Raw genomic sequence first — 42,733 nt, forward strand, 5'->3', positions numbered from 1 at the left:
CGGAACGCGTCCAGTGACGACACTTCGAGGTGAACGTGCCCGACATCCGTACCGGCGGGGAGTTCCGATGCACCCGTGGCAGCCGCCTCGATCGGACCGAGGTCGAGGGGCCGCGTATACATCTGCACGCCCCCATCGGAGCCCGCGGGCCACTCCGAACGCGGGAAGTCCCGATAGATCTCGATGCCGTTTCCCTCCGGATCAGTGCTGTACAGCGCCTCGCTGACGCCGTGGTCGGACGCACCACTGAGTTGCCACCGGTCCTGGAGTCGAGCCAGTGCATCGCCCAGCGCCTCGCGCGAGGGGACTCTGAACGCGTTGTGGAACAGCCCGACAGCCGATCGGTGTCGGTCGGCTGCATCCTCATCTCGCTCCAGTACGAGAAGCGGCGTCTCACTGACACCGAGAACGGCGGTCGTCTCCGACTGCCGGAGCACAGTGAGTCCGACGACGGTCCGGTAGAACTCGGTCATCTCCGCGAGGTCGGTGACACGAAGTGCAGTTCGGCCGATCCGTGCGTCCTGGGGGAGCGCACCCGAATCAGGTTGTGTGGCCATCTTAGTATCCTGTGCCCCCCATAGTCATGTCGCTAGCGATCGTACCGAGTACGAGCACCACCGAGTGTCGTCGCGGCATCTCAGTACCTAATTTGGTTGCAGACGCATATATACCGCGGGCAACACGTATGTTACCAGATTGTCCCGACACAACTGCTCTGTCTCAGTGGCGTCTCGCGACCTACTCGAGTTCCGCGGCGAACGTCTCGAGTGCGCGTTGCAGTTCGCCTTTGCGTTTCCAGGCGGCGATTCGGTCACCGAAGGGAAAGGGAGCGGCGAGGGAGACGGCGGAGCGGAGGGTAAGGTGGGTTTGGGAGTGCTGTTGCTGGTGGTCATGGTGTTGCTGGCCCTGTTGCTGCTCCTGTCCCTGTCCTCGCTCAGCCGCAGACTCGAACTCGACCCACGTCTCCATATGTGAAAACGGTCCCCGCTCACCCGCCTGCGTATAGTAGATCGTTCCCTCGCGTTCTTCGAACTCCAGCGGAAGTTGCATTCCGGGGCCGCTGGCGACGACTGTCGTGGTACCCGCCGACTCGTCCTCGTCGATATCGACGACGGTGAAACTCCCCTCCGCCTCGACGATCGCCGCCGGATCGAGGTGCTTCTGGAGTGCCGCCGGCGAGACGTCGATCGTTCGGGACACGGTAACCTCACGCATACGTCTGCGGTTCGAGCGAGGCGTTATAAAGCCCGCTGCTTGTGCGTATCTGGGCCATGAGTTGTCCAGTACGAACGCACTCACAGCGCCAACGACGGAAACGGCTAAGTGACTGACGCTCTCCTATCGCGCTATGGCTGGCGATTCCGGCACGGACGGCGACCGCGGCGGCTTTCGTGAGGGACTGGAATCCTCTGCAGGCGATCCGCGACTGCTCATCGTCCTCAACGCAATCCTCTCTGCACTGTTCGCCTGGTGGCTCGTCTGGGGCGCAGCGCTCATCGGTGCAGTGGAGTACAGTCTGGCGACGGTCGCCGTCGTCGCGGTCGGACTGTTCTTGCTGACGCACGTGATGACGCGGCCATCGTAGGGCTGCTGCAGAACAGCCCACCGACGCTGACGCGCCGAGGCGACAGGTACTCACGGCCGGACCGTCACATTCCGGACGATGGCCCTCCAGCAGGTCGCTGCGTATCGCCCGACGAAACCCGAACTCGCCGTCTTCGTCTCGGGGGTCACGAGCATGGGACTCGAGATCCTCGCCGTGCGGGTGATCGCCCCGCAGTTCGGGAATCATATCTACACCGTCGGCGGCATTCTCACCGTCCTCCTCGCTGCACTGAGCCTCGGCTACTGGCAAGGTGGCAAGCGGGCGGCGACCGCGAGCACCCGCGAAATGAGCTGGCTCATGCTCGGGACCGCGGTCTACGTCGCCGTGGTGATCTTCGCGAGCGACCTGCTTCTTACGTACACCTCGACGCTCGCACTGCCGCCGCGCTATGCCTCACTGCCTGCGGTTATCATCCTCTTTGGGCCGCCGACCTACCTGCTCGGCTTCATCAGTCCCTACGCGGCCGAACTCTCTCGAAAGCGCGGGACTGGCGAAGCGTCGGGCCACGTTTACGCGCTCGGCACCATCGGCAGCATCGTCGGCTCGGGTGCGACGACGTTCATCCTGATTCCCTCCATGGGTATCGACGCGATCGGCCTCCTGTTCGGGCTCATGCTCGTCGCCACCGCACTCGTCCTCGTCGCGCCGAGTCTGCCCCGCAGACCAACCGTCGCGAGCGTTTTCATCGCACTCATCCTCGTCCTCGCCGCGGCTGGCGGCCCCGCGATCTTCGACGTCGATCACCGCGGCGAAATCGTCCACGAAACCCAGACGCCACACCAGCAACTCGAGATCGTCGACGACGACAACGTCCGAACGATGTACTTGGACGGCGCACGACACAGCGCGCTCAACAAAGACGACCCAGACGAGCACGTCTTCACCTACACGAAGTACTTCCACCTGCCGATGTTGATGACCGACGACATCGACGACGTCGACCGGGTTCTGTTCGTCGGTGGCGGCGGCTACACCGGCCCGACGGACTTCGCGGAGCAGTACGACGCGACCGTCGATGTCGTCGAAATCGATCCGTCCGTTACCGACGCCGCAGAGGAGTACTTCACACTCGAGGACCACGACGAACGCGACGATCTGAACGTTTACGCGACCGACGGTCGGCAGTTCCTCCAGAACACCGACGAGACCTACGACGTGATCGTTCTCGACGCCTACAAAAAGGATCAGGTCCCGTTCCACCTGACGACCGTGGAGTTCATGGAACTCGCCTCGGACCGACTGGCCGACGACGGCATCCTCCACGCGAACGTCATCGCCGCACCCAGTGGTCCGGCAGCCGAGTTCTACCACGCCCAGTACGAAACGATCGACGAGGTCTTCCCCGAGGCCTACAGCTTCCGCACCTCGGACGCGAACGCGATTCAGAACATCCAGGTCGTCGCGACCAACGACGACAGCGCACCCGTGTTCGACGAGGCGGTACTCGAGTCCCGAAACGACGAGCGAGCCGCGGCGATGGGGGTCGACCTCAGCGGTGCCATCGACAACAAACTCGACGAGCCAGACACGGACGACGCGCCGGTGTTGCGAGACGACCGCGGCGAGGTGGACAGCCTGCTCGATCCGATGTTCGGCCAGCGGTACGTGATCGAGGAGTCGGACGGTGGTGATGTCGAGGCCGGAGCGGAGCCGAGTGAGCCGGCTGCGTCGCTCGTCGGCTAATGCTGTCCGAATCCGAATCGTGCTGATCGCTGCCGTCAGCGATAGATCTGCTGATACCGCTCGCGATACTCCCGGAGTGCGATCCGTGCGCGTCGACGAGACTGAAAGCCGAAGCCGACGGCCGGACACTCCTCGTCCGGACAGGCCCAGACGAACGTCTCCGAGCGCGGATCTCTCGTCACCGAGACGTCCCGCTCACAACGCGGACAGCACCATCCCCAGCGGATGTCGCCGGCGTACTCGTTTGCGTGCGAATCAGAGCCAGAGCCAGCGCCAGCATCAAAACCGGAACCAGAACCAGAACCAGATCCTCCCATTCGATACCGACCAGAATGCCGCCAGCCAGAAAGGGACTCGAGTACACCTGTGTACGCTTCAAGTGCGATTGGCACGGCGGGTGTCCCGCCGCACGGCAAGATAGAGGCCGACGAGGAGGAGGCCGAACAGGACGGCACCGCGCAGGCCGGTCATGACTGTGGCGAGGAGGAGGACGGCGAACAGCGTCAGCCCCCATGCCGGCGGATTCGCCACACGGTGGTGTCTTGCGTTCAGCGTGACACTCCCGCCTACGACCGCAAATGCGATGAGCGCAAGCAGTGAGGCCAGCAGGACATCCGCACTGTTGACCAGTTGGACCAGAGACATTGCCCGGACAGTACGCTGCAGGTGTATAAATACACTGAGCTGTTGGGTTGCTGGTGCGCTGCCGGGCTACGCGGAGACGGCGGTGTGCCCGCTCACCCGGTCGCCGCTTCGGGGCCGAGGAAGGCGAACGGCTCGCGCGGCTCTAGCTGGCCGGAGACATCACCGGCGAACGCGTTCGACTGGTTGGGTCCGAGTTGGAGGGTCCGCGCCCCGGAGCCAGCCGAGAAATCGAGTTCGTCGAGTTCGACCCAGAAGGCGTTGGGCATGAGTGCCGACTCGAAGTAATAGATGCCGTCCTTGTGGTCCGCGACGGTTCGCCAGCGCGTCGAGGAAATGTGGGGTTCGTCCGGCGTGCTGATGCCGTACGGCACCGAGGCGTTTCGAATTACGCCGAACGCGCTGGCGGTCGCGGTACGACGGTCCTCGACGCTCGGCACGGCGTCGACGTAGAACCGCGCCCGCACGAATCGGTCTGCCGGACGGTTCGTGCCGGGCAGCATGACCGTGCCGCCGATCTCGTTCCAGTACTCGGACAGCGCGAGTTGCTTGTCGAACGTCGGCGAGTTCGTCATCACCTGATACTTCCGACCGTGGTGAATGGTGAGTTCGCCGTCGACGTACTCCATGATCGCGCTGTCGCCGGTCGCGTCCGAGAGGGAGAGATGCAGCGCCGCCAGTCTGTCCTGTCCGGGGACCTGCTCGGTGACGACGACGAACTCCTCCTGTTGGGCGTGCTCGACGGCGTCCGAGACGGTTTCGAAGTTGTCGAGCATGTACTGTGCCCACAGCGAGATCGCCATGGCATCTTCCTCGCCGTCCCAGTCAGGATACTCCGATTCAGGGAGCCACAGCAGGTTGGCGACCAGGCCGGCCTCGTTCATGCCATCAGTGGTGGCGATATCGTAGGCGGTCGTGACGACGCTGCCGTACTCTGCTGTCCACTCCATCGGGGTCGGGCCGACCTGACCGGTCCGCTCCATGTCGCGCGGGAGCGTCCAGATGTTGCTCTCGATATCTTCGCCCCAGTCCATCGATCGAGCCGTGAGAACGCGCCCCTCCTCGCCGAGATACACCAGTCGCGTGCACATCTATCGCCGCCCTCCTGAAACCGCGCCACACCGTTCGTCGATTGAACCCATAGGAGAGTTGCCACCTCCTGTAGAAATAATGAACGCACCTGCATTGGCAATGTCGTCCGCAAACGGTACCGATACACCCCAATTCGACGGGTTACTCGTTCGACCGGCTATACTCCGGATCGAACAACTGCGCCGACCCGGGCGCTGGATCGCCCTCGGTGAGGTTGTACCGCGAGAAGTCCTCGACGCCGGCCTCCTGCAGGAGTTCCTCGTCGTACACCGCGTTCCCGGTGAACGAGGCCGGATCACGAGAGAGGATCTCGAGTACCGTATCCGATACGATCTCGGGCGTCCGCCAGTCGTCCTCCGTCCCGAGTCCGAAGTAGCGCGTCGCGCGCGTATCGATCGCCGTCACGGGCCAGAAGGTGTTACAACCGACGTCGTCGTCGCCGAGTTCGCTCGCCATCGAGAGCGTCAGGAACGACATCCCCAGCTTGGACCACGCGTAGGGCGCTTCGCCTGGCGCACGGTCGATCTTGACCGGCGGCGCGTTGGTCAACAACCAGGCGTTCTCGACCTCGCGAAGGTGGCCGGCGAAGGCCCGCGAGACGAGGTAGGTGCCGCGAATGTTGACGTCAGTCATGAGATCGAACCGGTTCGGCGGCAGATCCTCCACCGTCAACAACTGAATCGCGCTCGCGTTGTTGATGACGATGTTGACCTCGCCGAACTCCTCGATAGCGCGCTCGGCTGCAGCGTTGACGGCGTCCTCGCTTCGAACGTCGAGCTGGATCGGGAGCGCCTCGACGCCGTGTTCGCGTGCCTCGCGGGCCGTCTGCTCGATCGAGCCCTCGAGGTCCGGGCCGCTTCCGTCTTCGCTCTCGTCTGCGTCCGCCTCGCTCGTCTTCCCCGTCGACACGATGTTGCAGCCCTGCTCGGCCAGCGCGAGGGCGATTTCCTTGCCGATGCCGCGAGTCGTCCCGGTGATAAACGCCGTCTGTCCGGCGAGGTCCGGCTTCTCGAGTGCCATACCCGACCATCTGTCGGCACCAGTATAAACTTACGCCACGGGGAGAGTTCAGAGCCCAGCTGGGACCGGTCAGAACGGGATGCAGTTGGGGTAACTCGAGTGCCCGTTCAATACGCCCCAGAATAGCTCTCCCCTTACCCTCCCATTCCGGCAGCTGCGCTCCCAGCCTAGTCGCGAAGCGAGCGCCGCCGAATCTTGCCGGTCGTGGTAGTCGGGAGTTCGTCGACGAAGTCAATCTCCTGTGGGTACTCGTACTCCGCGAGGCGTTCGCGGACGAGGGTGCGAATTTCCTCGCGGAGCTGCGCCGCGTCCGTCACCGCAGTGGCGGGCTGGACGAACGCCTTGATCGCTTCGCCGCGGGTTTCGTCCGGCACGCCGACGACGCCGACCTGTTCGACGGCGTCGTGGTGGAGAATCGCCTCCTCGACTTCCATCGGGCCGACGCGATAGCCGCTGGTGAGGATCACGTCGTCGGTCCGCGAGACGAACCACAGGTAGCCGTCGTCGTCGCGTTCGACGAGGTCGCCGGTTCGGAACCATCCCCCGTCGGTCTGCTTGGCCGCCGTCTTCTCCGGCAGTCCCCAGTACTCGTTGAAGAACACCCGCCGATCGTCCGGCTTGACGGCTAACTCGCCCACCTCGCCGTCCGCTACCCGTTCCTCGGCGTCGGGATCGAGAATCGCCACCTCGTATCCCGGGAACGGCTTGCCCATGCTCCCCGGCCGCGTCTCGAACCACGAGGAGTTGCCGACGACCAGATTGAGCTCCGTCTGTCCGTAGAAGTCGTTGATCCCCACGTCGGCGAACGTCTCCTGCACCCAGTCGACCACCTCCGGCGTCAGCGGCTCGCCTGCAGACGCGAACGTCTCGAGTGCCAGATCAAACTGCCCCTCGGGGTCGTCGACGCCCATTAGCATCCGGAGCGCGGTCGGTGGCATGAACGCCTGGGTTACTTCGTGGCGTTCCAGCAGGTCGTAGGCCGCCTCGGGGTCGAACCCCTCCCGCGGCCAGCCGACGATCGTACAGCCGTGGTGCCACGCGGCGAAGAGCGTCCCGCCGAGTGCAGCGCCCCAGGCCCAGTCCGCGGGCGTCCACAGCGTCGCCTCGCCCTCCGCGAGCCCCTGCTCGAAATAGTTGTACGCCGCCGCGGCGCGGCCGAGCCACAGCGCGTGACTGTGGAGGACACCCTTCGGCGGCCCCGTCGACCCGCTCGTGTACATAATCGCGGACGGCGTCTCCGGCGTCGCATTGTAGACCTCGATTCCCGGCTCGTGCGAAGCGAGCAATTCGTCGAAGGCGTACGCATCGCCGTCGACCGAGTCGGCGGTGCCGAGTTCGATCACGGACTCGAGTGCCGGACACGCATCACGAATTTCCTCGATAGTTTCGCGGACACTCGGATCGACGACGACGGCGGTGGCCTCGCTGTCCTCGAGGCGGTACTGGAGCGCGTCCCGACCGAAGAGGACGGTGAGGGGCACCGACACCGCACCGAGTTTCCAGTTTGCGAGGTGGGTGATTGGGTTCTGGGGTTTCTGGGGAACGACGACGCCCACGCGGTCACCTGCCTCGACGCCGAGGTCGGCGAGTGCGGCGGCGAGGCGGTCAGAGCGGTCGTCGAGGTCGTCGAAGGTGTACGTCTCGATGGTGTCCTCGTTGGACACCGTTTCGCCGTCGCCGTTTCCGTTGTTCTCGTCGTTTTCGTCGGGTCGCTCGTATCGGAGCGCGACGCGGCTCGTATCGTCGTGTTTGCGAAGGAAGTCGACGGCCGGGTTGAATTCGTCTGGGAGGTCCCACTCGAACTCCTCGCGAGCACGGTCGTAGTCGTCGAACGTCGGCATCACCGTCCAGCTCATGAATGTGTTCTCACATCACACGGAACCCACATAGCGTTTGCCGACCGCGTGAGTGTCGCAGTTACTGCGAAGCGAGAGCAAGTGAGTGCCACATTTCTGATGAGGGGGAGAGCAGGCGATGAGGCATAAAGGATACAGCGAGACAGGCAAAGACCTACCCGCTAGTCGTCCTCACCACCGATAGATGCAACTCGAACAGTCACCCCAGGAGGCCGTCTGGAGCGGAACGGTCCCCAGCGCACTCGACGCACGCGTGCTCGGTTTGATCGTCGTGATCGCTGGCCTCGCGGCGTCGGTGAACGTCCCCTACGGTGGCGTTCCGCTCGCGGTCGCCGCGTTCGTGCTCCTCACCGGTGTCGGAATCGCCGTGCACGTCCTCGGTGAGCGAAAACTGCGCCGTATCACCGACGGACTCGTCGACCGCTGGATCGAGGCCGGCGGTGCAATCGAAGACGTCACGAAGTCGTCCGACGGCATGCGGACGGAGTGGACCGTCCACACCCCAGATGGAACGATCACGATCGGCGGCATTGCCCTCGTCCCGCTGTCTCGACTCTCGGTGGAGTGGCAGGGCGTCGGCGACTCGATGGACGCCAGCGAGGCCGCGGACAACATGGACCAGCTCGCAGCGACGCTGTACGAGGAAATCTTCGAAATTGGCTCGGCGTCGCAGCGATCGTAACGCTAGTGACGTACTCCCCCACGGCTGTTCTCCCCTCCGTGAAAACCACTCCTTCGGAGTTGTTATCAGTTTCTGAAGGATCTGTATTTTAATACTCGGACAGAATACCGTGGTACATGGTAACAGAATACACGCCGACCGAGCTGATGGATCGGGACTCCCGGTCGAACCGGTACTATCGGAACGCGGTCGAACGCCACTGGGATCCGGGTGAGATCGAACTCGAGGAGGATGTCGAGAACCTGCTCGCACACATCGAGGCATCGGACGAGTACGACCGATCCTACTGGGACCGGACGCTCAACGGCATCGCGAAGTTCGGGGCGGGCGAGGACGCCGTGACGGAAGACCTCGCGCCGCTCGCGACAGTGCTCGACGACATCGACGACCAGCTGTTTCTGACGACACAGCTGTACGAGGAGGCCAAACACGCCGACTTCTTCGACCGCTACTGGCGCGAGGTTATCTGGACCGTCGAGGACGAACTCGGCTGGGAGCGTTCGAACCCGCGCAACGACAAGTGGTTCAACGAGCCCTACGTCGACCTGTTCGACCGTAACCGGAAGGCACAGTACCGCCTCCTCGAGGAGGACACGCTCGACAACCGTGCGAAAGCCTACTGTCACTACCACCTCACGGTCGAAGGCATCCTGGCCCAGACGGGCTACTACGGGATGCAGACCTCCTACGGCGGCGAGTTCGAGGAGCTCCCCCACCTCCCCGGCCTCGTCGAGGGCTTTACGAAGATTCGCAGCGACGAGGGTCGCCACGTCGGCTTCGGGATGAACCAACTCAAGAAACTGATCGCGGAGGGCGTCGATCCTGCGCTCATCGAAGACACCGTTCACGACCTTCTCCCGCTCGTCCAGGGGATTACCGAAGACGAGCGGTTCCAACCCGACGACGAGGCAGAGCGCGTCGGACTCGAGGACGGCGCGCTCGCGGCCTACGCAGTCGAGAAGCATACGGACAGAATGCAACAGATCACGGACGCTGCAGCCGAGATCCCGGATGTTGACGAACTGGTTCGGCTAGAGGGCGACGACTAAGGCGGTCTCGCGAGTCCAACTTTCGGCTTTGGCAACCACAGGCCCCGTCTGCGAGTATACTTCGCGATTGACTGTCGTAGATCAGGAACTCGTAAACTGGAAGTTCGTCCCGTCACAGTTCGGACAGGCGGTCTGATTCCTCGGTGCAGGAGTCACGGTATCCTCAGACAGGTAGACGAAGTCACAGCCAGCACACTCGACGTAATTCTTCACCTCCCCACCTCTGCGAGCCAGTGGGATCCCGACTCTCCACTCCCGTCGCCACGCCACATCCCTTGAGCCACCCAGAGAGCGGAGGTGCTTCTACCGGCGGGTGCGACGGTCGTTACTGTTCGAGTTGGCAACTGAGCCGTTCCCGCGGGTCGATCAGTTCCACACACGAATTAGTCTATGGGAAGCAGACGGGTAGTCCTGACTTTTGCTTGTGTAATGCCTTTATATGCTACTCGGACGGTCGGACCAATGTGCTCGCAATCAGTCGTCTCGTCCCTCGCTGGAGGCGCGAAGCGAACGCCTGCCTCGTAATATCGAGCTCCGCAGCGATAGCTTGCTGGCTCGCCTGTCGCGGCGAATCGAAGTAGCCCCGCGCGTAGGCGAGCGTCAGCGCCTCGCGCTGGGCGTCAGTGAGGTCGTACTCCTGGCCGGAGTGCAACGGAGAGAGGGCGTGGAGTTCAGTCAGTTCGACGGGGATGTCGTGGTCCCGGCAGTACGTCTGGAAGTCGGAGACGTCGGCCTGACTCTCGCCGCGAATTTCGAACGTCCACTTGTCCTCCCGTCCGATTGCAGAAACTAGTGCCACGTCCGTCTCGAGTATTGCCGACAGAACGCTCTCGTAGTCGAAATCCCAGTCGATTCGCACGAACAGTTCGCCGTCGACGTCGTCGATGATCCGAAGGTCGTCGATTCCAGGATGAGAGATTCCCTCGAGGTCGATCTCCTCTGAATCGACGTCCTGCAACCAGAAGTACGGGATCAACACCTGCGTCGCCGGGACGACTCGATCCAGTTCGATCTGTGCTGCGGGGAATTTTGCAAAGACCCCCGCGAGGGGGAAGGTCCCCTCCGTCGCAGCGAACGAGGCTTCGATGGCCATAGCGCGGATACGACGGGACCAGTAAAGTGTCCGTGGGGCGATCGCCTCCGTCGTGGCTCACCCTTCGCTCAGAAGCTAAAGAGATCGACGCCGCCCGTAACGCCGATCACCTGCCCCGTCACGTACGAGGCCTGCTCCGAACAGAGGTAGGCGACCATATTGGCCACGTCCTCTTCCGTGCCGAGGTGGCGCATCGGCGTCGCCTCCGCGATTCGCGCGTAGTACTCGTCGACGTGCTCGCTGAGTTCCTCCGGCCCCATCTCGGCCCACGCGCCGACGACGATGTTCGGCGCGACCACGTTCGACGTGACGCCGGACTGGGCCCCCTCGAGTGCCATCGTTCGTCCGAGACCGATCATGGCAGCCTTCGTCGCCGAGTAGGAGAGTTGTCCGAAGCCGCCGTACCAGCCGGCCATCGAGGACATGGTGACGACACGGCCCCAGCCGCGCTCGCACATCCGCGGGAAGACCTCCTTGCTCACGTTGTACGTCCCCGTCAGGTTGATTTCCACGTCGCGCTCCCACACGTCGTCGTCGTAGCCGTCGACTCGCGAGCGTGCGTCGACCATCGCCGCGTTGTTCACGAGGATATCCACCCCGCCGAAGGCGTCGCGAACGTCCGCTATCGAGGCCGCGACGTCGTCGCGGTCGGTCAAGTCGCACTCGAGTGCCATCGCTGCGCCGCTGTCTGCGTCGCCCTCCTCGTTGATCTCGCTAGCTACGCGGTCGGCACCATCCGCGTCCACGTCCAGAACCACGACGTTCGCGCCCTCGTTTGCGAGAATTCGACAGTCTGCGCTTCCGATTCGTCCGGCACCGCCGGTGGCGACGGCCGTCCGTCCCTCGAGTCCGAAATCCATCTCCTCGCTGACTACTTCGAACGGTTATTTAAATTTGTGTGCCATTCACACACAGTTGCACCAACCCGTTCGCCGCGCTGACCAACGACAGTATCACCCTCGCCCCCGTCAGGACCACCAGACACATGCTCGTCCTCGGCGACGCCCACGCCTCCGACCCGGCCCGACGCGAGGCGCTACTCGAGTGCTATCGCACGGTCGACCCCGAACACGTCCTGCAGGCCGGGGACCTCGAACTGTACGATCTGCCAGCGCCGACCTGGTTCATCGCCGGCAACAACGAAGACCTCGATGTCATCGACGCGCTCCGCGCGGGCGAGGATCCGCCGGAAACGGCCACCGTTCACCTCCTCGCGAGCACCGCTGCAACGGTCGACGGCCTCCGCGTCGCCGGCCTCTCCGGGAATTTCGCACCGACGCAGTACGACCGCTCGCGGGACGAACTCGAGGGCGACCGGCGGCGACACTTTACCCACGAAGACGTCGAACGAGCCGCCGAGCTCTCCGATATCGACGTCCTTCTCACTCACGAAGCCCCAACCGGGCTGCTCTCCTACGGCTACGACCCAGGCTGCGAGCACGTGACGGCCCTTCTCGAGACGCTCTCACCCGACCTCTGCCTCGTCGGGCATCACCACACCCACCGCGAAGGCGAGATTGCGAACACCAGGGTGGTGAGTCTCGCGCCAGCCTGGGAGCGGTACTATACGCTGGATCCTGCTGGGCTGGTACTCGAGTCCCACGAGCACGAGTTTGGTCCCGACTCCGAACCATGATCGTATCGTGTCACGTTTCCCCGAAAGTGCTATTTCAAACCTCTTTCTTGATAGTTATGTCGTTTAAACAGTATACTAGTTAAGATATCATAATCACAGCTGTAACGCGGTTTTTCAGGAACCCGACCGTTAGTACTCGAGAGAAAAGCAGACCAGCGGTCGAAATTCGGGATCGGTGTTCGATAACGCAGATATTCGCCCATTCCGGTTTCGTTCGACCTTCCCCTGCTGTACCGATTCACAGCGCAGCTACACCATATTATAGAATACTGATGGAAAAATAGAACCCTCATACCCCGTATAATAATAGTTGTGCCCACACAGACACTTTTCGTTCCAAACAATTACTCGTGTATCGGTACCCGTATTTCCGTCCAGTCGGGAAACGTTTACGTCGGTCGCCATCGCCTCACTGTGCATGGATAGCACACCCTCGATCTTCTACAAGTGGGGCGGCGGGATCGGTCCCGATCACCTCACCATCGAGACGGCACACGACGAATTTCTGGTAACCGACGACGGCCGCGAAATCATCGACGCGGCGTCGGGCGCTGCCGTCGTCAACCTCGGCCACTCCGCTCCCGGCCTGGAGGACGCAGTCAGCGACCAGCTCGCGGATGTCTCCTACCTCAGCCTCTCGCACTTTACGAACGAGGAACCCGAACGCCTCGCCGACCAGCTCACCGAACGCGCACCCGGAAACCTGAACAGCGCCTTCTTCGTCACCTCCGGCAGCGAGGCCAACGAGTCCGCGTTCAAGCTGGCTCGCGCCTACCACCGCGAGCGCGGGAACGACCGCAAGCACAAGGTCATCGGTCGATGGCAGTCCTACCACGGCGCGACCCTCGGTGCACTGTCGGCGTCGGGCAACACTTCCCGGCGCGACGGCTACGAATCCCAACTCCAGGGCTGGCCGCACGTTCCGCCCGCCTACCCCTACCGCTGGGAGTACGACGGCACCCCCGAAGAGCAGGCGGTCGCCGCCGCCCGTGAACTCGAGACGACGATCAAACAGGAAGGGGCCGAAACGATCGCAGCGTTCATCGCTGAGCCGGTCTCCGGCGCGAGCATCCCCGCGGCACACCCCCATTCGGCCTACTTCGAGGAGATCCGACGGATCTGCGACGAGTACGACGTGCTGTTCATCGCCGACGAGATCATGACCGGCTTCGGTCGCACGGGGCCGCTGTTCGCGATGGAACGCTTCGACGTGGTGCCTGACATCCTAACGGTCGGCAAGGGACTCTCGGCGGGCTACACGCCCATCAGTGCGGCGCTCGTCAGCGACGAGATTTCGGCCGAGTTCGACGCGAGCGACCCCGACGGCGGTTCCTTCGCGCACGGCCACACCTTCGCCGGTAACCCCCTCTCGGCGGCCATCGCCTCCCACGTCGTCGCCCAGTACACAGACGACGTACTCGAGACGGGCCGCGAGCGCGGCGAGCAACTCGTCGACGCGCTCGAGCCGCTGCGAGATCACCCGATCGTTGGCGACGTTCGCCACGCCGGCGCGATGATCGGACTCGAGTTCGTCGCGGACCGAGAAACCAAACAGCCGTTCGACCCAGACCTGGACGTGAACGGACGGGTGTACGAGCGCGCGATGGAACAGGACGTCTACACCTATCCGGGTTCGGGCTCCGTCGACGGCGTCGCGGGCGACCACCTCATGCTCGCGCCGCCGCTGACGGTGAGCGAGGCGTCGGTCGAAGCGATCGGCGAGGCCGTCGTGACCGCGGTCGAGGACGTGGCCGCCGACCTCGAGCGCGAGGGGGTACTCGAGACCGGTGCAGATTCCCAGATCGAGACCGAACCCGATCCGGCCGACTGATTGCGATTTCGTACGCCTGCGACCAGCGAACCTCAGTCCTCAGGACCCAACGACCGACGCGAGCTCGTGTTCGAGGTCGGCGAGGTCGATGTGGCGGCTCTGCGGTTCCGTCTCGACTGACTCCTTGTAACCGGAGCCGGTCAAGATCGTGACGACCGACTCGTCTGCTGCGATCTCGCCACGGTCCGAGAGCTTTCGAACTCCCGCAAGTGCGACGGCGCTGGACGGCTCGACGGCGAGACCGACATCCGTCGCCAGCCGGTCCATCGCCTCGCGTGTTGCCTCGTCGGGGACGGCAACGACCGCCCCCTCGGTATCGCGAGCGGCTGTGAGCGCGCGAGTACCACTCGGCGGGTCGCTGTTCGCGATGGAGACGGCAATCGTCTCGTCGGCGTCGATTGGCGTCACCTCTTCCCGGCCCTCCCGGAAGGCCGTCGCGATCGGATCGCATGGCCCTGCCTGCACGAAGTAGAGCCGCGGAACGTCGTCGGCTGCGAGCACGCCACTCCGGGTCAGTTCTCGGAGCGCTTTCCAGACGCCGCTAGCCTGGCCGCCGCTGCTGACCGGGAGGACGATCGCGTCCGGTGCGATCGACGCGGTCGACGAGGACGGCGCGTTCGGAGACTCCAGTCGAAACTGCTCGAGTAACTCGTAGGCAATCGTCTTCTGACCGGCCACCCGCAGCGGCGTATCGGAGTTGACGAACGTGATACCGGCGTCGCCGTCAGTATCGAGCGCGAGCGTCTCCTCGTAGAGCCTGCCGTAGTCGCCTTCAACGCGGAAAATATGCGGATCGTGCCGAGCGAGCAAATCGAGTCGTTCCGGCGGAATATCCGCCGGGACGAAGACGGCGCACTCGAGTCCGGCCGCCGCGGCGTAGGCGCTGGTGCTCAGGGCCATGTTCCCGTGGGAGACGGTGCCGATCCAGTCCGCGCCGGTGTCGAGGGTGTGAGCGACGCCGACGGCGGTGCCGCGGTCTTTGAAGCTGCCGGTGGGGTTCTGCCCCTCTGGCTTGAGGTGTAGCTCGCAGCCGGCGAACGAGTCGAGCGCACCTGCGCGGACGAGTGGTGTCGAACCGGGCGGCAGCGTGGTCGTGTCGGGTGCAGAAACCGGAAGAACGGTGTCGTACCGCCAGATTCCGGTTGTCGTTTGATCACGTCCCGTTGCTCGGGCTGTCTCTGTGGGCCACTCGAATCCACTCGTGTCAAGATCGAACCAGAGTGGTTCCCCGCACGAACATCGCGTGCGGTCGCCGTGGTCGTACGTACAGCCACAGTCGTAACATCGAAGCGGGACCTGCGAACTCGTCGTCATCGTTCTCGTCAGTGCCCTCTCGTGCGGGCACCAAAACGTTTGTCTCGATAGCGATCCCAGCCTTGTTCTCACACCTGACACACAGACACTCTGACAGGACATTTAAGATGATGGTCGCACAGTGATAGCACATGTACCGGGTTTTGTTACCAGTGGACCAGGACGAACGACGAACCAAACAGGCAACCTCGATCATCACCTCGTTGCCCGGCAATCCCGAAGATATCGAGGTCGTTGCGCTCAACGTATTCAAGGAGTTCGAGGTCACCGGTGAGGGCGGTCGTGTCAAATCTGAGGACGTCTACGACGAAACAGACTTTCCCGACAGCGCTGCGGCCGCACTCGAGAACCTCGAAGCGCAGGGGATCGCCGTCGAAGCCCGGCGGGAGCACGGTGACCCCGCGGAAACGATTCTCGAGACCGCGACGGAGATCGACGCGGACGCCATCGTGATGTCCGGCCGCGACCGGAGTCCGACCGGAAAGGTGCTGTTCGGCAGCGTCACCCAGTCGGTGTTGCTCTCGGCGGACCGACCGGTGATCACGATGATGGACGACGACGAGTGAGACCCCTCTCAACGAATGTAGAGTACGTACACCATAATGGACAGTCCGAAGACGATGCTCCCGACGACGGCGGCGACGAGGCCGATCGTCTGGTCGAGCTGGAGCAAGTAGACGATCGCGAGCGTAAACGCCGCGTACAGGAAGGCGATGTAGACGCCGAAGCGAAACCACTCCTCGTCGATCGCGAACGCCGTCTCGTCGCTTCCCTTCGAGCTCATGGGAGTCGTACCGGTTGGTGAGTGATTGGATCCGGAGACACCTGTAGGTTTCCCGCCTCGGCGTGTGTCTAAAAGCGACCGACGGTTTCGTCCGGTTGGCCGGTGTCGACCGGGTTCGAACGGCTCGAACGAGTCAGCGAACGACCGGAGCCTCTACAGAGCCGATCGACTCCACGCTCGCCTCGACGTGGTCACCCGGCTCGAGTGGCTCCGCGCCGGGCGTCCCCGTGCTGAACAGGTCGCCCGGCTCGAGCGTCATCACGTCCGAGTGGAAGGAGACGATCTCTCGCGGCGGGAACAGCATGTTTCGGATCTCGTTCTCGGCCGTCACCTCGCCGTTGACGATCGTCTGGACGGTCAGCTCCTCGAGTGCGAGCGGTTCCTCGGGGACGGCGATCGCGGGCCCGACGACGATGAACGAGTCGAAGCTCTTGGCGCGCGTCAGGAAGCGCGGGTTGCGCTGGAGGATGTCCTCCGCGGTCATGTCGATGACCGGCAGATAGCCGGCGATCACGTCGTCGGCGTCGGTTTCGGCGACGTTACGACACTGGCGGCCCATGATGACTGCGAGTTCGGCTTCCGCGGTGACGCCGTCGGTCTGTTCGACCGGAGGGAGTCTAATCGGACCGCCGGGGCCGGTGAGCGCGCTGGCTGGCTTCATGAAACTCGCCGGTTCCTCGGGGCGCTGTTCGTCCAGATCGCCGGCGTGTTCCTCGTAATTCAGGCCGATTCCCCAGAGCTTGCCGAACTGGGCGAGCGGTGGGCCGAACTGGATGTGTTCCGGATCGATTCGCTCGGCGGGGACGTCGTCGAGGTCGGGCAGCGTGCCGGCCGCGGCGCGTGGGAGTGCGTCGGAGACGCTTTCCAGTTCGGGCGCGGCTGCCGGAAGCGGGACGTAGGCCTCGTCGTCGCCGAGGAGTGGCTTTCCGTCGAGAGTGCGTGCGAGATACTTCATCAGTAGGGGTAAGTCGAATTGAGCCGCTGTTCAGTCGTCTCGGTCCGTCCAGAAGTCGAACGAGCGGCCGGGTGCGAACACGTCGAGGCCGACTGCCAGTTCGTCGCCGGTGTTCTCGACGCGGTGGCTCTCCCAGGCGTCGAGCCAGACGGAGTCGTACTGCTCGAGTGTGACCTCGTCGTCCTCCGTGGCGATCGTCAGCTCGCCCTGTAGGCAGAGACAGACCTGCTCGTTCTCGTGGTCGTGCATCGGCGAGCTGTGGCCCGGTGGCTTCTCGAACCACTCGAAAGAGAACTCGTCGCTGCCGGCCATCGAGACCCGTCGCCAGCCCTCGTCCGGCTCGTAGGTCTCAGCGTCGTCGAACTCGACCGGTTTCATAGGTTCGCACCGGTCGAACCGCCGTCGATCAGGACGCTCTCACCGTTGATGTACCCCGACAGCGGCGAGGAGAGGAACGCGACGGTGTTGCCCAGTTCCATCGGGTCGCCGACGCGCTCGAGTGGGTTGCTCGCCCAGTCGTCGAGCCCTTCGTCGTAGGAGTCGTAGTCGCCGCGGTCGACGGCCTGGTTGACGAGGTCCTCGATGCGCTCGGTCTCGTGGGGACCGGGGAGGACCGCGTTCGTTCGCACGTCCGGCGCGAACTCCTTCGAGAGGGTCTTCTCGAGTCCGATGACGCTCATGCGGACCGAATTCGACAGCACGAGGCTGTCGATCGCTTCCTTGACGCTTCGGGAGGTGATGTTGACGATGGTCCCTTCGTCGCTCTCGCGGAGATGCGGCTCAGCCTCGCGGGCGAGTCGAACGACGCTCATTACGAGCAGATCGTAGGCGTGATACCAGTCGTCGTCGTCGGTATCGAGGAACGGACCGGACGGTGGGCCACCAGCGCTCGTTACGAGGTGGTCGATACCCCCGAACTCGTCGACAGTCGTCTCAACCAGTGTCTCGATGTCGTCCTCGTCGGTCAGGTCGCCGACCTGGGCGACGACCTCGCCGGTCGCCTCCGCCTCGATCTCTTCTTTCGCGTCCGCGAGTCGGTCCTCGTCGCGACCGTTGATCACGACGTTCGCGCCCTCGCGGGCGAGCGCCTTCGCAGACGCCTTTCCGAGTCCACTCGAGGACGCCGTGACGAGTGCCGCGTTGCCGTCGATCTGTAGATCCATATCGTCCGTAAGGCCAGAGGAAAGCGGCAAAAAGGTTCGCGTTGCGGTAAGGTTGTACATGCCACGAGAGACGCAACCAATTCCGTTCCACGGAAAGTACGGGCAGAGCCGACAGTGGGGCTCTTCTCACCATCTTGCACAGCCAACAGGCATCAATTTCCGGTCGTGTCAGTACTACACATGCTGTGAATTACAACTGTACGTGTGTAATAATTTGAGTGATCTCCCTTTGCACCCACGCACAGTGGAGTAACAGATTCCGCCCTGAAGAACGGATCTGTGCTCTCTGCTGAGGAACTGAGCCTGTCTTTGTTGTCGAAACCGGCGTTACTCAGTAACTCACTCCCCCTGCTGTCACCACCCGCCGTTGTCGTACTGCCGTCATGAATTCCGTTATGCGGAACTGATAAGTACCGGTCCGTCAGAGTAGGAGTATGGTGGAACGGAACGAGGAAACAATTCAAGCCACGAAAACTAGCTTCGAGATCGTTCACACACTCCAGGAGGTCGGACCTGCTCGCCTCTCCGAGATTGCGGCCGAACTCGAGTTGGCCGAGAGCACGACCCACCGGCATCTCCAGACGCTCCACGATATGCGATACGTCTCACGGGACGGCGAACGCTACCAGCTCGGGTTGCGCTTTGCGCGACTCGGCCGTGCTGCCCAGACGCGCGACCCGGCCTACGAGATGACCCAGCGCCACGTCGAGGCGCTCGCCGAGGAGACCGGCGAGCGGGCCCAGTTCGTCGTCGAGGACCACGGCCTCGGGATCTACCTGCACGTCGAGACCGGCAGCCAGGCCGTCCGCGTCGGCTTCGGCGTCGGTCGGCAGATTCACCTCCACTCCTCCTCGGCTGGAAAGGCGATTCTCGCCCACTACCCGCGCGAGCGCGTCGACGAGATTCTCGACCAGTGGGGGCTGCCCGCACACGCGGCCAACACGATCACCGACCGGGAGGAACTCTACGAGGAACTCGAGACGGTCCGCGAGCGCGGCGTTGCCTTCAACCGCGAAGAGCACGTCGACGGACTCAACGGGACGGCCGTTCCGGTCAAGCGCGACGGCCGAGCGATCGGCGCGCTGGCCGTTGCCGGTCCCTCTCACCGACTGACGGGCGAGTGGCTCGACGAAGAGATTCCGAATATGATGCTCGCCGCAGCGAACGAACTCGAGTTGAACGCGACCTACGCGTCGGATGCGGGCTCGCGGGATCACATCGTGGAATAGCAATCGGTCCGCCACTGCTGAGTTCTTCTGCAGCGCGCTTTCACCGGGTATTAGGCCTCAAAAACTGCTGATCCGTCCTCGAACTGCAGGCTCGCTCGCTCGATAATCGTAAGTTCCCCGCGTTCGGCGAGGTCGTCCGCCAGTGCCTCGGAGACGTAGAACTCGCCGAGGTCGGTCGTGTTCTCGATCCAGGCGACCCGAACCGTGTCGGGATCGTAGCCGCCGAGCGCGTTCAGCGCGACCCGAAGTGCAATCTCGTCGTCCGGCGCGACCGGCGGCAGCTTCGCCTTGGCGAGCGACCCGCTCGTGAGCGCGTTCGCGTAAACCTTCTGGATATCGAGTTGTTCGAGGGCCTGCTTGCGGGTGATATCCGCGAGGCCGATGCCGTTGCCGTTCCCCTTCGTCTTCTCCGTGAGCCCGCGTGCGTAGATAAGGTCGATCGAGGGATTTGCCGGGTCGGGCGCGTTGATCACCCGATAGCGGCCGATGACGTTCGTATCCATCCCCGCACCCGAGATCTCCTTCCCGAGTTCGTCCACCACGAGCAGGTCGATTTCGTCCGTCGGCAGCGTCGCCATCTCGTCGTACGCGCGCTCAAGAAGTGCTGGTTCGCGCGACTCGAGTTCGTCTGCCGGAATCGCCTCGATATGGCCGGTCTCCTCGTGGAAGTTCTCGACGAGTGCGAGGCCGCCGAGCAGCGGGACGGCATCGCGAATCGCGTCGGTCAGTCCCTCGATCGTCGGCACGTAGCCCTCCGAGAGCGCCGTCGAGTGAAACGCCTGCGCGCCACGCTGTTTGCCGAGGCCGACGGTGAGCATCTTGCAACAGCCGCTCTCGATCCGTCCGGTGAAGTTGGTGTGGGGCTTGACCCGGTTGATCACGAGCACGGCGTCGGCCTCGAGTGCAGCCGTGGAGAAGTAGACGGGTGTCGTCACGTCGCCGATCTCGATCTCGTCGATCTGTTCGACGGCCATCGTGGCCTCGATCGGTGCGTCGAGTCGGTCCTCGGTAATTCCGAGCGCCTCGAGCACCTCGCGCTGGCCCTCGGGCGTCGCGCCGCCGTGACTCCCCATCGCGGGAACCACGATTGGGTCGAACCCCTGCTCGTCGAGGTACGAGACCGTCTCGGCCGCGATATCGCCGATTCCATGTATTCCTCTGCTGCCGACGCCGACCGCAACGGTCGCACCCGACTCGAGTTCGTCGAGTGCGAGCGTGGGCAGTTCCGAGCGGACCGTTTCGAGCGGGTCCTCGAGCGTCTCCGTGTCGGGTTCGTACTGTACGCGCGCGAACGTCGGCGTCGCTTGCGGTTCGATCAGCTCTCCGAGGTCGCGCCGATCGGGGAACTCCATGGCTGGTTGTTTCAATGCCTGGCATATATACTATCGGCTCGTAGCACTGTACCATCCCGCGTCATCGAGCCGAACAGTATCTCCAGGGAATACTTGCCGGATGGTGCGCGGTTTTTGGTATCGTTTCACGTGTGCTCGACTGTGGAGATCACAGCAATCGAGAGCGTCCCCGTAGAGATACCGCTGGCGTCGCCGGTGTCGTTCTCCAACCGGACGCTGACGTACCGCGATCACGCGATCACCTACGTTCGGACGGCAGACGGCCGCGAGGGCGTGGGGTACTCCCTCGGCTACGAGGGCGCGCATCTCATCTCGGAAGCGGTCGAATCGCTCCTCGAACCGATGTTGCTCGGCGAGGATCCCCGAAACACCGAACGCCTCTGGCGCGAGATGTACGACGGCACCGTCCAGATCGGACGCTCCGGCATCCTGCTGCGTGCGATCTCGAGCGTCGATATCGCGCTGTGGGATCTGAAGGCCAAGGCCGCCGGCCAGCCGCTGTACAAGTTACTCGGTGGCTACGCCGACGAAGTCCCATCGTACGCGAGCGGTGGCTACTACCGTGACGACAAGGGCCACGAGGGGCTGCGCGAGGAAATGCAGCGCTACCTCGACGAAGGGCACGACGTCGTCAAGATGAAGGTCGGTCGCCGCTCCGTGGAGGAGGAGACCGAGCGCGTCGCCGCCGTCCGCGAGGAGATCGGCGACGAGCGCACGCTGTTGCTCGACGCCAACGGCGGCTGGTCGAACGCGACCGAGGCGATCCGCAACTGCCGCGCGTTCGAACCCTACGACCCGTACTTCATCGAAGAACCCGTGATGATCGACAGCACGGAGTCGATGACCGCGGTCAACGAGGCGATCTCCTACCCCGTCGCGACGGGGGAACTCGAGGGCCCGCGCTACGATTTCGAACGCCTCTACAGCGACGGTGCGGCGACGGTGCTGCAGCCGGACGCGACGGTCTGTGGCGGGATCACGGAGTGGCTCAAGATTGCCCACCACGCCGCCGCACTGGACGTTCAGATCGCGCCACACTACAACTGGAACCTCCACGCGTCCCTCGTGGGGTCGATCGAGAACGCGCTCTGGGTGGAGTACTTCTACCGCGATATGGACGTGAAGGTTTTCGACGATATCGTCGCAGAGCCGCTCGCGCCGGACGACGACGGCATGATCGCGCTCCCCGACCAGCCGGGTCACGGCGTCGAGATCGACAGAGATGCGGTCGATGAGTTTCGACGGGAGGCATAAGAGCTATAACCGAAACGCAACCGGTCAGACCCACACGGCGACTCGCTCGATTACGGGACCGACGGTGACCCGAGAGAGCCAGCCGGCACCATCATAGAGACTCACAGTCGGCAGCGACACAGAGACGAACCGACCGCGGCACAGAGAATCACAGCCGACAACACTACAAGACAGCGGACAATCAACACGACAGCAGACAACCAACACGACAGCCAACACAAGAGACACAATGAAAGACTTCTCCAACCAGATCACGAACCGAGCAGAATCGCGCGACGTCGAAATCACCGACATCAAATCCTGCGTCGTCGAGGGCAACTTCGAGTGGAACCTCATCAAGATCGAAACCGACGCCGGCGTCACCGGCATCGGTGAATCCTACCGCGGCGGCGGCGTCCCCGAACTCGTCGAGTACACCAAGCGCTTCCTGATCGGCGAGAACCCACTCGACGTTCAGCGCCTCTACCGGCGCATCATCCAGGAGATGTCCGGCCACGGCGGCACAACCGGCAAGGTCATCACCGCCGCCTCCGGCATCGAAATCGCTCTCTGGGACGCCGCCGGCAAGATCTTAGACGTCCCGGTCTACCAGCTCCTCGGCGGCAAACTCCGCGACGAGGTTCGCATCTACTGTGACTGCCACGCCGGCGAGGCCTACGCCGTCGACGACGGCTACACCGAGTACGCCGACGCCGACGCCTACTCGCCCCAGGCCTACGCCGACGAGGCCCGCCGCGTCGTCGACATGGGCTTTACCGCCCTCAAATTCGACCTCGACGTCGAGATGGATAACGACCCGGACCCGTACAACGGCCGGCTCAGCAACGCCGCAATCGAGCACAAACGACAGATCGTCGAGGCCGTCCGCGAGGAAATCGGCTACGAAATCGACCTCGCCTTCGACTGTCACTGGGACTACTCCGTCGAGAGCGCGAAGCGCCTCGCCTACGAACTCGAGGAGTACGATCTGATGTGGCTCGAGGACGCCGTCCCGCCGGAGAACATGGAGGCCCAGAAGGAAGTCACCAAGGCCACCCGCACCCCCGTCGCTACCGGCGAGAACCGCTTCCGCGTCTTCGAACTCTCCGATCTCATCTACGACCACGGCGTCGACATCGTCACCCCCGACCCGACCACCGTCGGCGGCCTCGGCGAAACCATGCGCATCGCCGACCGCGCCGAGGAGAACTACATCCCACTCTCGCCACACAACGTCTGCAGCCCCGTCGGCACGATGGCCTGCGTCCACCTCGGCGCAGCGATTCCGAACTTCGACGTACTCGAGTACCACGCACTCGAAGTCGACTGGTGGGACGACCTGATCCAGCGCGACGAGCCGCTGATCCAGGACGGCTACATCGAGGTGCCGGAGACGCCGGGTATCGGTGTCGAGCTCGACGAGGATGTCGTCGAGGAGCATACACTCGAGGGAACGTCGGGGTTCTAGAGACGAGGATCGGAACTCGAGCGGGCGGAAATTCGAACGGCACGCTGAGCGACCGCGGACTGTATGACAGAGCCACCACACGGACACGACGACTCGGCCGACGAGACGCCCACGACCGCAGCGCCAGCGACGGCTACCGAGCACTGCGAGCGAGGTGAGCAAACCGGTGAAACCGATAGAACCGATGGAGCGAAGTCGACACAGCCGCCGCGTTCGTATTTGCTCGGTGCCACCTCGGCTGGCTTCGGGACGGTTGCACTTGGGCTGCTCGTCATGTCGCCGCTGTTACCGGCGATCATCAACGACCTCTCGATCACGCCGTTTCAGGCGGGCGCGGGGCTGTCGATCATGTGGGGACTGAACGCACTCGGCCAATATCTCGGTGGTCGGGTGTCGGACGTACTCGGACGGCACCCGGTGCTCGTGTTCGGCCTCCTCGGCCTCGTCGCGGGCGTGCTCGTCGTCACCGCGTCGGCGACGTTCCTCGGCTACCTCGTGGGTGTCGCGTTCCTCGGGCTGTTCTCGGGGACCTATCCAGCGACAGGGTTTACGCACCTCTCGGAACTCTACGCCGGCGAGCAGGGGAAAGCGTTCGGCATCTACACCAGTTTTTGGGACATCGGCGGCGGGCTCTCTGCGGGGCTCGCGACCGTTGCACTCGCGACCGGAAACTGGCGACTGGCGTTTCCGCCGATCATCGTGCTTGCGGTGGCGGTTGCGCTGGTGCTTCACTCCTGGCGCGACGAATCGTACAGCATAGAGCGCGTGCAGTTCGACTTCCGCGCGACCGTTTCGCGGGCGCTCGTCGGCCCGGAACAGAAGTTGCTCGTCCTGTCGTTCTGCCTGTTCATGCTCACCTGGCAAGGCGCGGTGAGCTTCCTCCCGACGTTTCTGCAGGTCGAGAAGGGACTTCCCGCCGGCGTCGCGGCGAGCGCGTTCGCCTCGCTGTTCGTCATCGGCATGCTCGTCAAACCGGTGTCGGGAAACCTCGGCGATCGCTTCGGACGGCTCAGGGCTGCACTGTGTTCGGTCGCGATCGGAACCGTCGGCCTGCTCGCCCTCTCCGTCGTGGAATCGACGGCCTGGATCCTCGTCGGCGTCGCCATCTTCGCGGTCGGCCTGATGTCGTTTACCCCGCCGATGCTCGCGTACGTGATGGCTCGCCTGCCCGATGCGAACGCCGGCGGTGATATCGGTGGCTTTCGGACGGTCTACATGGGCGTCGGAAGCGTCGGCCCTGCGTACGTGGGGCTACTGGCCGACGTGGCGACTTACGGCGTCGCGTTCGTCGGCCTGATGCTCGCGTTGCTCGCGAGCGCCGCGACGATTCTGGCCGCGTTCCGATACTGACACGTGCTACGGACACAACCGTGTGGTGTGCTCGCAAAACGAATGGATTTAACATTGCCCGCACTATAGCTCACGTATGGCCTCAGACGAGACGATCGGAACCCGGCTTGTCAACACACTCGACGATCTTCATCAGCGCTACGATAACGCAGCCGATGGCGTCCGAACGTACATTCCGACCCTCGTCACGATCAGCGAACTCATCCTCGCCGTCGGTCTGTTCGCGATGCTCGCCTACTGGTTGCTTCTGTACTTCGGATAACCGCCTCAGCCGGACGGTTCGTTCTTCGCTCTTTGTATCTCGTGGTTTTCCAGCGCGGTCAACTCCTGGAGTCCGCATACGACCACCCTCCCTCGTCGCGTCAGCTGAGCGTTGTCTGGGCTACCACCGTACAACACATACCGCATAACGCACCACAGACAACACGCCTTCCGAGAACGGAGCGCTCATTACGTGTGAGAACACCATCCAAGACGATGGCACCCCCGACGTCGACACCGACCGCGGCACCGAACGCGAACACGCCACTCGAGGGCGTCCGCGTCATCGACTGTACGCAGATGCTCTCGGGTCCGTTCGCGACCCAGCTACTGGCAGATATGGGCGCAGAGGTCATCAAAATCGAACGACCCACACGCGGCGACATCACACGAAGCGTCGGCCCCGAGATCGGTGACTCGGGGATCACCGCCTACTTCGCCTCGCTCAACCGGGGCAAACAGAGCATCGAACTCAACATGGCCTCCGAGGAGGGCGCGGCCGCACTCGAGTCCCTCGCGGAGAGCGCGGACGTGCTCATCGAGAACTACCGGCCGGGCACGATGGACAAGTGGGGCCTCGGCTACGAAGACCTCCGCGAGGTCAACGAGAATCTGGTCTACTGTTCGATCTCGGGCTTTCTCGAGGGGCCGTACCGCGATATGCCGGCGTTCGACATGGTCGTGCAGGCGCTCGGGGGCAGCATGAGTATCACCGGGCAGGCGGACGGCCCGCCGGCCCGACCGGGGATTCCGATCGGCGACATCTGCGCCGGCATGTACGCCGTCATCGGCATCACGACGGCACTGTACAACGACGAGGGCCAGTACATCGACGTCCCGATGTTCGAGGGGCTGGTCTCCTGGCTGACAGAGCGCGCCGGTCGCACGTTCGTCACCGAGGAGCCCTACCCACGCCAGGGAACCGTCCACCCCTCGCTGGCACCGTATCGCACGTTCGAGACCGCAGACGGCTGGTTCGCCGTCGCGATCGGCAGCGACGACACCTGGGTAGGGTTCTGTGAGGCGATTGACCGGCCTGATCTCGCGGACGACGACCGGTTTACCGTCAACAACGACCGCGTCGCCAACCGGGACGCGCTGACGAGCGAACTCGAACCCATTTTTGCGAACCGAACGAACGACGAGTGGTTCGACCTGTTCCGCGACCAGGGCCTCCCGGGTGCACCCGTCCAGAACACCGTCGATGTCTTCGAAGACGAGCACCTCAAAGAGAGCGGCACGCTCGACGATCTCACGATCGACGGCGTCGACCTCCCGTTCCCGCTCTGTCCGATCGAGTTCTCCGGATCGACGACCCGCTCGGGCCATGAGCCACCACAGCTCGGCGAGCACACTGAGTCAGTGCTCTCGAGTGTCCTCTCTGCTGATGCACTCGCAGCCGTTCGCAGCGGGTCCGAGAACTAATTTCCTCCACACTCAACTGCTAGAGCGAACGCACGCGGTGGCGTTCGATTGTTCAGCAATTCTGGTTCGAACGCCGTGACCGGAGCCCAACGACCGTTCGCCGCGGGGTGTGTTCTCTACCGAGTGAATCGATGGGTACGGGATCGTCCGTGGGACAAATAGTCACGCCACCACAATACTGAATAATGGTTATATACAACGCCACGTATAAAATCCGTCAATAGCGAACAAGGATTTAAAATATCGACATTCATCGGATAAGATGTAGATAGCCTCCGACAGCGTGTTAAATCAAGAATTTTCCGACCGAATCCGATATTTCTATATCCATATTATGATACGTTATATACTACCAAAGATTATATACGATGTAAGATCTATGGTTGAGTTACCATGTCTACTGGTAACACCAGCCGGCGGCGTGTCCTACAGAGTGGTGCAGCGATCGGGGCACTCGCCTTGGCGGGTTGTATGGGTGATGACGACGGAAACACAGTTCGGATGGGTACCTCTGCTGGCGGGACGATGGACGTCGGCCTTGGATTCGAACAGGCCGTTTCCGACCACGGCGAGGATGTCGAGTACTCGACGGTCGAGAGTCCGGGCTACGTCGGGACGACCTACCGGATGAACGAAGGACAGGTCGACGGCGGAATCGTCGACACCAACACCATGTCGAAGGCAATGGGGAGTGACGACATGTTCGCCGACGATCCGGTGGATACGATTCCGTGGCAGGGCTTTCTGGCGTTCCCCTACAGCATCTACGTCGTCGCTCGCGAAGACACCGATATCGAAACATTCGACGACCTCGCGGGCGCAAGTGTCTATCCTGCCGAGCCGGGCTATTCGACCCGTGCGACGACGCTCGACGTTTGGTCGATGCCACAGGTCGAAGATGTCTACGAGGAGATGGACATCGTCGACATGGACGTCGACGACGCACCCGGTGCGATGGAGGAAGGGAACATCGACGCCGCGATCGCCTACGGGACGCCGGGCGTCGGCAACACCGGCTTCGTCGTCGAGTACGACGCGCGAACTGACGTCCGCTACGTCGAGCACACGGACGCACTCGTCGAAGCGATCGAGGAGTACCCCGGTGCCGGCCTCTCGCGATACGACGACGTCGAAGATGACTTCAACTGGGATCAGGACATCGGCGCCGACGAGGTCGCCTCCTGGGACCTCGAAGTGACGTTTACGTTCCACCACGACACGCCTGCAGAGCAGGTCTACGAACTCACCCGAATCGCCCACGAGCACGGTGATACGGCACGTGACGCCGAACCACGATTCGTTCCGGAAGATCTCGACGCGATGACGTCGGCGGCTATCGACGACTACCCATGGCACCCTGGTGCAGCCGAGTACTACCAGGACAACGATGCCTGGAACGACGACTGGGTCGTCGGCGACCCCGACGAAGCCGGTAACTACAACTAACGCCGTTCTCGAGACGGTTTTTATACCGAATAAACGCAGAACTTACAGAAAGAATGAGTACAAATACGAAATCGCTAACCGACTTCCAGGACACCACGATACGCTCTATCAACAACGCGATTACCGTTGGTGCAGTCATATTCTGGGTGGCGATCCTCGTCTGGGCGTACACGCAATCGATGACTCGCGCCCGGTTCGCCGTCGTCTTCCTCGGTGGGATCCTCTTCCTCTACATCCTCAACGAAGCCACGGAGTCGATCGCAGACGAGGATTACGTGGACCTCCTGATACTGGCGGCCTGTGCGAGCGTGATGATCGTCGCCTGTGCGTACCTGTTCGCCAACTTCGAAGACGTCTACATCAACCGACAGGGCTGGGCGCTCGAACACGAGTACCATCTCGCCTGGATGGTCGTCGCGGTCATCCTCTATCTGACCTGGCGATCCTACGGGAAGGTCTTCCTCGGGCTCGTCGGTGGTGCAATGCTGTACGCTCTGTTCGGCCAGGTCACGCCGGGCATCTTCAGCCACGCCGGCATCAACTCGGAGTACATGCTCCAGGTGTTGATCACCGACCTCGCCGGCTTCTTCGGCTCGCTGACCCAGCTCACCGCCGCACTGATCGCCCCGTTCCTCCTCTATGCCGGCCTCCTGTTCGCCTATGGTGCGTTCGATCTCATCCTCCGGATGGCGATCGTGAGCGCAAAGTACATCGAATCCGGCGTCGCACAGACCGCCGTCCTCGCCAGCGCGATTATCGGCTCGGTCAACGGGAGCTACGCCGCAAACGCCGGGATGACGGGATCGTTCACCATCCCGACGATGATGGACAGCGGCCTCCGTCCGCGAACCGCCGCGGCGATCGAAGGCACTGCCTCGACCTCCGGGCAGGTCCTCCCGCCAGTGATGGGCGCGTCCGCGTTCGTCATGGCCTCCTTCCTCGGTATCGCCTACGTCGACGTCATCGTTGCCGGCCTCCTCCCCGCCGCGATTCTCGTCGCCAGTATCGTCGTCGCCGTCCACTACACCTCGATCCGCGAGGTTAGTAGCCAGGACCTCGAGTTCGACGACCTGTTCGAGGAGCGCCTCTCCCGGACGGACAAGATCGTCGAAGGAATCCGCTTTGGGATTCCGTTCGCAGTCCTGATCACTATGCTCGGCGTCCTGCAGTGGACCGTGCCGACGTCTGCGTTCTGGACCGTCATCTCGATGGTCGTCCTCGGCATCGGGACGCCTGTCCTACAGTCGCTCTACCTGACCGCAACGGGCAAGGAGTCCACAAAGGTCCAACTCGACGACTCGTGGTCGACGGGGTCCATTCGACCCGCGTTCCGCTCGGTTCGCGAGTACCGCGTCGTCGACGCGTTTGTCACCGAGTTCTGGAACACCGTCGGTGGCTTCCGCCGCGGTGCGATCATCCTCGCACCGATCGCAATCATCCTGGCCGCCGTCAACGGCGTCGTCGACCTGCTGATGGTCACCGGCGTCCCCTCGAAGATCGCGCTGATGCTGATGGACATCTCCGGCGGCGTCCTGTTGATCGCCGTCATCCTCGGCATGCTCGTCTGCGTCGTGATGGGCGTCGGCATGCCGACGGTCGCCGCGTACGTCATCACCTCGACGCTCGTGGCACCGGCGTTCGTCAACGACTTCGGCGTTCCCGAACTCGCAGCCCACTACATGGTGTTCTACGCGGCCGTCATGGCCGGCGTCACACCACCGGTCGCGATTGCAGTTGTCGTTGCCTCCGGGATCGCGGAGTCGAACTTCTGGGAGACCTGCGCGACGGCGATGACTATCGCCGCACCGCTGTTCGTCCTCCCGCTGTCGTTCATCTACCACCCGGAGATCGTCTCGACCGAGATCGGGACCCAGTCGTTGATCGCGGCGAGTGCCATCCTGCTCGGCGCGATCACCATGATCTACGGTCTCAACTACCCGTTCCGGCTCGACCGCCGGTACAAGATCCCGATACGCTTCGGGCTGTTCTGGCTCGGCGCGTTCATCATGGTCTACCCGGACCTGATCGGCCAGCTCGCCGGCATCGCGATCTTCGTCGCGATCTTCTTCACTGAGAAGTACGTCTCGAGTGACCAGCCAGTTCCGGGCGGCTCGAGTACCAGTCGGTAACGCCACGCCTCTCTCTTCGCCTTCTCGCGTCTCGATTACTTCATCACCTTCTCGTGCGACTGATATGCGGTAGTACGTACGCGTACGCGGTGTACGATCACCGCTTCTTTTCGAGCATCCATATCCGAGACGACACAGTAGCTCGCGCCACGTGTTTGCACCGACCACATGCTATTTCTGCCTGAGCAAACCACACTGTCGTATGCCGGAGTCAGACCCAAACGCAGCTGTAGCCGACGGTGAACCTGCAGAAACAGACGAACAATCGCAGTGGCACGTCCTCCTCCCCGCAACGATCGATCCCGCTGGGCCGGAGCGACTCGAGTCGTTCGCGACGACCACCCACATCGACGAGTTCGACGACCGCGAGCACCTTCTCGCCAACGCCGACCAGTTCGATGCCGTCATCACCCGTATCGAACGGCTCGATGCCGAGTTCATCGACCGCGCCTCGAACCTGAAACACATCTCCAAACACGGCGTCGGCTACGACAACATCGACGTCGACGCTGCCAGCGACAACGACGTCGTCGTCACCAACACACCCGGCGTCAACTCCCGCGCAGTCGCCGAACACGCCATCACGCTCATGCTCGCTGTCCGTCGTCGCCTCCTCGACGCCGACCGCCGCCTCCGAAACGGCGAGTGGGAGGGCCACGGCACCACTGACGAACTGCGCGGCGACACCATCGGCCTCTTCGGCTGCGGTGATATCGCCCGCATCGTCGCCGACCTCGCTACCGGCCTCGGCATGACCTGTCTCACCTACGATCCCTACGTCGACGAGGAGACACTACCCGACTCTATCTCAGCGGTCGACTCACTCGAGTCCCTGCTCGATCGCGCGGACGTGCTCTCGATCCACACCCCGCTCACACCCGAAACGCGACACGCCATCTCGCACGACGAACTCGAGTACCTCTCGCCGTCGGGCATCCTGATAAACACCGCCCGCGCCGAGGTCGTCGACCGCGACGCGCTGGCGGCCGCACTCGAGTCCGATACTATCGCCGGAGCAGGACTAGATGTCTTCGAAGCGGAGCCGCCGACGCCGGAGGGACCGCTGTTCGAGCACGAGAACGTGATTCTCACGCCGCATATCGGCGCGCAGACGACGGAGTCGTTGCGAGATATGAGCGTGGAGTCGGCGACAAACGTCAAGTCTGTCTTCGAGGGTGAGCTCCCGGCGACGACGATCAACGACGTGTCGCTGTGACTGTCGGGGTATGGTCGCCTGTAGCGTGTGTCGGCAACGCTGCAACTGACGTAGCTAGACTCGGCACCGGAATCACGCGCGGACCGAACCGGTGACTCGACGATGAATCGGGGTGTACTCGAGTAGCCACCCAGCGGTCAGTTCCGGAGTGTAAGAAAACACAGAGGTATCTGAATAGATAACAAAAGTGATTTTATAATCGTCAACCGTCGCTAAAATCACAATAACTACCATACATTCGACTTTGGAACGTTGTGGTCGCGTTCTCTCTGATCACCCTCGGATTCCACGCGGTATGTGGTTCCAGAAGTGGAAAAAGACAGAGACGGTCACTGAATTCCTCTTAACGCCCATTTCGTGAGATGGCTGCGTAGAAGAGTGGAATGGTGCTTGATAGAATATGTCTGAAGAGTATCTATCATCTAAAGGTGAAACTAGACCGGACTCAGCTCTTCCTGATACGCTCCGTGATGGTCTTCGAACACCTGCATGATCTCACCCATCGTCGCGTAGGCTTTCACCGCGTCGACGATATACGGCATCACGTTCTCGTCGCTCTCGATCGCGTCGGAGAGCGCCTCGAGTGTGGCGTCGACTGCCTCGTCGTCGCGTTCGTCTTTGACCTCCTCGAGCCGGTTGAGTTGACGGTCGCGGGTCGTCTCGTCGATTTTGAGAATCTCGGGCGAGGTATCCTCCTCGATGGTGTACTCGTTGACGCCGACGACGACCTCCTCGCCGCGCTCGACGCGCTTTTGATACTCGTAGCTCGACTCCTGAATCTCACGCTGGAAGTAGCCCTGATCGATGCCGTCGAGGACGCCGTCGCGGACGGAGCCGTCGCCCATCTCCTTGATGTCCTCGATATAGCCCATGATCTCGGCTTCCATCTCGTGGGTCAACTTCTCGATCGCGTAACTCCCGCCCATCGGGTCGACGATGTCGGCTGCGCCGGATTCGTCGGCGATGATCTGCTGCGTTCGCAGGGCGACGCGGACCGCCTTCTCGCTCGGGAGCGCCAGGGCCTCGTCGAAGCTGTTAGTGTGTAGTGACTGCGTGCCGCCGAGAACGCCGGCCAGGGCCTGAATGGTGACGCGGGTGATGTTGTTCAGCGGCTGCTGGGCGGTCAACGACTGGCCGGCGGTCTGGGTGTGGAACTTCAGGCGCTTGGACTCGTCGCGCTCGGCGTCGTACCACTCGTCCATCACGCGGGCGTAGATCCGGCGCGAGGCGCGGAACTTCGCGACCTCCTCGAAGATCGAGTTGTGCGAGTTGAAGAAAAACGAGAGCAGCGGGGCGAACTCGTCGACGCCGAGTCCACGGTCGAGACAGTCCTCCACGTAGGCGAAGCCGTCCGCGAGCGTGAACGCGGCCTCCTGAGCCGCCGTCGAGCCAGCCTCGCGGATGTGGTAGCCGGAGATGGAGACCGGGTGGAACTTCGGCGTCTCCTCGACGGCGAACTCGATCGTGTCGGTGACGACCTCGAGCGACGGCTTCGGCGGAACGACCCACTCCTTCTGGGCGATGAACTCCTTCAGCATGTCGTTCTGGAGGGTCCCCCGGATCTCCTCGCGTGGCACGTCCTGCTGGTCGGCCAGTGCGATGTACATCGCGTAGATGACCGCCGCGGACGGGTTGATCGTGAAGGAGGTCGAGACCTCGCTGATGTCGATCCCGTCGAAGAGGATCTCCATATCCCGTAGGGTGTCGACTGCGACCCCCTCCTTTCCGACCTCACCCTCACTCATCGGGTGATCCGAGTCGATCCCCATCAACGACGGCATGTCAAACGCCGTCGAGAGCCCCGTCTGCCCCTGGTCGATCAGGTAGTGGAATCGCTCGTTCGTCTCCTCTGCCGTCCCGAACCCGGCGAACTGGCGCATCGTCCACGTCCGCCCGCGGTACATCGTCGGGTACGGGCCGCGCGTGTACGGCGGTTCGCCGGGAAATCCGAGATCCTCGTCGTACTCGAGATCCGCGATATCTTCGGGGGTGTAGAGTCGGTCGACCTCGTGGTTCGAGACCGTCGCGAATCGGTCCTGGCGCTCACCGTGGGACTCGAGTGTCGGCTCGAGTGTGTCCTCGGCCCACCGTTCCCGTTGTTCGCGAATCTGGTCTATCTCTTCCTGGTCGAACATTAGTGTGGACATCTCTGGCAAGAATCTAAAGTCTTGTTGTTACTCTCTGAACGGTCGTCCGGTGTTGGGTGCCGATCCGGCACACTTATACTGATCGTGACAGCACAGCAGCGTATGACACAGGACCACCGAAGCCTGGATTCGATCGATAGCGTCGGCGTCGTCGGCGCCGGAACGATGGGCAGCGGCATTGCACAGGTCGCCGCAACGCACGGCTACGACGTCATCGTCCGCGACATCGAACAGGAGTACGTCGAGAGCGGCTTCGACACCATCGAGAACAGCCTCGGTCGCCTCGACGACCGCGATTCACTCCCGGACGGCGAGGACACCGAGACGATCCGGAACCGAATCGAGGGCACGACCAACCTCGCGGACCTCGCCGAGTGCGACTTCGTCGTGGAGGCCGCACTCGAGGACCTCGACGTCAAGCGCGACATCTTCGCTGATCTCGACGACATCGTCGGCGACGAGGCCGTGCTGGCGACGAACACGAGCACGATTTCGATCACGTCGATCGCAAGCGCGACCGAACGCCCCGAGCGCGTCGTCGGCCTGCACTTCATGAATCCTGTCCCAATCATGGAGGGCGTCGAGGTCGTCGTCGGCGAGAAGACGACCGACGAGATCACCGCGCTGGCCCACGAGTTCGCCGAGGCACTCGAGAAGACCACCTGGGAGTCCGACGACAAACCTGGCTTCGTCACGAACCGAATTCTGATGCCCTGGATCAACGAGGGGATTCGGGCCTACGACGAGGGCGTGGCCACGAAGGAAGATATCGACGCGGGGATGGAACTCGGCACGAACGTCCCGATGGGGCCGCTCACGCTGGCCGACCACATCGGTCTCGACATCTGTCTGCACGCCTCCGAGACGCTGCACGAGGAACTCGGGGATCGCTACCAGCCGGCCTACCTGCTGAAGCGGAAGGTCGAGGCGGGCGAGTTGGGTAAGAAGACGGGGAAGGGGTTCTACGAGTACGAGTAAGCCGGAGGCCAATACGGGTGTCCGGACCTCAATTCGACTTCAGATCGCGCGCGATAATCTTCTTCTGGATCTCGCTGGTTCCCTCGTAGATCGTCGTGATCTTCGCGTCGCGGTAGTAGCGCTCGACGTCGAAGTCCTTCGTGTAGCCGTAGCCGCCGTGGACCTGCACCGCCTCGTTTGCCACGTCGACGGCCGCCTCGCTCGCGAAGTACTTCGCCATGGCTGCCGCCGTCGGGTCGACGCCGTCCTCGTTCTTGCGCGCGGCGTCGCGGGTGAGCAGGCGGGCCGCTTGCACGTCGGTCTGCATGTCCGCGAGTTTGTGCCCAATCGCTTGGTGCTCGATGATCGGCTGGCCGAACTGCTCGCGCTCGTTCGCGTACGCGGTTGCAGCGTCGAGCGCCGCCTGTGCCACGCCGACGGCCTGACTCGCGATGGCGATCCGGCCACCCGTGAGGATCGAAAACGCTGCTTTGAGCCCCGACCCAACCTCAGTCAAGCGGTTTTCCGCTGGGATCCGGACATCGTCGAAGATGAGTGTCGTCGTGTCGCTCGCGCGCAGCCCCAGTTTGTCCTCCTTCTTGCCGACCTCGACGCCGTCGGTGTCCTTCGGGACGAGGAACTGGGTAACAGTATTCGGGTCGTCGCGGTCCGTCTTCGCGAACAGCACGACGACGCCCGCGCGCTCGCCGTTCGTGATCCACTGCTTCTTCCCGTTGATGACGTACTCGCCGGCGTCGTCGTCGAGTCGGGCTTCCGTCGTCATCTCGGCCGGGTTCGAGCCGGCGTCGGGTTCTGAGAGCGCGAACGCGCCGACGGGGCGTCCCGAGACCATCTCCGGGAGCCATTCCTCGCGGTGGTCGTCGGTACCGAACTCGCGGATACACGACGTTGCCAGACAGTGAACCGACAGCGCCGTCGCCACCGCGAGGTGACCGTAGGCGAGTTCTTCGTTGACGATACTGTACGTGATCTCGTCGACATCCATCCCGCCGTACTCCTCGGGAACGGTGAGTCCGGTCAAGTCGAGTTCGGCGAGTTCGTCCCAGACGTCCTCGGGAAACGTCTGCGACTCGTCGGCTTCGTGAACACCCTCTCGAACCTCGTTTTCGACGACTTCCCGGACCGTCTGCTGAATAAGCTCCTGTTCGCTCGTCAGTTCCATGGACGAATATTCGTGAGGGACCTACTAAAGTGTCCGATTCACGGAGAACGTGCACAAGCACGGAATGGTTTACCGAGACCGAACGCAAGCACAGAGTGGTTTCCCGAGACCGAACACAAGCACGGACTAGTTTCCGACGATGCCGGAACAGTGCTCAACGCTGTTCGCGTCTCAGACTGGAACACAGCGAAACCACCGGCACAGCCGACGATAACAGTTAACCAACACCGCCACGAATCCCAGCCCGACATGACGGACTACGAGAACCTCACCGTCGATCACGACGACGGCATCGCCACCGTGACGCTCGACAGCACCGCCGGCCGTAACTCGCTCACACTCGAGATGGCCGACGAACTGATCGCGGTCGCGGCCGAGCTCGGCGAAGACCAGGAGACGCGCTGTATCGTCCTCACCCACGAGGGCCAGTTCTTCGGCTCCGGCGCGGATCTCTCCCAACTCGAGGGCGACGATTCTGACGCGGCGCGGCTGCGCCAGCTCGCCGGGCGCGCACACGAGGCGGTTATCCAGTTCCAACAGACCGAAACGCCCGTCGTCGGCGCTGTCAACGGCATCGCCGCCGGGATCGGTTTCAGCCTCGCGCTGATGCCCGACCTGCTCGTCCTCGGCGAGGACACGACTCTGCGATTCGCCTACCCTGGAATCGGGCTCACCGGCGACGGCGGCTCGACGTTCTTCCTGCCGCGCCTCGTCGGCCTCCGGAACGCGAAGGAGATCGTCCTTCGAGACGAGCCAATCGGCCCCGAGAAGGCCGTCAACCTCGGACTCGCAACCGAGGTCGTTCCGTCCGAGGAGTTCGACGACCACGTCGCTGCCCTCGCAGCCGACCTCGCCAGCGGCCCGACGCACGCACTCGGTACCGCCAGCCGACTGCTGACCGAGAGCTACGAGCGGGGACTCGAGTCCCACCTGGCTGCGGAGACCGACGCCATCGCGAAGGCAGCCCGAACGGAGGACTACGAGCGCGGGCTCGGTGCGTTCTTCGGTGAGGACGATCCGGAGTTCGTCGGCTACTAAGACTAGACGTAGTCCAGATTCACCTGCGTCACGTTCGCCGCCCGCTTCACGACATCCGCAATCTCTGCCCGTCTCGCCTCATCGAGCCGGCTTTCCGGTCCACAGACACAGATTGCACCCCGGAGTTCGGCGCGCTTATCGAGCACCGGCGCGGCGATACAGACCATTCCCGCGATCCGCTCGCCCTCGTCGACTGCGTATCCTCGTTCACGGACTAACTCGAGTTGCTCCAGCAGAACCTCGGAATCGGTAATCGTCTGAGAAGTGATTTCGACGAGGCCACGGTCGAGGATCGACTCGACTCGTTCGGGGTCCATGTGGGCGAGCATCGCCTTCCCCGGTGCGGTGACGTGCAGGGGCATCCGTGCGCCGGGGTAGGCGAACAACGTGATCGCCTCCGAGCCCTCCTGCACGGCGAGGATGACCGCTTGATCGTTCTCCTCGATTAGGAGCGTCACGTGCTCGCCGGTTTCCTCGGCGACGGCCGCGAGTTCGTCCCGAACCGCTTTCACGACCTCAAATCGGTGGCGCTGCCGGTGGCCGACCTCGAGAAATCGCGTGGAGGGGCGGTACACCTTGTCTTCGACGGTGACATAACCGGTGTCGACGAGCGCCTGCAGGTAGTCGTGGACGGTGCTCACCGGCATCTCGAGTCGCGTTGCAAGCTCCGAGGCGCGGCCGCCGCCGTTCTCCGAGAGTTCGTCGACGATCGTGAACGCCCGCGCGACGGAACGATTCGGTGTGTCTGTCATTATCGCCCTTTCTCCGGCCACCGACAGAATCTTTTCGACTCTCCCGGAAGTACCTACGACAAAATCGGTACTGACGCGCAGATAATTGACCCCGTAGTTCATCACAGCATTCACTGGCAGTGTACTCGTTCGAGTCCGCCACCTGCGTGTCGCAGTTCAGTTGTGGCTAGTGGGTGGTACTCAAGCTACCCACTCTCTCGTCCCACCAGCGTCGTTCGTCTGATGTCATGGTCGAAACACGGTACAGGTAATATCCGGTACCATCGGAATTTAGTCTGGTCAAGTCGGATTAGAGAACGGCAGCCGTGCCGCAATCAGCCTTTACAGGAGTACTCATGTATTCGCTGGTGGGCAGAATAGTGCGGTGATGGTTTTGCTGGCGGATCGTGCCGTAGACCACGATAGCGGGCCACAGAACGCGGCACCGAATTTCAGGGAGTAATGGTATGAACCTAATACTGCTATAGGAAATTCGAACTCATCGGCTTCTCGCAGATGAGTAGAAGGGCCTGACACAGCGCAGCCGCTGTACTGGTCGACAAAATTATGTGACTGTTTACCGTGGCCTCGGCTATGGACCACGACACCGAGTTCGACACCACGCTCGCCTCGTTCGACGACGACACCGGCGTCGGCCACGTCACACTGAACCGACCGGACTCGCTGAACGCGCTCAACACCCAGCTTCGCGAGGATCTCGTCGGGAGTCTCGAGTGGCTCGAGTCCAAGAACGACGAGGCCGACGGCATCGCGCTCCGCGCAGTCATCGTCGAGGGCGCGGGCGGCACGTTCTGCGCTGGTGCCGACGTCACCGAGTTCAGCGACTCGAGTCCCGGCACGCAGTCCGGGCAGAGCCACTACGAGTTCATCGCGGAGTTCCCCGCCCCGGTCATCGCGAAGGTTCGGGGCTACTGTCTGGGCGGCGGCCTCGAAACGGCGCTCGCCTGTGACTTCCGATTCGCACACGAGGAGAGTTCGTTCGGCTTCCCCGAGGTGAACCTCGGGCTCCTGCCCGGCGCTGGTGGGGTGCAGTACCTCGCCGAACTCGCAGACCCCTCGACCGCCAAGGAACTCGCGATGACCGGCGAGCACATCTCCGCCGAGCGCGCGGCCGAAATCGGCCTTGCAAACCGCGTCTACGGCGACGATCTCGACGAGGAAACGCAGGCGTTCGCCGAACAACTCGCCTCGCAGCCGCCGCTAGCCATCCAATCGATCAAGGAGTCCGCAGCGATCTCAACGCAGACCGGACTCGAGGAGGGGCGGGCCTACGACGGCCGGCTTTTCCGGAGTCTACTCGAGACGGACGATCACAAAGAGGGGGCGCGGGCGTTCGCTGAGGACGAGTACGAACCGGAGTTCAAGGGCCGGTAAGCGGTCTCTACGGCGACCCCGCGACAGTGCTGTGGCTCTACTACTGGTCGACTGTACTGGCGATCTGCTGGTGATCAGATCCGACAGCGACAGCGCGAGTGCGAGCCGAGTCGTCTCCCCTAGTTCGCCACCGTGGCTGGCTCGACCGCGGCGATCGAGTCCTCGAGGAGATCGGTTGCGATCTCGAGTTCCCGGTCGCGTACGTCGAGTGGCGGGAGCAGTCGCAGCGTTTTCTTCCCACAGCCGAGGGTGAGCAGGCCGCGCTGGAGCGCAGCCTCTACGACCTCGTCGCGCCGCTCGGCGGTGTCGAACTCGATCGCACCCATAAGCCCGAGGCCGCGAACGTCGTCGACGACGTCCTCGTGGCTCTCTTTGACATCGGTGAGGAGGTCGACGAGCAGCGTGCCCTGCTTTGCAGCGTGGGCAATCAGGTCGTGTTCCTCGATTGCGGCGAGGGTGAGCGTCCCTTGCATCGAGGCGATGATATCGCCGGCACCCCAGGTCGAGGAGAGTCGGGCCTCCTCGTCGGGGAAGAGTTCCTCGCGCGAAATCGTTGCACCGACGCGGAGCGCCTTGGCGCTGGTGATCACGTCCGGTTCGAACTCGTAGTGGTCCGATGCCCACATCTCACCGGTGCGGCCGACGCCGGTCTGGATCTCGTCGGCGATCAACGGAATGTCGTGTTCTGTACAGAGGGCGGACACCTCGCGCATGAACTCGTCGTCGGGGACGCGGTAGCCGCCTTCGCCCTGGACCGGTTCGAGGATGAGGAACGCGACCTGCTCCGGCGGGATGTGGCCGCTCTTGGGGTCGAGTTTCTCGCGCAGGCGCTCGATGCCGTCGATGCTGGGAGGGACGTCGTGAATCCCGCTGATCTCGGGGAAGTCGCGCCGGTGAACCGACTTCGAGCGGTTCAACGAGAGCGCGCCGAGGGTCCGGCCGTGGAAGGCCCCCTCGAACGTCAGCCCGTACTTCGGCTGCTCGCAGTTGTCGTAACAGAGTTTGATCGCGTTCTCGACCGCTTCCGCCCCGGAGTTCGAGAGGAAGACGGTGTCCATGTCGTAGTGGTCCGTGATGTCCGTCAGTGTGTTCATCAGCTGGGCAGGCCCGGGCAGTTCGGCGTCGTCTGGCGAACCGCCAGTGCTGACGTAGAAGTCCTGGCCGGCGATTTTGAGCGGGTCGACGAGGTCGAACTCCTCGAACTTCTCCATCAGGAGCGGGTTGTTGTACCCGAGTGGTGCCGCGGCCACGTGACTCGTGAAATCGAGCAGGACGTTGCCGTCGGGGTCCGTACAGAACGGCCCCTCCGCGTCGGCAGTAATATCCCAGACGAAATCGTAGACGTACGTGCTCGTGGCTGCCGCTTGCTGGTGATACTCGACCCACTCAGATGCAGCCGGACCTGGCAGTTGCGATACACTCGGCTCTGCTGTCTCGCGTCGCATGCATGGTGGTTGTCACCGGGGGGCTTAAAATAGGTGGATTTTCCGGACTGACTGCAATCAAACACAAATCGATAGCAGAACAGCCAGCCAGCACACACGCCTACAGAATTCGCTTCCCGAACGCACTGGCCGCAAGTTCCGCTGCAACCTCCGCCGTCTGATTATCTCGGTCGAGGATCGGGTTCACCTCGACCACATCCATCGACCGGAGGATGTCTGCCTCGCGGTCGCGCTCGGCGACTAACTCGAGTGCGGCGTGAGCTTCGCGGTAGTCGACGCCGCCGCGGACGGGGGTGCCGACGCCCGGGACGACCGTCGGGTCGAGCCAGTCCAGATCGAGGCTTACGTGGATTCCGTCGACGCCGTCGGTGGCGATTTCGAGTGCGTCTTCGACGACCGCAGTGATGCCGCGCTCGTCGATCTCGCGCATGGTGAAGACGGTCGCCTCGCTCTCACGCAGTGCTGCTCGTTCTTCCTCGTCGAGACGACGGATGCCGACGAGGACCGTGTTTTCCTCGCTGACGGCGTCCGTGTCGGCCCAGTCGAGATCGGCGAACGAGCCGCGGCCGTGGGCGGCCGCGAGGGGCATGCCGTGGACGTTTCCGCTTGGCGAGGTCGCGGGCGTGTTGTAGTCGCCGTGGGCGTCGAACCAGATGACGCCGATCCCGTCGTCCGCGTGGCGGCCGGCACCGAACATCGATCCCATCGCGACTGCGTGGTCGCCGCCGAGGACGAGCGGTGTTGCGCCGTCGTCGATCGTCGTCGCGACGGCGTCCGCGAGCGTGGCCGTTACCTCGCCGATCTCGTCGAGGTATTTCGCGTTCGACGCTGCCCCGGAGTCGTCCGCGTTGGACGCGGGCGAACTCGTCTCGAGTCGCGGGACCTCGAGGTCGCCATCGTCGACACAGCCGACGCCGGCGGTATCGAGTTCGGCGGAGATATCCGCGTAGCGGATCGCCGAGGGCCCCATGTCGACGCCGCGGCGGTTCGCTCCCAGATCGAGCGGCACGCCGAGCAGTCGTGCGGTGTGGGTCGTGTCCTGGTCGCCGTTTGTTCCCGAAGCAGCGCCGGTGTCATCTTCAGCGCTCATCCAAGCTCACCCACCGTTCGTGGCCGGTCTCGTGCTGGTCGCAGGTCCGTTGGCTGTCTCTGCTCGAACATAGCTACTGTCAGAATTTCCGGGCGAGGGTCATATATCTCTTTGCAAATTCGGGACGAGTCGGCTATCAGGTAGGGTCGGACCCACCCGCTTCAACTGTCGAATCGTGCCGTTTCGAGGTTGACCTCGATCAGATTCGCCGTTTCCATCACCCGCTCGGGCATCGCCGTTCGGAACCGGTCGTCCTTCAGCCGACTCGTCGGTGCCGTCACGCTGACCGCGCCGACGACGGTCTCGTCCGGACCAAGCACGGGCGCACCAACCGCACGCATCCCGCGAATTTCTTCCTCGTCGTTGAGCGCGTAGCCCCGCTCGCGAATATCAGCGAGCGTCTCACGGAGTTCGGCCGCGTCCGTAATCGTGTTCGCTGTCTGGCGTTCGAACTCCTGGTTCGCGATGATCTCGTCGCGCCGATTTGCGGGCACGTGCGCGAGAATTGCCTTTCCTGCCGCCGTGTCGTGGAGATGCTGGGGCGTCTCGCGCATCCGGAGATGGTAATCCATCGCGACCGCGAACTCCCCGCGACTCTCGTAGAGCACCGTCTCACGGCCTCGCTCCTCGCCGATCAGGTGGGCGTACTCGCCCGTCCGCTCTGCGAGTTCGTCGACCTCGCTGTGGCCGGCCATGTAGAGGTCGGTCTCGTTCCGAACGTGCTCGCCGAGCGCGATAAACTGAAAGCTCAGCCGGTACTCTCCGTCCTCTCTCGTGACGAACCCACACTCGACCAGCGTCTGCAGATAGGTGTGGACCGTTCCCTTGGTCAACTCGAGTTCCCGCGAGATTTCGGCGAGACTGCCACCCTGGTGTTGTTTGATAACGTCGATAACCGTCGCTGCTGTGCGCACCGATTTGATCTGGCGCGGTCCGTCGCGTTCGTCCTCGGCCCCGTTCCCGGGCGACCCGGCTGTCATATCCATCACTACGCGAGGATCGCCTTAAAGTTTGCAGATATCAAATACCAGAGCGGGTCGCCCGAGGTGGTTGGTGACCTCAGTCGTCTCGGGTGACGATGTCAGCCGAGAGGCCCTGTGCCATCTCGATCTCTTTCGAGTTGTTCATCGTCCACGCAGTTCGCTCGGTAACGGCCTCGATGGCCTCACGAGCCGATGGGTAGCCGTTGCCAGACTTCTTGACGCCTCCGAATGGCAGCTGGACCTCTGCGC

The 42,733-nt window shown here is 63.0% G+C and carries 40 protein-coding genes and 1 pseudogene (1 of these 41 running past the window's edge); 19 read left to right on the forward strand and 22 right to left on the reverse strand.

The annotated features are described in order from the left end of the window. Nucleotides 1-557 carry the 5' portion of a VOC family protein gene (locus BBD46_RS13650; RefSeq protein ID WP_071402249.1) on the reverse strand. 295 nt of this gene lie to the left of the window's left edge, so only the first 557 of its 852 coding nucleotides appear in the window; its start codon is at nucleotides 555-557; the stop codon falls past the left edge of the window. Nucleotides 558-738: 181 nt separating this feature from the next. Then, nucleotides 739-1,215 carry a polyketide cyclase gene (locus tag BBD46_RS13655; RefSeq protein WP_071402250.1) on the reverse strand — a complete coding sequence of 159 codons (477 nt, stop codon included), beginning with the start codon at nucleotides 1,213-1,215 and terminating at the stop codon, nucleotides 739-741. A gap of 133 nt (nucleotides 1,216-1,348) precedes the next feature. Between BBD46_RS13655 and BBD46_RS13660 the strand changes: the two genes are divergently transcribed. Further along, the gene (locus BBD46_RS13660) at nucleotides 1,349-1,585 is read left to right on the forward strand and encodes a hypothetical protein (protein ID WP_071402251.1); all 237 of its coding nucleotides are present in this window, start codon (nucleotides 1,349-1,351) and stop codon (nucleotides 1,583-1,585) included. Nucleotides 1,586-1,663: 78 nt separating this feature from the next. Then, nucleotides 1,664-3,289 (forward strand): spermidine synthase, encoded by a 1,626-nt coding sequence (locus tag BBD46_RS13665; RefSeq protein ID WP_071402252.1) that lies wholly within the window; start codon nucleotides 1,664-1,666, stop codon nucleotides 3,287-3,289. A gap of 35 nt (nucleotides 3,290-3,324) precedes the next feature. On the opposite strand, the gene BBD46_RS13670 is transcribed toward BBD46_RS13665, so the two are convergent. The 5 genes from BBD46_RS13670 to BBD46_RS13690 form a co-directional block, all read right to left on the reverse strand. Then, nucleotides 3,325-3,516: a hypothetical protein gene (locus BBD46_RS13670; protein ID WP_139173608.1), complete on the reverse strand. Its 192-nt coding sequence runs from the start codon at nucleotides 3,514-3,516 to the stop codon at nucleotides 3,325-3,327. Nucleotides 3,517-3,664: 148 nt separating this feature from the next. Then, the gene (locus BBD46_RS13675; protein ID WP_071402254.1) at nucleotides 3,665-3,934 is read right to left on the reverse strand and encodes a hypothetical protein; all 270 of its coding nucleotides are present in this window, start codon (nucleotides 3,932-3,934) and stop codon (nucleotides 3,665-3,667) included. Between the two features lie 92 nt (nucleotides 3,935-4,026). Next, a complete protein-coding gene (locus BBD46_RS13680) occupies nucleotides 4,027-5,022 on the reverse strand; it encodes a linear amide C-N hydrolase (protein WP_071402255.1) in 996 nt (331 codons plus the stop codon). Nucleotides 5,023-5,164: 142 nt separating this feature from the next. After that, complete coding sequence (locus tag BBD46_RS13685) at nucleotides 5,165-6,043, reverse strand: SDR family oxidoreductase (RefSeq protein ID WP_071402256.1); 879 nt, start codon at nucleotides 6,041-6,043, stop codon at nucleotides 5,165-5,167. Nucleotides 6,044-6,210: 167 nt separating this feature from the next. Beyond that, nucleotides 6,211-7,899, reverse strand: coding sequence for an acyl-CoA synthetase (locus BBD46_RS13690; protein ID WP_071402257.1), 1,689 nt, complete (start codon nucleotides 7,897-7,899; stop codon nucleotides 6,211-6,213). 184 nt (nucleotides 7,900-8,083) lie between these two features. Here BBD46_RS13690 and BBD46_RS13695 point away from each other — a divergent pair, with 184 nt between their 5' ends. Beyond that, entirely contained in the window at nucleotides 8,084-8,581 is a 498-nt protein-coding gene (locus BBD46_RS13695; RefSeq protein WP_071402258.1) for a hypothetical protein, read from the forward strand. A 116-nt stretch (nucleotides 8,582-8,697) separates the two neighbouring features. Beyond that, a complete protein-coding gene (locus BBD46_RS13700; RefSeq protein WP_071402259.1) occupies nucleotides 8,698-9,630 on the forward strand; it encodes a ribonucleoside-diphosphate reductase in 933 nt (310 codons plus the stop codon). 442 nt (nucleotides 9,631-10,072) lie between these two features. On the opposite strand, the gene BBD46_RS13705 is transcribed toward BBD46_RS13700, so the two are convergent. Both BBD46_RS13705 and BBD46_RS13710 read right to left on the reverse strand, forming a co-directional pair. Continuing rightward, nucleotides 10,073-10,723, reverse strand: coding sequence for a helix-turn-helix domain-containing protein (locus tag BBD46_RS13705; protein WP_071402260.1), 651 nt, complete (start codon nucleotides 10,721-10,723; stop codon nucleotides 10,073-10,075). 68 nt (nucleotides 10,724-10,791) lie between these two features. Then, complete coding sequence (locus BBD46_RS13710; RefSeq protein WP_071402261.1) at nucleotides 10,792-11,583, reverse strand: SDR family NAD(P)-dependent oxidoreductase; 792 nt, start codon at nucleotides 11,581-11,583, stop codon at nucleotides 10,792-10,794. A 125-nt stretch (nucleotides 11,584-11,708) separates the two neighbouring features. Here BBD46_RS13710 and BBD46_RS13715 point away from each other — a divergent pair, with 125 nt between their 5' ends. Beyond that, nucleotides 11,709-12,359 (forward strand): metallophosphoesterase family protein, encoded by a 651-nt coding sequence (locus BBD46_RS13715; protein WP_071402262.1) that lies wholly within the window; start codon nucleotides 11,709-11,711, stop codon nucleotides 12,357-12,359. A 418-nt stretch (nucleotides 12,360-12,777) separates the two neighbouring features. Continuing rightward, nucleotides 12,778-14,190, forward strand: a complete 1,413-nt coding sequence (locus BBD46_RS13720; protein ID WP_071402263.1) for an aspartate aminotransferase family protein — start codon at nucleotides 12,778-12,780, stop codon at nucleotides 14,188-14,190. 39 nt (nucleotides 14,191-14,229) lie between these two features. Here the strand turns inward: BBD46_RS13720 and thrC are convergent, their stop codons facing one another. Beyond that, on the reverse strand, nucleotides 14,230-15,504 hold the full coding sequence (thrC, locus tag BBD46_RS13725; protein ID WP_071402264.1) for a threonine synthase: 1,275 nt from the start codon (nucleotides 15,502-15,504) through the stop codon (nucleotides 14,230-14,232). A 131-nt stretch (nucleotides 15,505-15,635) separates the two neighbouring features. On the opposite strand from thrC, the gene BBD46_RS13730 reads away from it, so the two are divergent. Continuing rightward, nucleotides 15,636-16,070, forward strand: a complete 435-nt coding sequence (locus BBD46_RS13730; RefSeq protein WP_071402265.1) for a universal stress protein — start codon at nucleotides 15,636-15,638, stop codon at nucleotides 16,068-16,070. Nucleotides 16,071-16,078: 8 nt separating this feature from the next. Here BBD46_RS13730 and BBD46_RS13735 read toward each other — a convergent pair whose 3' ends face one another. The 4 genes from BBD46_RS13735 to BBD46_RS13750 all read right to left on the reverse strand — a co-directional run bounded on the left by BBD46_RS13735 (nucleotide 16,079) and on the right by BBD46_RS13750 (nucleotide 18,406). Further along, the gene (locus BBD46_RS13735) at nucleotides 16,079-16,288 is read right to left on the reverse strand and encodes a hypothetical protein (RefSeq protein WP_071402266.1); all 210 of its coding nucleotides are present in this window, start codon (nucleotides 16,286-16,288) and stop codon (nucleotides 16,079-16,081) included. Nucleotides 16,289-16,421: 133 nt separating this feature from the next. Beyond that, nucleotides 16,422-17,243, reverse strand: a complete 822-nt coding sequence (locus BBD46_RS13740; RefSeq protein WP_071402267.1) for a fumarylacetoacetate hydrolase family protein — start codon at nucleotides 17,241-17,243, stop codon at nucleotides 16,422-16,424. 30 nt (nucleotides 17,244-17,273) lie between these two features. After that, nucleotides 17,274-17,621, reverse strand: a complete 348-nt coding sequence (locus BBD46_RS13745) for a cupin domain-containing protein (protein WP_071402268.1) — start codon at nucleotides 17,619-17,621, stop codon at nucleotides 17,274-17,276. Then, nucleotides 17,618-18,406, reverse strand: coding sequence for an SDR family oxidoreductase (locus BBD46_RS13750; protein WP_071402269.1), 789 nt, complete (start codon nucleotides 18,404-18,406; stop codon nucleotides 17,618-17,620). Before BBD46_RS13750 ends, BBD46_RS13745 begins: the two co-directional genes overlap by 4 nt. Before the next feature lie 434 nt (nucleotides 18,407-18,840). Here BBD46_RS13750 and BBD46_RS13755 point away from each other — a divergent pair, with 434 nt between their 5' ends. Then, on the forward strand, nucleotides 18,841-19,635 hold the full coding sequence (locus BBD46_RS13755) for an IclR family transcriptional regulator (protein WP_071402270.1): 795 nt from the start codon (nucleotides 18,841-18,843) through the stop codon (nucleotides 19,633-19,635). 50 nt (nucleotides 19,636-19,685) lie between these two features. Here BBD46_RS13755 and BBD46_RS13760 read toward each other — a convergent pair whose 3' ends face one another. Continuing rightward, nucleotides 19,686-20,987 carry a DUF362 domain-containing protein gene (locus BBD46_RS13760; protein ID WP_071402271.1) on the reverse strand — a complete coding sequence of 434 codons (1,302 nt, stop codon included), beginning with the start codon at nucleotides 20,985-20,987 and terminating at the stop codon, nucleotides 19,686-19,688. 141 nt (nucleotides 20,988-21,128) lie between these two features. Between BBD46_RS13760 and BBD46_RS13765 the strand changes: the two genes are divergently transcribed. The 8 genes from BBD46_RS13765 (at nucleotide 21,129) to BBD46_RS13800 (ending at nucleotide 31,515) form a co-directional block, all read left to right on the forward strand. Then, nucleotides 21,129-22,241: a mandelate racemase/muconate lactonizing enzyme family protein gene (locus tag BBD46_RS13765; RefSeq protein WP_071402272.1), complete on the forward strand. Its 1,113-nt coding sequence runs from the start codon at nucleotides 21,129-21,131 to the stop codon at nucleotides 22,239-22,241. 229 nt (nucleotides 22,242-22,470) lie between these two features. Beyond that, nucleotides 22,471-23,688: a mandelate racemase/muconate lactonizing enzyme family protein gene (locus BBD46_RS13770; RefSeq protein WP_071402273.1), complete on the forward strand. Its 1,218-nt coding sequence runs from the start codon at nucleotides 22,471-22,473 to the stop codon at nucleotides 23,686-23,688. A gap of 63 nt (nucleotides 23,689-23,751) precedes the next feature. After that, entirely contained in the window at nucleotides 23,752-25,038 is a 1,287-nt protein-coding gene (locus BBD46_RS13775; RefSeq protein ID WP_084777759.1) for an MFS transporter, read from the forward strand. Nucleotides 25,039-25,114: 76 nt separating this feature from the next. Then, a complete protein-coding gene (locus BBD46_RS13780; RefSeq protein WP_071402274.1) occupies nucleotides 25,115-25,300 on the forward strand; it encodes a hypothetical protein in 186 nt (61 codons plus the stop codon). Between the two features lie 215 nt (nucleotides 25,301-25,515). Continuing rightward, a complete protein-coding gene (locus tag BBD46_RS13785) occupies nucleotides 25,516-26,724 on the forward strand; it encodes a CaiB/BaiF CoA transferase family protein (RefSeq protein ID WP_071402275.1) in 1,209 nt (402 codons plus the stop codon). 393 nt (nucleotides 26,725-27,117) lie between these two features. Beyond that, on the forward strand, nucleotides 27,118-28,170 hold the full coding sequence (locus tag BBD46_RS13790; RefSeq protein ID WP_071402276.1) for a TAXI family TRAP transporter solute-binding subunit: 1,053 nt from the start codon (nucleotides 27,118-27,120) through the stop codon (nucleotides 28,168-28,170). A gap of 53 nt (nucleotides 28,171-28,223) precedes the next feature. After that, entirely contained in the window at nucleotides 28,224-30,299 is a 2,076-nt protein-coding gene (locus BBD46_RS13795; protein ID WP_071402277.1) for a TRAP transporter permease, read from the forward strand. A 202-nt stretch (nucleotides 30,300-30,501) separates the two neighbouring features. Then, on the forward strand, nucleotides 30,502-31,515 hold the full coding sequence (locus tag BBD46_RS13800; RefSeq protein ID WP_171908207.1) for a hydroxyacid dehydrogenase: 1,014 nt from the start codon (nucleotides 30,502-30,504) through the stop codon (nucleotides 31,513-31,515). A gap of 434 nt (nucleotides 31,516-31,949) precedes the next feature. Here BBD46_RS13800 and BBD46_RS13805 read toward each other — a convergent pair whose 3' ends face one another. Next, the gene (locus tag BBD46_RS13805) at nucleotides 31,950-33,650 is read right to left on the reverse strand and encodes an acyl-CoA mutase large subunit family protein (RefSeq protein WP_071402278.1); all 1,701 of its coding nucleotides are present in this window, start codon (nucleotides 33,648-33,650) and stop codon (nucleotides 31,950-31,952) included. 114 nt (nucleotides 33,651-33,764) lie between these two features. Between BBD46_RS13805 and BBD46_RS13810 the strand changes: the two genes are divergently transcribed. Further along, on the forward strand, nucleotides 33,765-34,640 hold the full coding sequence (locus BBD46_RS13810; RefSeq protein WP_071402279.1) for a 3-hydroxyacyl-CoA dehydrogenase family protein: 876 nt from the start codon (nucleotides 33,765-33,767) through the stop codon (nucleotides 34,638-34,640). Nucleotides 34,641-34,668: 28 nt separating this feature from the next. Here the strand turns inward: BBD46_RS13810 and BBD46_RS13815 are convergent, their stop codons facing one another. Further along, nucleotides 34,669-35,802, reverse strand: coding sequence for an acyl-CoA dehydrogenase family protein (locus BBD46_RS13815; RefSeq protein WP_071402280.1), 1,134 nt, complete (start codon nucleotides 35,800-35,802; stop codon nucleotides 34,669-34,671). 249 nt (nucleotides 35,803-36,051) lie between these two features. Between BBD46_RS13815 and BBD46_RS13820 the strand changes: the two genes are divergently transcribed. Beyond that, a complete protein-coding gene (locus BBD46_RS13820) occupies nucleotides 36,052-36,840 on the forward strand; it encodes an enoyl-CoA hydratase/isomerase family protein (RefSeq protein ID WP_071402281.1) in 789 nt (262 codons plus the stop codon). A gap of 2 nt (nucleotides 36,841-36,842) precedes the next feature. Here the strand turns inward: BBD46_RS13820 and BBD46_RS13825 are convergent, their stop codons facing one another. Next, nucleotides 36,843-37,592, reverse strand: a complete 750-nt coding sequence (locus BBD46_RS13825) for an IclR family transcriptional regulator (protein ID WP_071402282.1) — start codon at nucleotides 37,590-37,592, stop codon at nucleotides 36,843-36,845. A gap of 573 nt (nucleotides 37,593-38,165) precedes the next feature. Here BBD46_RS13825 and BBD46_RS13830 point away from each other — a divergent pair. Beyond that, nucleotides 38,166-38,966 (forward strand): enoyl-CoA hydratase/isomerase family protein, encoded by an 801-nt coding sequence (locus tag BBD46_RS13830; protein WP_071402283.1) that lies wholly within the window; start codon nucleotides 38,166-38,168, stop codon nucleotides 38,964-38,966. A 119-nt stretch (nucleotides 38,967-39,085) separates the two neighbouring features. Here BBD46_RS13830 and BBD46_RS13835 read toward each other — a convergent pair whose 3' ends face one another. The 4 genes and pseudogenes from BBD46_RS13835 to BBD46_RS23195 all read right to left on the reverse strand — a co-directional run. Further along, nucleotides 39,086-40,411: an aspartate aminotransferase family protein gene (locus tag BBD46_RS13835; RefSeq protein ID WP_071402284.1), complete on the reverse strand. Its 1,326-nt coding sequence runs from the start codon at nucleotides 40,409-40,411 to the stop codon at nucleotides 39,086-39,088. A 100-nt stretch (nucleotides 40,412-40,511) separates the two neighbouring features. Further along, nucleotides 40,512-41,501, reverse strand: a complete 990-nt coding sequence (gene rocF, locus BBD46_RS13840; protein ID WP_071402285.1) for an arginase — start codon at nucleotides 41,499-41,501, stop codon at nucleotides 40,512-40,514. 161 nt (nucleotides 41,502-41,662) lie between these two features. Beyond that, the gene (locus BBD46_RS13845) at nucleotides 41,663-42,481 is read right to left on the reverse strand and encodes an IclR family transcriptional regulator (protein WP_071402295.1); all 819 of its coding nucleotides are present in this window, start codon (nucleotides 42,479-42,481) and stop codon (nucleotides 41,663-41,665) included. Between the two features lie 79 nt (nucleotides 42,482-42,560). Next, nucleotides 42,561-42,733: pseudogene (locus tag BBD46_RS23195) on the reverse strand (aldehyde dehydrogenase); the annotation flags it as partial.

The organism is Natrialba sp. SSL1 (assembly GCF_001861355.1).
Classification (GTDB): domain Archaea; phylum Halobacteriota; class Halobacteria; order Halobacteriales; family Natrialbaceae; genus Natrialba.

What these genes read in the sequence shown, in the direction of transcription:
- BBD46_RS13655 (WP_071402250.1), bottom strand. Translation starts at nt 1,215, where the DNA reads ATGCGTGAGGTTACCGTGTCCCGAACGATCGACGTCTCGCCGGCGGCA.
- BBD46_RS13660 (WP_071402251.1), top strand. Translation starts at nt 1,349, where the DNA reads ATGGCTGGCGATTCCGGCACGGACGGCGACCGCGGCGGCTTTCGTGAG.
- BBD46_RS13665 (WP_071402252.1), top strand. Translation starts at nt 1,664, where the DNA reads ATGGCCCTCCAGCAGGTCGCTGCGTATCGCCCGACGAAACCCGAACTC.
- BBD46_RS13675 (WP_071402254.1), bottom strand. Translation starts at nt 3,934, where the DNA reads ATGTCTCTGGTCCAACTGGTCAACAGTGCGGATGTCCTGCTGGCCTCA.
- BBD46_RS13680 (WP_071402255.1), bottom strand. Translation starts at nt 5,022, where the DNA reads ATGTGCACGCGACTGGTGTATCTCGGCGAGGAGGGGCGCGTTCTCACG.
- BBD46_RS13685 (WP_071402256.1), bottom strand. Translation starts at nt 6,043, where the DNA reads ATGGCACTCGAGAAGCCGGACCTCGCCGGACAGACGGCGTTTATCACC.
- BBD46_RS13690 (WP_071402257.1), bottom strand. Translation starts at nt 7,899, where the DNA reads ATGAGCTGGACGGTGATGCCGACGTTCGACGACTACGACCGTGCTCGC.
- BBD46_RS13695 (WP_071402258.1), top strand. Translation starts at nt 8,084, where the DNA reads ATGCAACTCGAACAGTCACCCCAGGAGGCCGTCTGGAGCGGAACGGTC.
- BBD46_RS13700 (WP_071402259.1), top strand. Translation starts at nt 8,698, where the DNA reads ATGGTAACAGAATACACGCCGACCGAGCTGATGGATCGGGACTCCCGG.
- BBD46_RS13705 (WP_071402260.1), bottom strand. Translation starts at nt 10,723, where the DNA reads ATGGCCATCGAAGCCTCGTTCGCTGCGACGGAGGGGACCTTCCCCCTC.
- BBD46_RS13710 (WP_071402261.1), bottom strand. Translation starts at nt 11,583, where the DNA reads ATGGATTTCGGACTCGAGGGACGGACGGCCGTCGCCACCGGCGGTGCC.
- BBD46_RS13715 (WP_071402262.1), top strand. Translation starts at nt 11,709, where the DNA reads ATGCTCGTCCTCGGCGACGCCCACGCCTCCGACCCGGCCCGACGCGAG.
- BBD46_RS13720 (WP_071402263.1), top strand. Translation starts at nt 12,778, where the DNA reads ATGGATAGCACACCCTCGATCTTCTACAAGTGGGGCGGCGGGATCGGT.
- thrC (WP_071402264.1), bottom strand. Translation starts at nt 15,504, where the DNA reads ATGACGACGAGTTCGCAGGTCCCGCTTCGATGTTACGACTGTGGCTGT.
- BBD46_RS13730 (WP_071402265.1), top strand. Translation starts at nt 15,636, where the DNA reads ATGTACCGGGTTTTGTTACCAGTGGACCAGGACGAACGACGAACCAAA.
- BBD46_RS13735 (WP_071402266.1), bottom strand. Translation starts at nt 16,288, where the DNA reads ATGAGCTCGAAGGGAAGCGACGAGACGGCGTTCGCGATCGACGAGGAG.
- BBD46_RS13740 (WP_071402267.1), bottom strand. Translation starts at nt 17,243, where the DNA reads ATGAAGTATCTCGCACGCACTCTCGACGGAAAGCCACTCCTCGGCGAC.
- BBD46_RS13745 (WP_071402268.1), bottom strand. Translation starts at nt 17,621, where the DNA reads ATGAAACCGGTCGAGTTCGACGACGCTGAGACCTACGAGCCGGACGAG.
- BBD46_RS13750 (WP_071402269.1), bottom strand. Translation starts at nt 18,406, where the DNA reads ATGGATCTACAGATCGACGGCAACGCGGCACTCGTCACGGCGTCCTCG.
- BBD46_RS13755 (WP_071402270.1), top strand. Translation starts at nt 18,841, where the DNA reads ATGGTGGAACGGAACGAGGAAACAATTCAAGCCACGAAAACTAGCTTC.
- BBD46_RS13760 (WP_071402271.1), bottom strand. Translation starts at nt 20,987, where the DNA reads ATGGAGTTCCCCGATCGGCGCGACCTCGGAGAGCTGATCGAACCGCAA.
- BBD46_RS13770 (WP_071402273.1), top strand. Translation starts at nt 22,471, where the DNA reads ATGAAAGACTTCTCCAACCAGATCACGAACCGAGCAGAATCGCGCGAC.
- BBD46_RS13775 (WP_084777759.1), top strand. Translation starts at nt 23,752, where the DNA reads ATGACAGAGCCACCACACGGACACGACGACTCGGCCGACGAGACGCCC.
- BBD46_RS13780 (WP_071402274.1), top strand. Translation starts at nt 25,115, where the DNA reads ATGGCCTCAGACGAGACGATCGGAACCCGGCTTGTCAACACACTCGAC.
- BBD46_RS13785 (WP_071402275.1), top strand. Translation starts at nt 25,516, where the DNA reads ATGGCACCCCCGACGTCGACACCGACCGCGGCACCGAACGCGAACACG.
- BBD46_RS13790 (WP_071402276.1), top strand. Translation starts at nt 27,118, where the DNA reads ATGTCTACTGGTAACACCAGCCGGCGGCGTGTCCTACAGAGTGGTGCA.
- BBD46_RS13795 (WP_071402277.1), top strand. Translation starts at nt 28,224, where the DNA reads ATGAGTACAAATACGAAATCGCTAACCGACTTCCAGGACACCACGATA.
- BBD46_RS13800 (WP_171908207.1), top strand. Translation starts at nt 30,502, where the DNA reads ATGCCGGAGTCAGACCCAAACGCAGCTGTAGCCGACGGTGAACCTGCA.
- BBD46_RS13805 (WP_071402278.1), bottom strand. Translation starts at nt 33,650, where the DNA reads ATGTTCGACCAGGAAGAGATAGACCAGATTCGCGAACAACGGGAACGG.
- BBD46_RS13810 (WP_071402279.1), top strand. Translation starts at nt 33,765, where the DNA reads ATGACACAGGACCACCGAAGCCTGGATTCGATCGATAGCGTCGGCGTC.
- BBD46_RS13815 (WP_071402280.1), bottom strand. Translation starts at nt 35,802, where the DNA reads ATGGAACTGACGAGCGAACAGGAGCTTATTCAGCAGACGGTCCGGGAA.
- BBD46_RS13820 (WP_071402281.1), top strand. Translation starts at nt 36,052, where the DNA reads ATGACGGACTACGAGAACCTCACCGTCGATCACGACGACGGCATCGCC.
- BBD46_RS13825 (WP_071402282.1), bottom strand. Translation starts at nt 37,592, where the DNA reads ATGACAGACACACCGAATCGTTCCGTCGCGCGGGCGTTCACGATCGTC.
- BBD46_RS13830 (WP_071402283.1), top strand. Translation starts at nt 38,166, where the DNA reads ATGGACCACGACACCGAGTTCGACACCACGCTCGCCTCGTTCGACGAC.
- BBD46_RS13835 (WP_071402284.1), bottom strand. Translation starts at nt 40,411, where the DNA reads ATGCGACGCGAGACAGCAGAGCCGAGTGTATCGCAACTGCCAGGTCCG.
- rocF (WP_071402285.1), bottom strand. Translation starts at nt 41,501, where the DNA reads ATGAGCGCTGAAGATGACACCGGCGCTGCTTCGGGAACAAACGGCGAC.
- BBD46_RS13845 (WP_071402295.1), bottom strand. Translation starts at nt 42,481, where the DNA reads ATGACAGCCGGGTCGCCCGGGAACGGGGCCGAGGACGAACGCGACGGA.